Source organism: Nocardia sp. NPDC003183 (assembly GCF_053590715.1).
The window spans coordinates 1-57,671 of record NZ_JBSFTG010000011.1 but is presented as its reverse complement, the minus strand read 5'-3'; the positions used below and the strand labels follow the sequence as shown (position 1 = coordinate 57,671).

The window sequence follows — 57,671 nt, the reverse complement described above, 5'->3', positions numbered from 1 at the left end:
CGGGGATTCGGCGGAATCGACTCGTTGTCGTTGACCGGGGCACGGTCGGCGTTTACGCTCTCTGGCAATCACACATATGTTCGATAGTCCATATGTTCGAGTGGCGGAAGGCGCGACATGTCCGACGATCGGTTGAGCGAGAATGCCGCGATCGCGCCGAACACCGAGATCACGGCGCTCGCCCAGCAGGTCGCCACAGCCCGCGACAAGCTCCCCCTCCAACACGACACGGCCCTCTACGACGCGCTCTCCGACGACGAGATCCGCGCCGAACGGGAACTGGCCGAATGGATTCGCACGCAGCGGCGCACACAGCGTCGGCGCGCCGTGGGCGACGAGCTCGCCGCCGAACAACGCGACCGCCGCACCAGCGCCCTCATCCGCCGCACCGACGAAGCCGACGCGCGCTGGCATCGCAAGGCGCTGGCCGCACGACGACGGGTGTCGAGCGCCGACGCGCGCCTGGCCCAGCTGTACCGGCGGTCGGAATGGTCATCGCGCGCGCTGATCGGGGTCGTCGTTCTCGGCATGGTGTGGGCCGGGGTCAACGTGCAACGCAATCTCGTGCCGAGCGGCGACATGAGCGACCCGCTGTACTGGCTCAGCTACGGCATCGAGGCGATGATCTCGATCCCGATCATCGTCATCATGGTCACCGCGACCACCGCGGCCCGCTGGGGGCGTGAGTTGGAACGCGGCAAGGTAATCGTGTTCGAACTCGCCCTGCTCGGCACCACCATCGCCTTGAACGCGGGCCCCCACCTGGCCGCCGGATCCTTCGGTCGCGCAGCCGAATTCGCCATCGCCCCGGTGATGGTGGGTGTGGTGATCTGGTTGCACGCGTGGGTCTCGGCTCGGTACGCGATGTTGATCGAGAGCGCCTCCGTCGAATTGCCAGGGGACGCCGGGTATTCCGCATCCGAACGGATGGCTTCTCATGCGTTCCCGCAGCAGGCGGCCGACTCCCTCGCCGCCGACAGGCAGGCGCTCGGGCACACCCTGAGGATCGCAGTCGCGCCCGAACTCCGATCACCGCTGATCGACCCGGCTGTCGTCAGCTCGACCGCTCCGCATTCGGCGGCGAAACACGACCTCCGTGAAGCCGCGACCCCCACCGACGTCGCGACTGCCGCGACATTCGGCGGGCACGAGGCCGCGGACGTCGCGACCGAGGCGACCGAGGCGACCGAGGATCTCGAGTTCGCCGCCGCGAAAACAGCGTCCGCCGCAGGCACCGACGAATTGATCTCCACCACAACCGGAACGGCTTCCGAGACCGCCGCGGCTTCCGAGCAGGCGAACCCCGCCGACAGCCTCGACCAGCCGATCGTCTCGGAGCCGGTGGTTCGCGATACCTCGGCGCCGAGCGCGGCGCCGCTGGTCGCAGCGGCCGAGGGCATCGCAGCGCCGTCGGCCGAACGCACCTACCCGCACGGCCTGCGCCGCCCGTCCTCCGACAAGCCGAGCGCCCCCGGCACCCTCGAACTCATCCACAAGGCGGCCGCCGACCATCGCCGCAACGGCACCGAGCACGTCGGCCGGACCACTGGGGTCGCCGCGACCTTGCGGCGAATACCGGTGACCGCCGCCGCGCACTCCCCTGCGGGCGAAGCAACCGGTACCGACCCGGTTCCCGAGGCGACGATGCACGCCGGCACCGTCGCCCGTGACCCTGATGGCGACACTCCACCGATCACCGATCCGGTAACGGTGCACAACGATCCCCAGCCCCCCGCCGCGGAGCCGGAGCAACTGACCCTCACCGCCGAACCCGGCGAGCAACTGGCCTTGCAGCCGGCGCCCGCACCACACACCGAGCCCACCCCAGAGCCGGCCGAATCCACCGCCCCAGTCCCCGAGCGGACAGACACCACCGCCTCGACCTCAGCGCCGACGGCAGCCGTCTCGCACCCGACAACAATCCCCGCTGCCGATCTCGACGAGCCCACGGTACCGGACCCGGTCGACCTGGACGTCCCCGACGAAGACGACGACGATCTCCCGGCCCCCGACGACTTCGACTTCGACGAAGACACCGAGGTCCGCGCCCTGGCCCGCCGCATCGCCCACCGCAGCCCCCTGCGCCTGACCCTCGACCAGATCGAAGAGATCCTCGAACTCACCGACCAGTCCTGGTCGGCCCGCAGCATCGGCAGCGAAGTCGGCGTCCCGAGCAGCACGGTCACCAACATCGTCGAATTCGCCCACAAGATCCGCCAGCCTTACGCCTTCACCGGCTGACCCGGCCCATACCGCAAAAGGCCCGCACCCTAACACCGGGTGCGGGCCTTTGTCATGTGACGGCATCGGGTCGTCGAACGACGATGGCCCGCTTCCCCAGAGGGAAACGGGCCATCGTACAAACGATCTCGATGGATCGAGGAGGGACCTTACTTGGCCTTCTCCAGGACCTCGACCAGACGCCAGCGCTTGGTGGCCGACAGCGGACGGGTCTCCATCAGCTGAACGTGGTCGCCGACGTGGGCGATCTCGTTCTCGTCATGCGCCTTCACCTTGGAGGTGGTGCGAATGATCTTGCCGTAGAGCTTGTGCCGGTGACGGTCTTCCAGCTCGACGACGATCGTCTTGTTCATCTTGTCGGAGACAACGTAGCCGCTGCGTACCTTGCGGCTGTTGCGCTCTTCGGTGTTCTCGCTCATGCCGCATCTCCCTTGCCAGCGGGCGCCGTGGCCAGGCCGAGCTCGCGCTCACGCATGACCGTGTAAATGCGCGCGATCTCGTGGCGGACGACGCGCAGTCGACGGTTGTTGTCGAGCTGACCCGTCGCCATCTGGAAGCGCAGGTTGAACAGCTCTTCCTTCGACTCGCGCAGGCGTGCCACGAGCTCTTCTTCGTTGAGCTCACGGAGCTCTGCGGCCGGTGTTTCGGTAGCCATCAGAACTGCTCCTCCCTGGTCACGATCCTGCATTTCATCGGGAGCTTGTGCATCGCGCGGCGCAGGGCCTCACGAGCGGTCTCCTCGTTGGGGTAAGACATCTCGAACATGACCCGACCGGGCTTCACGTTCGCGACCCACCACTCCGGCGAACCCTTACCGGAACCCATGCGGGTTTCGGCCGGCTTCTTCGTGAGCGGGCGGTCGGGGTAGATGTTGATCCAGATCTTGCCGCCACGCTTGATGTGGCGGGTCATTGCGATACGCGCCGACTCGATCTGACGGTTGGTGACGTAGGCGGGCTCGAGAGCCTGGATGCCGTACTCACCGAAGGCCACCGCGGTGCCGCCCTTGGACATGCCCGAGCGACCGGGGTGGTGCTGCTTGCGGTGCTTGACGCGACGGGGCATCAGCATGCGTCAGCCCTCCTTGTTCTCTGCCGGAGCCTCCGCCACTGCAGTGGCGGCGCGACCGACCTCGGTGCTGGTCGCGGTGGTGCCAGTGGCGCCGGACCGACGAGGGCGGCTCGGACGCTCGCGACGCGGGCGCTCCGGAGCAGCGGCGGCGGCGGTCAGTTCACGACGACCACCGACGATGTCACCCTTGTAGATCCAGACCTTCACACCGATGCGACCGAAGGTGGTCTTGGCCTCGTAGAGGCCGTAGTCGATGTCCGCACGCAGCGTGTGCAGCGGAACACGACCTTCACGGTAGAACTCCGAGCGCGACATTTCGGCGCCACCGAGGCGGCCCGAGCACTGCACACGGATGCCCTTGACGTTCGGCGAACGCATGGCCGACTGAATGGCCTTACGCATCGCACGACGGAACGCCACACGGTTGGACAGCTGCTCGGCCACACCCTGAGCAACCAGCTGCGCATCCGACTCGGGGTTCTTGACCTCGAGGATGTTCAGCTGAACCTGCTTCTTGGTGAGCTTCTCCAGCTCGGCGCGGATGCGGTCGGCTTCCGCGCCACGACGACCGATCACGATGCCGGGACGCGCGGTGTGGATATCCACACGGACGCGATCACGGGTGCGCTCGATCTCGACCTTCGAGATGCCTGCCCGCTCCATGCCAGTGGCGAGGAGCTTGCGGATCTGAACGTCTTCCTTCACGTATTCCGCGTACTGCTTGTCCGCGTACCAACGCGACTTCCAGTCGGTGGTGATACCGAGGCGGAAGCCATGGGGGTTAATTTTCTGTCCCATTTACTTTGCCCCTCCCTTCCGGCGGCTACGAGTGGCAGCGCCGGTGGTGGGCACGCTCTCGACCTCGATGGTGATGTGGCTGGTGCGCTTACGAATCCGGAACGCACGGCCCTGGGCCCGCGGCTGGAAACGCTTCATGGTGGCGCCCTCGTCGACAAAAGCAGTCGAGATGACCAGGGTGGCCGGGTTGAGGCCGAGGTTGTTCTCGGCGTTCGCCGCGGCCGAAGCCACGACCTTGGCCACGGGCTCGCTGGCAGCCTGCGGTGCGAACCGCAGGATCGCCAGCGCGTCCTCGACGCTCTTGCCGCGGACCAGGTCCACGACTCGACGGGCCTTCATCGGGGTGACCCGAACGTGCTTGGCGGTTGCGCGTGCAGTCGGGTTCTGAATGGTTTCAGTCATCGCCGCTTGCTCTTCCGGTCGTCCTTGACGTGGCTCTTGAACGTCCTGGTCGGCGCGAACTCACCGAGCTTGTGGCCGACCATGTTGTCCGAGATGAACACCGGCACGTGCTTGCGACCGTCGTGGACGGCGAAAGTGTGCCCGATGAAATCGGGGATGATGGTCGAGCGACGCGACCAGGTCTTGATGACCTGCTTCGTGCCCTTTTCGTTCTGCACGTCCACCTTCGCGAGGAGGTGGTCGTCGACGAACGGGCCCTTCTTGAGGCTGCGTGGCATTTCTTACCTCCTCCTTAGCGCTTCTTGCCGGTCTTACGACGGCGAACGATGAGCTTGTCGCTCGGGCGGTTGGGCTTGCGGGTGCGGCCCTCAGGCTGACCCCACGGGGAGACCGGGTGGCGACCACCGGAGGTCTTACCCTCACCACCACCGTGCGGGTGGTCGACCGGGTTCATCACGACACCACGGACGGTAGGACGACGGCCCTTCCAGCGCATACGGCCGGCCTTGCCCCAGTTGATGTTCGACTGCTCGGCGTTGCCGACCTCGCCGACGGTGGCGCGGCAGCGCACGTCGACACGGCGGATTTCACCCGAAGGCATACGGAGGGTCGCGTACGGCCCTTCCTTGCCCAGCAGCTGAATGCTCATTCCGGCGGAACGAGCCATCTTGGCGCCGCCGCCCGGACGCAGCTCCACGTTGTGAATCGTGGTACCGGTCGGGATGTTGCGCAGCGGCAGGTTGTTACCCGGCTTGATGTCGGCCGTGGGGCCGGACTCGATCGGGCTGCCCTGCTTGATGCCCTTCGGCGCGATGATGTAGCGCTTCTCGCCGTCGGCAAAGTGCAGCAGTGCGATGTTGGCGGTGCGGTTGGGGTCGTACTCGATGTGAGCGACCTTGGCCGGGATGCCGTCCTTGTCCAGCCGACGGAAGTCGATCAGACGGTAGGCACGCTTGTGACCGCCACCGCGGTGACGCGTGGTGATGCGACCGTGCGCGTTACGACCACCGGACTTGGTGAGCGGGCGCAGCAGCGACTTCTCCGGCGTCGACCGGGTGATCTCGGCGAAGTCCGAGACGCTGGAGCCACGACGGCCCGGCGTTGTCGGCTTGTATTTACGGATTGCCATGAGTTCTTCTCGCTTTCTGGAGTCCCAGGCGCTTACGCGACCGGTCCTCCGAAGATCTCGATGGGCTTGCTATCGGCCGAGAGGGTCACGAGTGCGCGCTTGGTGTCCTTGCGCTTTCCGTAACCGAATTTGGTCCGCTTGCGCTTGCCCTGACGGTTGGCGGTATTGACGCTGGTGACCTTGACGCCGAAAACCTTCTCAACGGCGATCTTGATCTGCGTCTTGTTCGAATCCGGGTGCACCAGGAAGGTGTAGGTGCCTTCCTCGATCAGCCCATAGGACTTCTCCGAGATGACCGGTGCGAGCAGGATGTCGCGGGGGTCGGCGATGGTGCTCACTTGCTCTCCTCCTGGGCCGCCTCGGCGGGACCGTGAACGAAAGCGTTCAGGGCCTCGACGCTGAACACCACGTCGTCGCTGTTGAGCACGTCGTAGGTGTTGAGCTGATCCGGGGCGATCGGCAGCACGTTCTGCAGGTTCGCCACGCTCTTCCACGCGGCGACGTCCTCGCGGCCGACGACGACCAGGAACTTCTTGCGGCCCGAGAGCTCGGCCAGGAAGTCCTTGGCGGTCTTGGTCGACGGGTTCTGACCCGCGACCAGTTCGGTGATCACGTGGATGCGCTCGTTGCGGGCCCGGTCGGAGAGGGCACCGCGCAGGGCGGCGGCCTTCATCTTCTTGGGGGTCCGCTGGCTGTAGTCACGCGGCTGCGGGCCGTGGACGGTGCCACCGCCGGCGAACTGCGGCGCACGGGTCGAGCCCTGACGGGCGCGGCCGGTGCCCTTCTGGCGGTACGGCTTCTTGCCACCACCGGAGACCTCGCCACGAGTCTTCGTGGAGTGGGTGCCCTGGCGAGCGGCGGCCAGCTGAGCGATGACGACCTGGTGCATCAGCGCGACGTTGGCGGTCACGTCGAAGATCTCCGAGGGGAGTTCGACGGTGCCTTCGGTCTTGCCGCCTGCGGCCTTAACGGTCAGCGTCAGGTTGGCCTTCTTGTCGAGGCTGGTCATGCGTGCGCACCACCCTTCACGGCGCTCTTGACGATCACGACGTTGCCCTTGCGGCCAGGGATAGCACCCTTGACCAGGAGCAGGCCGTTCTCGGCGTCGACCTTGTGAACCGAGAGGTTCTGCGTGGTGACGCGGTCGTTACCCATACGACCCGACATGCGCATGCCCTTGAACACGCGGCCGGGAGTGGCACAGCCACCGATGGAACCCGGGCGACGGTGCACAGCCTGCGCACCGTGCGAGGCGCCCTGGCCCTTGAAGCCGTGACGCTTCATGGTGCCGGCGAAGCCCTTGCCCTTGCTGATTCCGGTCACGTCGACGTAGGTGCCCTCTTCGAAGACATCAGCCGAGAGTTCCTGGCCGATCTCGAAGGTGGAGGCATCCGCGACGCGGATCTCGGTGACGTGGCGGCGCGGGGTGACACCGGCCTTGGCGAACTGGCCGGAAGTCGGCTTGTTCACCTTGCGCGGGTCGATGGCGCCGAAAGCGATCTGCACGGCCGAATAGCCGTCGCGCTCCACGGTACGAATCTGGGTGACCACGTTCGGGCCCGCCTTGATGACGGTGACCGGGACGACGCGGTTCTTCTCGTCGAAGACCTGGGTCATGCCGAGCTTGGTGCCCAGGATGCCGGCTGCGGGCCGGTTCTTGTTGTCAGTCATGTCTCGAGTCCCCGTCACTGAATGTTGACGTCGACGCTGGCCGGGAGGTCGATGCGCATGAGCGCGTCCACCGTCTTCGGCGTCGGGTCGAGGATGTCGATGAGGCGTTTGTGCGTGCGCATCTCGAAGTGTTCGCGCGAGTCCTTGTACTTGTGCGGCGAACGGATGACGCAGTAGATGTTCTTCTCGGTCGGCAACGGCACAGGCCCGACCACACGGGCGCCGGTGCGGGTCACCGTTTCCACGATCTTGCGCGCTGACGCGTCGATCGCCTCGTGGTCATAGGCCTTGAGCCTGATGCGGATCTTTTGTCCCGCCACGCTAAGTGTCCTTTTCTCCGCTTTCCTTCGTGGTCACAGGAGCTGAACTCCCGCACCACCCTCAATTTGCACAGCCCGAACACAAGAAAGACGCCTCAGCGTGGTTTCCCACTGAAAGACCCGCAACCAGGGCGCACCAAAAGGCACTACCTAGTCCTCGCCGCTGTTCATCTGTCATGGTTCTCCGGCCCACGCGGTCGGGCGTGTCGCCCTAACGCTTATTCTCCGACCCCGGTCATCTGCTCACCATCGGTCGGAAGTGCGTGGTACCGAACGTATCCACACCGGTGAACCGGCGAGATACAAACTACTGCTCCCCCTGCCCGGACCATCCGCTCCGAGGAGTCGGTCGATCCTGCGCAAGGCAACCCGAACAGTATGCACCATGCCGACGACGTCCTTCAAATCGGGGGTCATGAGGCATCGATCACGCCCACAGGGGGCTTCCACCTCGACCGCACCGCCGGCTGGGCTGTACCGATGAATGGTAGCTGGCTTGTCGCCCCGCCTGACCACCGGAGGGTTACCGCAGAACTTACTTTTGAGTAAGATAGTGCTCATGACACAGGAAACCGCGACCTACCGCGGCTGGAAGAAGCTGCCCGACAATCGCATCGGGCACGCGCTGTTCTCGCTCGGCATGGTCGCCCGGGTCCCCTACTTCGGCACCGTGCTCCCCCAGGTGATCCGCCTCGAGCCCGGCGTCTGCGAGGTGACCTCCCCGAAGTGGTTCGGCATCCACAACCACCTCGGCACCTTCCACGCGATCGCGGCCTGCAATCTCGCCGAGGTGGCGATGGGCATGCTCAGCGAGGCCACCGTCCCCACCACCCACCGCTGGATCCCCAAGTCGATGAACGTCCAGTACCTGGCCAAGGCGGAATCCGGGCTGCGTGCCGTGGCGAAGCTCGACGAGATCCCCGACTTCGCCGCGATCACCAAGGGCCAGGAACTGACGGTCCCCGTCTCGATCTACGACAAGGACGGCATCGAGGTCGTGCACGCCGACATCACCACCTGGGTGTCGCCACGCTGATCACGGCCACGTGAACCGCGGCACCGGTACGGTTGTGGGCCAGGCAACAAAGGACGGGGAGTTCGATGTTGGAAGTCGCCCATGTGACGCGGCGGTTCGGGGAGAACGTGGCGGTCGACGACGTGTCGTTCGCCGTCCTGCCCGGTGCGCTGACCGGGTTCGTCGGGGGTAACGGGGCGGGCAAGACCACCACCATGCGAATGATCATGGGCGTCTTGGCCGTTCAGTCCGGCGAGATGCGGTGGGACGGACGGCCGGTGACCGAGCTGGACCGGCGCTCGTTCGGCTATATGCCCGAGGAGCGGGGGCTCTATCCCAAGCAGCCGGTGCTCGACCAGCTCGTGTACCTGGCGCGCCTGCGTGGACTGCCCGCCGACAAGGCCAAGGCGCGTACCGAAAGCCTGCTGGAGCGGTTCGATCTAGGCACGCGCGGCAAGGACAAACTCGAATCGTTGTCGCTGGGCAATCAGCAGCGCGTCCAGATCGCGGCGGCGGTGATCGCGCAGCCGTCGGCGCTGATCCTGGACGAACCGTTCTCCGGGCTCGACCCCATGGCCGTGGATTCGATGGTGGAGTTGCTGCGCGAGTACGCCGATCAGGGCGTGCCGGTGCTGTTCTCCTCGCATCAGCTGGATCTGGTGGAGCGGCTGTGCGATCAGCTGGTCGTGCTCGCCGCGGGCCGGGTGGTCGGGCAGGGCTCGGTCGAGGAGCTGCGGTCCACCGGTGGCTCGCGGTATCGGCTGGTGCTCGAAGACGATGCGGGGTGGTTGCGGGGGTATCCGGGGGTTCGGGTGGTCGAGAGTACCGGGCGGGGCGTGTTGTTCGAGGTCGACGGCGGCGGCACCGACGGGGTGCTGAAGGAGGCGCTGTCGCGGGGTTCGGTGCGCGAGTTCGCCGAGGTGCGGCCGACGGTCGCCGAGATCTACCGGGAGGTGACGGCATGAGAGTTCAGCGCCTGGCGGCGGTAGCTCAGGTGACCACGGAGGGCGCCCGATCATGCCGAGCAGACGCGTGAACGGCGTGTGGCGGATCGTCGCCGCGCGGGAGATCGCGGTGAAACTGCGTGACCGCAACTTCGTCATCTCGACGGTGGTGACGCTCGTGGTGATCGTCGCGTCGCTGATTCTCACCGGGTTCCTCAGCAGCAGACCCGACAAGATCGATGTGGCGGTCGCCGGTTCGGACACCTCTGTCGTACTCGAAACGGCGAACACCCTGGCCGCCGGCGCGGGTACCGACACCAGCTTCACCGCGCGATCCGTCGCCGACCGGGCCGCGGTCGAGCAGCTGGTGCGCGAGGACGCGGTCGATGTGGGCCTGGTCCCCGCCGAACCCAGCGGGTGGCAGCTGATCGGCAAGACCGCCGAGGACGACGCCGCGACCACCTACATCACCGCCGCCGCCCAGCAGCTCGCGTTGCAGCGCAATGCCGCCGCCGCGGGCGTTTCGCTCGACGAATTGGGGCGCGGTGCCACCGTGACCTACGGCTTGCTCGAGCAGGGCGCGATCGATCCCGGGCTCGCCAAGAGCATCTCGTTCGTCTTCGCGTTCCTCTTCTACATGGCGTCGGTGTTGTTCGGCATGTCCATCGCGCAGAGCGTGGTCGAGGAGAAGCAGAACCGGATCGTGGAGATCCTGGCGAGTGCGATTCCGTTGCGGCAGTTGCTGATCGGCAAGGTCGTGGGCAACGCGGCGCTGGCCTTCGCGCAGTTGGCCGTGTTCGTCGGTGCCGGGCTGATCGGGTTGGCCGTCACCGGCAAGGGTGCTCAGCTGGGCCAGATCGCCGGGGCCGCGGGCTGGTTCATCGTCTTCTTCCTCGTCGGCTTCCTCGCCTTGGCGAGCCTGTGGGCTGTCGCGGGCGCGCTCGCCACTCGCAGCGAAGACCTCCAGTCCACCTCGACTCCGCTCGGGTTGCTCATCATGATCGTGCTGTTCGCGGGCATCTTCCTCACCGGCACCGCCCGTGTCATCGGCTCCTATGTCCCGATCATGTCCATCGTCGCCATGCCCGCCCGCCTGGCCGACGGCACCGCCGCCTGGTGGGAACCCTTCATCGCCCTCGCCCTGATGGCGATCGCCACCTACGGAATCGTCGTCATCGCCGAGAAGATCTACCGCCGCTCGCTGATGCAGACCCAAGCGCGCCTGACCATGCGCCAGGCCCTGGCCTTGGAGGACTAGTAATCGCGGCGTCGTGGCGGTGTGACGACCGGGTCACTGATGCTTGCGTGGCGATGGGTGGGGCCGATTGAATGCGGACGTGAGTGTTGTGCGGGAATTCGATATCTGTGTGGTCGGGCTGGGGCCGGCCGGGCGGGGGCTGGCGCATCGGGCCGCGGTGGCCGGGTTGCGGGTGGCCGCGGTGGATCCGCGGCCGGAGCGGCTGTTCCCGCCGACCTTCTCCTGCTGGATCGACGAACTGCCGCAGTGGCTGCCCGCGGGTGCGATCGCGCAGCGCATCGCGGCGCCGACAGTGTGGACCACAGGCAAGCATCGGATCGAGCGGCCGTATTGCGTGCTCTCCAAGGCTGGGCTGCACGCCGCGTTGGCCCTGGACGACGCGACCGTCTTCGCGGATCGGGCGCGGCGGGTGGACGCGCACGAGGTGGAACTCGCGGACGGCACGGTGATCTCGGCGGGGGCGGTGTTCGATACGCGGGGGCTGCCGACGTTGGGCCGGCGCAGGGCCGCCTCGGCGCACGGGATCTTCGTGGACGCGCAGACCGCGGCACCGATGGTCGCCGAAGGTGAAGGGCTGCTGCTGGACTGGCGGCCGGAGAACGGGGCAGGCCCGGACGAGCCGCCGTCGTTCCTCTACGCGGTACCGCTCGGGGACGGGACGGTGATCTTCGAGGAGACGAGCCTCGGGCTACGTGGCGGGATGCCGCAGCACGAGTTACGCAAGCGCACACTGAACAGACTCGCGGCACACGGTATCCAGCTCACCGGCGACGAACCGCACGAAGCCGCCCACTATCCCCTGGATCAGCGGCCCCCGAGGAAGGGCACGGCGATCGCGGTGCCGTTCGGCTCGCGCGGCGGGATGATGCACCCGTGCACCGGCTACAGCGTGGCCGACTCCCTCGCGCTGGCCGACACCGCTGTCGCCGCGGTGCAGCGAGGCGAGGACCCGATCGGAGCCCTCTGGCCGTGGCAGGCCAAGGCCGTCTACTGGATGCGCATGCGTGGTCTGTGGGGTCTCGGTCGGCTCACCACCGATCAGTCGATCGCCATGTTCGACGCCTTCTTCACCGAATCCGAACGAGGTCAGCGGGCCCTGCTCTCGGCCCACGACGACTACACCGCCCTCGGCGCCGTGCTGTTCAACACCGTCGCCCACACCTGGCCGTTCCGCTGGCGCTACGACCTCGTCGGCTGGACCAACCGCGACCGCTGGCTCGACTACCCCTTCGCTCCCGCCGGCGCGGACTACCCCAGCCGATAACGCACTGATCGCCGCCACGACGTTCGCGGCGGCGATCAGGAGCGAGGCGGTCCGGGCTCAGGACGACTCGGCGGCCTTCTTGTAGCCGACGATCGCCGGGTAGGCGAAGACCGCGACCATGCCGACCGTCCAGGCGACGGTCTTCAGCAGCGGTTCAGCGACCGGCCCACCGTAGGACAGGCCCTTCATCGCATCGATGGCACAGCTCATCGGTTGATTGGCGACCACATCCTGCAACCAGGTCGGGTAGGCGAAGACGGGAACGAAGCCGGTGTTGAAGAACATCAGCAGCGTGTTGAGGATGCCGATGAGGCTGATCAGCATCACGCCCTCGGTGATCGTGGCCAGCGCGGTCACCATCACCGCGAACCCGATGCCGAACAGCACCGGAACCAGGACCAGCGCGATATTGGCGAACGGGTCCTCCATGAACAGGAACCCGAGCGGCACCGCGACGAGCAGCACGATCAGCGTGGTGAGCAGGATGCGCAGCATCTCGGCCAGCAGTCGGCCGGTCAGCAGCGAGGCCTTGTTGAGCGGCATCGTGTAGAACCGGCTGAGCAGCCCCGAAGCCTTCTCGCGCTTGAACCCGAGGGCACTCACCACCGCGCCGGTCATGGCCGCGACCAGGGTGAGCAGCGCGGCTTGGCCGTAGATGCTGGGGGCACCGGTGGCCGCGGTGATCGAGTCGCCGAGCACGATCCGGAACATCAGCAGGGTCACCGCCGGGTAGGCGATGGTCTGGATGGTCGTCGACGGGTCGCGCAACCACACCATCAGCAGACGCTTGGTCTGGATCAGGCTGTGGGTGAACCACACCGACACCGAACCTTCCGGCTTGGTGTGCACCACCGGAAGGTCGGCCGCGGCCTCCTCGACCGAGGTCTTCTCGATTGTTGTCATGATCGCCTCACACTCGCCCACACAGCCAGTGGGAGGAAGAAAACTGCCAGTCCGCCGAGCCATACCAGCGACACCCACGTGCCCGCCCAGCTCAGATGACCCGCGGCCATGTCGCTGAGGGTCTGGGCGAACTGCGAGATCGGCTGGTTGCGCGCGAACGGCCGCACCCACGACGGGAAGCTGGCCTCGGGCACGAACCCGGTCGACATCATGCCGAAGATCAGAATCGGCAGCGTGAGGGCCTGACTGAGCGCCTCCGGGTTCTTGGTGAGGCTGCCGAGCGCGTCGGCGCCGAGCGTGAGCACCACGCCGACGGTCAGCGCGAATCCGCAGAACGCGAGCGCCTGCAACCAGCCGCCGGTGAACCGGAACCCGATCACATAGCCGTACCCGACCGTCGCGATCAGGGAGACGACCGACCGCACCAGACCCGCGCAGATGCGCGACATCAGCGGCACCAGCGAACCGATCGGCATGGTCTGCAGCCGAGTGCTCAACCCGGTGAGCGCTTCGAACGCCGCGAGCTGCGCGTTCGACATCATCGTCATGGCCATCGTCTGCAGCACGACGATCGGCATCACGTACTGCGCGTAGTCGATGCCCTGGACCTTCATCACGTACCGCAACGGCAGGTAGAAGGCCACGGTCACCACGAGCGGAGTGAGCACCGCGACGATCAGCTCGCCCTTGGTGGCCATGGTGTGCACGATGCGCCCGGTCAGCGCGCGCCACTGCGCGAAACTGCTCGGGCGCACAGCGGGAAGCTCGGCGAACAAGCTGTTCGCCGCGGGGGTGGACACGCTCACTAGTGGCCGCCCGAGTGGCCGGTGATCGACAGGAACACGTCGTCGAGCGAGGGCCTGCGCAGCGCGATGTCGGCCAGGTCGATGCCCGCGGCGTCGAGCCTGCGCAGTGCCTCGGCGAGGGTGGCGGCGCCGTCGGGGGCCGGGATGGACACCTTGTCGGCACCGTCGGTCTCGGCGGCGACGGCGGCCGGGACCAGGTCACCGAGGGCCTTGACGGTCTGCGGGACGCGGCTCGGGTCGAGCGGCACGATCTCGCAGAAGCTGCCGCCGGTCTTGGCTTTGAGCTCGTCGGCGGTGCCCTCGGCGATGACGGTGCCCTTGTCGATGACGATGATGTTGTCGCTGAGCACGTCGGCCTCTTCGAGGTACTGCGTGGTCAGCAGCACCGTGATGCCCTGGTTCTTGAGCGCGGTCACCAGATCCCACACGCCCTGACGGCTGCGCGGGTCGAGGCCGGTGGTCGGCTCGTCGAGGAACACCACCTCGGGCCGCACCACCAGCCCGCAGGCGATGTCGACGCGACGGCGCATGCCGCCGGAGTAGTTGCGCACGGCCCGCTTGCCCGCGCTCACCAAGTCGAATTCCTCGAGCAGCACTTCGGCGCGCTTGCGGGCGGCCGACTTGGTCAGGCCCATCAGGCGACCGAACAGCTCGAGGTTCTCCCGGCCGGTCAGATTCTCGTCGAGCGCGGCGTACTGGCCGGTCATCATGATCGAGCGGCGCACGCCCGCGGCATCGGTGAGCACGTCGTGCCCCGCGACGACGGCGGTGCCGGAGTCGGGACGGAGCAGGGTCGACAGCACCTTGACCATCGTGGTCTTGCCCGCGCCGTTGGGGCCGAGAATACCCAGCACACTGGCCTTGTCGGCCTGGAAACTGATGCCCTGCAAAGCGTGCACATCGCCGAACGACTTGCGCACGTCGGACACCAGCACCGCGGGTTCACTGTCGCTCGACGCGACGCCACCTGCGGGCGAATCCACTGAGATCGAACTCGGCATCAACTCTCCACCATCGGCCGGTGCGCACGGCCCTGGAAGAGACGAGCGCACGCGGAATAAATTCTTCCCGGTAAGTGATCCATACCGTTCGGCGCGATGTTACCGGTCCGGCGGTTTTCCCGGCCCGGTCTGCGTTGATGCGCCCGGTTTGCCGGGCGCTGCCTGCGACGCGCTGTGGTGTTGCTCACCTGGGCAGTGCAAGGGCAGTGCGCGAACCTTGTCGGCCGGGCCGCGCGCCCATACGCTGACAGCGGGGAAACACTCGTCTCACCGGCCCGCGCGCGGGCGTGTTCGATCTTGGGGAGGTGACCATGGTCGAGTCGGCTCCTACCGCCGCCGCGCCCGCCGGTCGATCCGATGTGCTCACGGCTTTCGATCCGCGCACCGGTGAACAGCTCGCGCAGTATCCCGTGCAGGGCACGGCCGAGGTCACCCGCGCTGTGCGCACCGCGCGCGCCACCCAGAACTGGTGGGGGGAACTCGCGTTCAGCGAGCGCAAGCACCTGCTCCTCGACTGGCGTCGCGAGATCGCCAGGAACGCAGGCGAGTTGGTGGAGCTGCTGCGCAGCGAGACCGGCAAGCCGGAGGCCGACGCCACTCTCGAAGTGATGCTGGCGGTGGAGAATCTGGACTGGGCCGCCCGCAACGCCGAGCGCACGCTGGGCCGAAAGCGCCTGTCCACCGGCTGGTTCACCCGCAATCAGCACGCCTCCGTCGGCTACCTCCCGCTGGGCGTGATCGGCGTACTCGGCGCGTGGAACAACCCGGTCTTCACGCCGATGGGTTCGATCGCCTATGCCATGGCCGCTGGCAACACGGTGGTGTTCAATCCGCACGAACTCAGTACCGGTGTCGGCACCTGGCTGGCCGACAGCTGGGCCGCGGTATCGCCCGAACAGCCCGTGCTGCAAGCGGTTACCGGAAATTCGCGGACCGCTACCGCCCTGTGCAAGGCCGAGGTGGACAAGATCGCCTACGCCGGGCCCGAAGCGCGCGGACGCGAGGTGATCGCGCTGTGCGCCCAGACGCTGACGCCGGTGGTGGTGGAGAACAGCGGCAAGGGCAGCATGATCGTGCACGTCGACGCGGTGCTCGACGCGGCCGCGGAGGCGGCGGTGTTCGGGGCGATGGCCAATGCCGGGCAGAACTCCTCGGGCATCCAGCGCTGTTATGTCGCCGATTCGGTGTTCGACGACTTCCTGGCCAGGGTGGCCGAGCGGGCGGCGAAACTGCGTCCCGGTGCCGACAACCGCGCCTCCTACGGGCCGATGATCAATGCCACCCAGGTCGACGTGGTGCGCAGACAGGTCCGTGACGCGCTCGCCCACGGCGGGCACGCGGTGCTCGGCGGGCTAGATTCGTTCCGCGACCCGTACGTGGAGCCGATCGTGCTGGCCGAGGTGCCGGAGGAGAGCATCGCGATCACCGGCGAAGGGCTCGGCCCGGTGCTCGTGGTGAACCGGGTCGCCGACCTGGCCGATGCGGTCACCCGGGTGAACGCGGCGGGCAACGGCATCGCCGTCACCATCTTCACCCTCGACATCCCCAGTGCGGAGCTCATCGCCGAACAGCTGAAAGTGGGTGTGGTGACGGTGAATTCGTCGACCGCGTTCACCGGCATCCCGGCCCTGCCGTTCGGCGGTGTCGGCGAATACGGCCAGGGACACAGCCACGGTCAGCACGGGCTGTACGAATACAGCCGCACGATGTCGATCGCGCGCAGGCGCTACCGGGCCCCGATTCGGCTGTCGACCTTCGACCGCCGACCAGGGCACTTGCAGACGGCGAAAGCCCTGTTCCGTTTACGCCACGGCCGCGGCTGAGCGGCTAGTTCCCGTCCGCCGAGCCGCTGCCGAGCAGCACCGCGCCGGTCAGCGCGGCGAGGCGGGCGAGCTGTTCGGGGCGCGAGTCGAAGCGCAACAGCCGGCCGACATCGATGATCTGGCCGACTGCGGCGTGCACCCGGAAGCGGGCTTCGATCGGGTCGCCGTCGAGCAGGTTGGCCCATTCCAGGATGTTCTGCCGCTGGATGGCGCGCAGGCGGTGCTGTTCGGCCTGCGGGAGGTTGCTGAACTCCGCGTAGTAGACGGGCGCGATCTCGGGCGTCGCGAAGGTGAGGCGCGCGTGCTGGTCGGCGATGCGGCGGGCGGCGTCGGCCCGGTTCTCGCTCTCGGCCAGCGCCTCGCCGATCGCGACCGCGAGCCGGTCGGCGGTGCGATGAAAGGCGGCCGCGAGCAGGTCGGCCTTGCTGTCGAAGTGGCGGTACACGCTGGAGGCGTTGATGCCGACGGCGGCGCCGATCTCCTCGATGCCGGATTCGTGATACCCGTTGCGGCCGAAGATCCGGATCGCCTCGGTGAGCAGCTGTTCACGTTTCGAGGTGACCGGCAGGCCACGGGGCTGCTTGTCGGGCTCGGCCGCGGCGGGGGTCGGCGGCAGCTCGGCGCGCACGATCGCCCAGGCCATCTCGCGCTGCACCGCGAGCATGCGGCCGTGCGAGAGGGTGGTGCGGTGTGCGGCGATGCTGGCCAGCGAACTCAGCGCGCCGACGGCGAGCAGGATGCGGTCGTCGGCGCTCGCCTCCGGCCGGACGTCGGCGATCCGCGCGGCGACGTTCGCCTCGAGTTCGCGATAGAACGCGCGAATGCGCACCCGGTCGTCGGGCTCGAGGTAGCGGCGTTCCCAGCGGTAGAGCCCGGCCTCGCGCCGGATGTCGATATTGCGTTCGGCGACGGCGGTGAGCACCGCGTCGAGCCTGGCTTCCGGGCTCAGCGACGGGTCGTCGGCCGCCGCGGCGACATCGCGCAAACCCCGAGCGCCCTCCTCGGCGGCGGCGACGAGCAGCGCGTACTTGTTGGCGAAGTGGCGGTACAGCGCGGGTCCGGAGATGCCGACCTCGGCGGCGATCTCGTCCACGCCGACCGGGTAGTAGCCGCGCGCGCTGAACGCACGGGCGGCGGCCCGCATGATCTGCATCTTGCGGTCCTTCGGCCTGCGGCGCACGACACGGGCAGGTGCGGCCGTCGGCTCGCGGGCCTGTTCGGCCTCACTGCGATCGGCGACCATGCACTCACTTTCCGTTGCGCGAACCGGGTTGGTCCAAGTCAACCTAAGTTAACCACAATTCGCAAACGTCGAGGGCAGGTCGAGGAAATGGGACCGCCCCGGCAGCGACGTGCTCGCTATCGGGGCGGTTCGGGATAAACCAGCGCTTACAGGCCGAGCCCGCGGGCCAGGGTCGGCCACGACAGCTTCAGCTCGTCCTTCCAGTAGCCCCACGAGTGGGTGCCGCTGGGGCGGAAGTTGAAGGTCGCCGGGATACCCAGCTCGTTGAGCCGGTTGGCCAGGTTGTGCGTGCAGTAGTTGGTGCCCGCCTCGATGACGCCACCGATGACGATCTGGTTGGCCAGGCCGTAGGCGCCGGGCAGCGCGTACGGACCGTCGAGGGTGTCGTACGGGCCGGGCAGGCCGTTGCCTGTGGAGATGTAGAGATCGAGGCCGCGCAAACCTTCGGCATTCACGTACGGGTCGTTCGCGACCCAGTCCTGCGAGCCCTGCGGACCCCACATGTTCATGGTGTCGCCGCCACCCCAGGTCTCGACCGTGACCTTCACGAACTCCGAACCGACCGGGTCGGAGGTCTGCGCGCAACCGCTGTACGCCGCGGCCGCCTTGTACAGGCCGGGCTTGGCGATCGGCAGCGCGAGCACGGTGGTGCCGGAGGTGGACAGACCCGCGATGGCGTTCACACCGTTGGTACCGAGCGCGCCGTCGACCAGCGGGGGCAGTTCCTCGGTGAAGAAGGTCTTCCACTTGTTGCGGCCGAGGACCGGGTCGTCGTGGATCCAGTCGGTGTAGTAGCTCCAGGCGCCACCGATCGGCTGGATGACGTTGACGTTCTTGTCGCCGAGGAATTCGAGCGCGTCGGTCTTGGCCACCCACGACGCCGAATCCTCGCCGCCGCCCGCACCGTTGAGCAGGTACAGGGTGGGGCGCGGGACCGAGGCGTCGGCGGGGCGCTGCACGTCGACGATGATGTTCTGGTCCATGGCCGAGGAGTACACGTGCAGTCGCAGACTGCGCGAGTCCTTCACTTCGGCCTTGACGATCTTGGAGCCGTCCTCGGAGACCGGGTTGGCGAGCAGGCTCTTGGAATCGATGATCGGGTCAGCTGATGCCGGGCTCGTACCGATGCCGGACATCAGTCCCGCCGCCACTGCCGTTGCCGCGATCATCGCCGCGGCCCGGGAGCCACGACGCCGGGTGTGCCGACGCATCAATTTCGCACCTTCGCTTCGTCTCGAATTCCGATTCGGTCCGTGCTCCGACAGGGCACGAAGTTGCAACCAGCCAGACCCTACGGGTTATCCGGTGGTTACAACAGGGGTAATCGTTACAACAGCGCGGTCACATCATGCCTCACCGGCACCGCTGATGTCATTGCGCCCCAGCGTTCATGTCGCCGCGCACCAGCGTTGGTGTCACCGTGCCCCGGCCGCGCGGTCACCGGCGTCGAGCAGCTCCGCCAATCGCGGACCGATCTCCGCCAGCGCCTGCGGCGAGGTCATCTGATCATGCACCACCGCGACCGGCCGATCACGCACCGCGCCGTCGACATACGGGGCCCAATTGGCCGCCGCCGCCTCATGTCCGAGCGCGCTGAAGTATTCCAGCCTGCCACGGAACACCGCGGGCCGGTGTTCGGCGATCAGCTCGGCCGAGCGCACCGCGCTGCGATAGATCCGGCGCACCCGTTCGGGGGTGAGTACGGCCATGTTGGCCGGGATGATCGCGTGCAGCGCGGCCAGTGCGTCCTCGCTGAGCTCGCGTACCCCCGCGGCGGGCAGCGCCGCGCTGATGTCGACGCCGAGTTCGGCGAGCGCGTCGCGGACCGCCGTGTGGAAATCGGGGACATCGATATCGGGATGCGAATCCAGCATCGCCAGCAACGACACCTGCTCCCCCGCCGCCTGGAGTTCGGTGGCGACGGCGTGGGCGAGCACACCGCCCAGCGACCAGCCCATCAGCCGGTACGGGCCGTGCGGCTGCTGGGTCCTGATCTCGGCGGCGTAGCGGCGCGCCATCTCGGCGAGCGTGCCCGGCAGGTAGCCCGCCTCGCTCAGCGCGGGCGACTGGAGCCCGAAGATCGGCCGCCGCGCCGGAATGTACTGTGCCAGCCCGGCGTAGCACCAGGACAGCCCGTACATCGGGTGGATGCAGAACAGCGCTCCGCCGGCTTCCGTGCCGTGCGGCACCCGGTTGCGGATGGCCAGCAGGACGCCGAGGGCGTCGTCGGATTCGAGGTCGGAGGTGAGGTCGCGATCGCCGCCGGCGGACTGGGTGGCGTCGATCCGCTCGGCCAGCGCGGCGACAGTGGCGTCGGTGAAGAACCATTGCACCCGCACCTCGGCGCCGACCCTGGTACGCAGGCGGCTGATCGCCTTGGTGGCGATCAGGGAGTTGCCGCCGAGTTCGAAGAAGTCGTCGTCGAGGCCGACCTTGCCCGCGCCGAGCACCTCCGCGTACACCTCGGCGACGGCACGCTGCAACGGCGTGGTCGGCGGCCGGTAGGCGCGGGTGGTGAAGGCGGGGACGGGCAGGGCCTTGCGGTCGAGCTTGCCGCTGGCGTTGAGCGGCAGCGAGCTCAGGATCACCACGGTCGCCGGAACCATGTACGACGGGAGCGCTGCCCTGGCATGGGTGAGCAACGCGACTTGATCGAAACCAGTGGTAGTGGTGCCGCTTTCGATCGAATAGCCCTCCGGTCGGGCCGACGCGGGGGCTTCCTCGACCGGCGGTTCGACCGGCACCACGTAGCCGACCAGCCGGTCTCCCGTCGGGCCGTGGACGAGCGCGACGGCAGCATGCCGGACACTGTGATGATCGCGCAGGACCGCCTCGACCTCACCGAGCTCGATGCGCTGACCGCGCAGCTTCACCTGGAAGTCACTGCGGCCCAGGTATTCCAGGCTCTCGTCGGTAGTCCAGCGCACGACGTCACCGGTGCGGTAGAGCCTGCCGCCGCCGGGATGGGCGACAAAGCGTTCGGCCGTGAGGGTGGGCGCGCCGAGGTAGCCGCGGGCCAGCTGCACCCCTTCCAGGTACAGCTCCCCCGCGGTACCGGGCGGGACGGGTCGCAGTTGCCGGTCGAGCACGTGGACGCGCGTGTTGGCGACCGGTATGCCGATCGAGATACCCACGGCGGGACCGGCTTCTACCTGCGCCGCGGTCACCACGGTGGCTTCGGCGGGGCCGTACCAGTTGACCAGCGCCGCCGCGGGCAGCACCTGGCCGAACCGGCGCGCGGTCGAGGACGTCAGCGCCTCGCCCGCCGCGAACACCCGCCGCAGCGAGGGGAATTCGCCCGTGTCACGGTCGGCGAGGAAGGCATCCAGCATCGACGGCACGAAATGCACGGTGGTGACGGCGCGTTCGGTGATCACCTCGGCCAGGTAGGCCGGGTCACGGTGACCGTCGGGGGCGGCGATCACCACCGTGGCGCCGGTCTGCAACGGCCACAGCAACTCCCAGGTGGAGATGTCGAAGGTGACCGGGGTCTTGTACAGAACCACGTCGCCGGGGCCGTGCGGGTAGGTGCGCTGCGCCCAGCGGAACTGGTTGACCAGCTGCCGGTGCGTCAGCATGACGCCCTTGGGCGTGCCGGTGGACCCGGAGGTGTGGATGACGTAGGCGAGATTGTCGGCCTTCGGCAGCTCCAGCTCCGCCGCTTCGCCACTGACGGCGGCTAGCTCGAGGACGGGAATGCCGGAGTCGGTGGTGAAACCGGCGGTGGCGAGCACGCAGATCGGCGCGGCCGAAGCCAGCACCCGGTCGGTCCGTTCGGCCGGGTGGTCCGGGTCGACCGGTACGTACGCCGCACCAGTCCGCAGCACCGCGTAGATCGCGGTCACCAGGTCGATGCCGCGCCGCATCGCGACCGCGACGAGCGTCTCCGGCCGGGCGCCCCGTGTACGGAGGGAACCGGCGAGCTCGCGCACGCGTTCGTCGAATTCCGCGTAGGTGTAGGTGGTTTCACCGTCGACCAGTGCGGTGGCCTGGGGAGTGCGCCGGACCTGCGCGTCGAACAGCGACAGCAGCGTCGCCTCGTCGAGCAGTTCGGGCGCGTCGGTGGCGTTGACCGCCGCCAGGGTCGCGCGTTCCTCCGCGAGCAGCACATCGATCTCGGCGATCCTGGCCTGCGGACTCGCGACGAACCTCGCCAGCAGCATCGAAAAGCGTTGCGCCAGCGCGTTGGCGGTGTCCTCGCCGAACACATCGCGCAGGTACTTCACCGAGACCCGGAGCTGCCCGTCGGCGACCACCTGCACGGTGAGCGGGTAGTGGGTGCCGTTGGCGGCGTCCATCCCGGTGACGGCGGCCGATCCGGACGCGGCCTGTGCCAGTCCTTCGCGGTCGACCGGGAACGACTCGAAGACGACGAGCGAGTCGAACAGCGCGTCGATGCCCGCGATCTCCTGGATCTCACCGAGCCCCAGATAGTGGTGATCGAGCAGCGCGGCTTGATCGTCCTGCAGTGTGCGCAGCAGCTCGGCGACGGTGTCGCCGGGACGCAACCGCACGCGAACGGGAATCGCGTTGAGGAACAGCCCGACCATTCGTTCCACGCCGTCGAGCTCGGCCGGCCTGCCCGAGACGGTGGCGCCGAACACCACGTCGTCGCGATCCACCAGCCGTGCGATGAGCAGGCCCCAGGCCGCCTGGACAACGGTGTTCACCGTGACGCCGAGGCTCGCGGCGAGCTCGCTCAGCGCGGCGGTGTCCGCCGGGGCGAGCACGAACCCGGTTTCGCCGGTGCCCGTGGCGATCTCGCGGCCCTGATCGACGGGCGCGAGCGGAGTGGGTTCGGCCAGGCCGGTGAGCGCGGTGCGCCATGCGGTCCTGGCGGCTTCGAGATCCTGGCCGACGAGCCAGGCCAGGTAATCGCGGTAGGGCGCGACCTTGGGCAGGCGCCTGCTCCGACCGCCGACCACGTACGCGGTGAGCAGTTCCTGTAGCAGCAGCGGGGTCGACCAGCCGTCGATCAGGATGTGGTGGCTGGTGACGAGCAGGTGCGCGGTCTCGGCGGTGCGCACCAGCGTGAACCGCAGCAGCGGCGCGGTGGCCATGTCGAAGTGCGCGGCCAGATCGGCGGCGCGAATGCGCTGGTAGGCGGCGTCGTCCGCGCCCCGACCGGCGGGCCCGGAGGCGGCAGCGGAGCGTGACCACGCAGGGCCCTCGGGAGGGGCGCCATCGAGCACTGTGTCGATGACCTGCCACGGCACGTCGATGTCGTCGAGCACCACTTGCAGGGGGGTGCCCGCGGCGTCGGTGGCGAACGCGACGCGCAGGTTGTCGTGCCGGTCGAGCACGGCCTGTGCCGCCTCGTGCAGTTTCTCGTCGTCCACGGACAGATCGAGGTCGAGCACGAACTGGGTGATGTAGGGGTCGACCGAGTTCTCCGCGAGCAGCGCGTGGAACAGCATGCCCGATTGCAGCGGCGTCACCGGCCACACGTCGCTGAGCAGTGGGTAGCGGCGGACCAGACGCGTCAGCTCGGTTTGGCCGAGTCGCACCAGCGGGAAGTCCGACGGTGTGAATCCGCCCGCGCCGGGCTGCAATCCGTGTTCGGCGAGTCCGCCGAGCGCGCGGATCCAGTGTTCGGCGAAGGTCTTGACCGCGTCCGCGGTGAGTACGGCGGTGGCGTAGTCGAATCGGGCGACCAAGCCGTCATCGGTCGCGTCGACCGTGAGCACCAGGGCGAGGTCGTCGGCGGCCACATCGGTGTGCACGCGCGCGGGGCGCAGGTCGCGCAGACGGACGGCGAATCGGCCGCGATCCAGCGTGCGGACACTGTCGGCGGTCTCGGTGTCGAGGTAGCGGAGCAGGCCGAAGCCGGCGCCGTGGGCGGGAACCGCGCGGCGCAGTTCCTTGATCTGGGCCAGGGCCGTTCCCGCGGCGGGACCGCCGACGAGCGCGTCGGCGACGTCGATGCCGTCCAGGCGCAGCGCGAGCGGGTAGTCGGTGGTGAACCCGCCGACGACGTTCTCCGCATCGGGTCGGCCGAGCAGGCGCTGGTCGGCGCGCAGCCGCACCACCGTGCCGATCGCCCGTGCCGCGGCGGTGTCGGCGGCCGTGTGCAGGGCCAGCGCGGCGGCGGTGAGCAGTACCTCGTCGACAGTGGCGCGGTAGGCATCGGCGACGGTGCGCACCGCGGTGGTGCCCTCGCCGGTGATGCTCAGCGAGACCCGGTTGCGCAGGTGCAGATCGGCGGATTCGCCTGCCCTGGATCGGATCGCGCGATGCCAGTAGGCGCGTTCGGCCCGTGCGGCGGCGGTGGACGGGTATGCGGCGAGGTGGCGTACCAGGTCGCCGAGTCCGGCATCGGGTGCGGCGGGTGCGGCGTGGCGGCCGCGGCTCCAGGCCGTGGTCAGCTGGTCGACCACCGCGCGCCACGAATTCTCGTCCAGGACGAGGGCATTGGCGACGACGACCAGGGTGGCCGAGCTACCGGCGTCGCCGGTGAGGACGAAGTGGATGTTGCGGCCCTCGTCCGGGTCTAGCGCTGCCGAGGCCGCGGCCACGATGTCGTCGACGGGTAGCGAGGACTCACCGTCTTCGTTGTCGAGCCTGCGGAAGGCGTCGCCGATGCGTTCGTCGGGCGGCGGGATGCGCAGCACCGGCGTGTCGCCGGTGCGGTCGAGCAGCGCCCACAGCATCGGATGCTGGTTCATCACCGCGGCTGCGGCGGCCGCGACGGCCTCGTCCGGGCAGTCTGCCGGTACTTCGAGCAGTACCGCGCGGGGTTCGACCGCGGCCTCGCCCGCTTCGGCGAGCTGGGCGGCGGTGGCGGTGAGCGGGAGCGTGGCCGACGGCGCACTCGGTGCGACGGCGACTTCGGCGCGTCCGGCGAGCGCGGCGACAGTGCGCGCGTCGAACAGGTCGCGCGGTCGCAGGACCACTCCGGCGGCCGAGGCCCGCGACACGACCTGGATGGCGGTGATGCTGTCGCCGCCGAGAGCGAAGAAGTCGTCGTCGAGACCGACCCGGTCGTGGCCGAGGACATCGGCGACGACCCGGGCGATGGTCTTCTCGGCGGCGGTACGGGGCGCACGGTATTCGCCGCGAGCGGCGAGCGGGTCCGGCAGCGCGCGCCGATCCAGCTTCCCCACGGGGGTCAGCGGAATCTCGTCGAGGACGATGATCGCGGCGGGCACCATGTAGTCGGGCAGCACCTGCGCGGCGAGCGCGGTGAGTTCGGCGGTATCGAGCGCTCGGCCCTCGTCGGCCAGGACGTAGGACACCAGCATCGTCGAGCCGGCGCCGTTGTCGCGGCCGAGCGTGGCGACCCAGGAGACTCCGGGTGCGGCGGCCAGCACGGCGTCGATCTCGCCGAGCTCGATGCGCAGCCCACGGATCTTGACCTGGAAGTCGTTGCGGCCCTGGAACTCCAGGACATCGCCACGTCGGCGAACGAGGTCGCCGGTGCGGTACAGGCGGGCGCCCTCGGGACCGAACGGGTCGGCGATGAAGCGCGCCGCGGTGAGAGCGGGGCGCTGGTGGTAGCCGCGGGCGAGTTGGAGGCCGCCGAGGTAGAGCTCGCCGGTGACACCGCCGGGGACCGGACGAAGGCGTTCGTCGAGGATCAGGGCGCGGATGCCGCGGATCGGGCCGCCCATGTGCACGGCATCGCCCGGCCGCAGCGGGTCGCTGATGGCGGTCATGACGGTGGTCTCGGTGGGACCGTACCCGTTGTGGAAGTGCCGCTGGGGCAGCGTGTTCCAGCGCGCGGCGAGGTCGGCGGGTACGTGCTCGCCACCGACGATCAGGACGCGCAGACCGGGAACGCCGTCGGGGTCGAGGGTGGCCAGCACCGAGGGGGTCAGGAAGGCGTGGGTGACGCCCTCCGTACGGATCAGCTCGGCGAGCTCGGTGCCGCCGACGGATCCGGCGGGAGCAACCACCAGGGTGCCCGCGCCGCCGATGGCGAGCAGCAGCTCCAGCACCGACGCGTCGAACGACGGGGAGGCGAAAGCCAGTGCACGCGTGGCGGAGTCGAGGCGGTAGCGCTGTTTCTGCTCGGCGCAGAAGTTGGCGAGCCCGGCATGGGTGACAACGACGCCCTTGGGCAGTCCGGTCGAACCGGAGGTGTAGATCATGTACGCGGCATTGGCGGTGCTCGGCGGGGTGAGCAGTTCGATCTCGCGCAGGCCCACGGTGGCACAGCCGGCGATCTCGGCGGTGAACGCGCGATCGTCGAGCGCTACCCAGCCGCCTGCGCCGGACAGCGTGGGCAATCCGGCGAGTTCGGCGGCGAGGGTGATACCGAAGACTGCGCCCGAGTCGGTGACCATGTGGCTGATCCGCTCGGCCGGATAGCCGGGGTCGATCGGCACGATCACCGCGCCGGTGCGCGCGATCGCCCAGACCGCGAGCACCGATTCGACCGAGCGCCGAATCGCCACGGCGACTGCGACTTCCGGGCCTGCACCACGGGCGATCAGGCCACGGGCCAGCTGGTTGGCGGCGGCATCGAGCTCGGTATAGGTGAATCCGCGCCCGTCACCGCGCAGGGCGATGCCGGTCGGATCGGCGCGCACCGCCTCGTCCATCAGCTGGGCGAGGGTGCGCTCCGGCTCGGCCGCCGGGCCCGCGAAGGTGATGTTCGCGAGGAATTCGGCGGGGTCGAGCAGGTCGATATCGCCCACGGCGAGATCGGGGTCGGCGGCTACGGCGGCGAGCAGCCGGACGAAGCGCGCACCGAAACTCCGCACCGTCTCGGCATCGAACAGGTCTGTCGCGTAGGCGAATTCGGCGTGCATGCCGCCGTTGTCCTGCTGCTCACGCATGGTGAGCAACAGGTCGAACTTGGCCTCGGCAGTGCGGGCGTCGAGCGCGCCCACCGTGATTCCCGGCAGTTCGAAGGCGACCGGGGCGAGGTTCTCGAACGACAGCGCCACCTGGAACAGCGGGTGTCGGCCCGCCGACCGCGCGGGTTGGAGCGCATCGACCACCCGCTCGAACGGGACGTCGGCGTGGGCGAAGGCGCGCAGATCGGTGTCGCGGGTCTGGGTGAGCAGCGCGGTGAACGGATCGCTCTCGGTGATCCGGCTGCGCAGCACAAGGGTGTTGACGAACATGCCGACCAGATCGTCGAGCTCACGGGCGCCACGGCCGGCGATCGGAGTCCCGATGGCGACGTCGTCGGTGCCGCTGAGCCGGGCGAGCAGCACCGCGAGCGCGGCCTGGACGACCATGAACACCGTGACGCCCTGCGCGCGGGCCAGGCCGGCGAGCTCGGCGTGCAGTGCGGCGTCGATCTCGAAGGTGCTGGTGGCGCCCGCGAAGGACTGCACCGCAGGGCGCGGACGGTCGGCAGGGAGGGCGATCTCCTCGGGCAGGCCGGCGAGCTCGTCGTGCCAGTAGGCCAGCTGGGCGGCGGCCGTGGAGGCGGGGTCGGCTTCGTCGCCGAGTGAGTCGCGTTGCCACACCGCGTAATCGGCGTATTGCAGCGGCAGCGGCGACCACGCGGGCGGCGAGCCTGCCGTGCGCGCGGTGTAGGCGAGGACGAGGTCGCGGGTGAGCGGCCCCATGGAGAATCCGTCGGCGCTGATGTGGTGGGCGACGAACACCAGGACGTGATCGTCGGCGCCCAGGCGCAGCAGCCGCACGCGGACCGGCGGCTCGACGGTGACGTCGAACCCGGTGGCGACGATCCGGCGCACCTCGTCGGCGAGCTGGTCGGGGGCGACCTCGACCGGGGTCAGGTCGACGCGCACCGCGTCGGGCGCGAGCACATCCTGGATCGCCGCGTCCCCGCGCGCCGGGTAGCGGGTGCGCAGCACCTCGTGCCGGGCGAACAGGTCGGCGACACCGAGCCCGAGGGCTGTCAGGTCGAGGGCGCCGGTGAGGCGGATCGCGGCCGGGATGTTGTAGACGGTCGCGTCGGGGTCGAGCCGGTTGAGCAGCCACATCCGCTGCTGTGCCAGTGACAACGGCACCCGCTGCGGGCGCGGTCCGGCGAGCAGCCGTGGTGCGGTGGCCTCGTCCGATCGGTGCACGCGCAGGGCGAGATCGGCCACCGTCGGCGCTTCGAACAGCAATCGGACGCCGACCGCGCGATCGAGCGCCGTCCCGATCCTGGCCGCCGCCCTGGTGGCGAGCAGCGAGTTGCCGCCGAGGGCGAAGAAGTCGTCGTCGGCGCCGACGGAGGCGACTCCGAGGATCTCGCCGTAGACCTCCGCGACCACCTGTTCGGTAGGGGTCGCCGGGGCGCGGAAGGTGGCGGCCTCGAAGACCGGCGCGGGCAACGCCTTTCGATCCAGCTTGCCGTTGACGGTGTAGGGCAGTTCCCCGAGGACAACGAACGCGTCGGGCACCAGATAGGTCGGCAGCTTGTCCCCCAGCGCGGACTTCAACTGTGCGACATCGAGATCCGCGCCGACCACATAGGCGACCAGTCGATCACCGAAATGGGCGTCGGTGCGGGCGAGCACCGCGGCCTGGGTCACCGCGGGCAGCCCGGCCAGCACGGCTTCCACCTCACCGGGCTCCACCCGGAACCCGCGGATCTTCACCTGGAAGTCGCTGCGGCCCAGGTAGATCAGCTCGCCGCCCGCTGTGGCGCGACCGGCTGGGAGCAGGCTGTCCGGTACCTCGGTCAGCGGTGTGCGCGCGACCAGGTCACCGGTGCGGTACATGCGAGCGCCGGGCTCGAAGGGATCGGCGACGAAACGATCAGCGGTCTGGGCCGCTTTGCGCAGGTAACCGCGAGCCAGCTGGACGCCACCGAGATACAGCTCGCCTCTGATGCCGGGGGCCACGGGCCGCAACCGCTCGTCGAGAACGTAGACGCGGCTGTTCCATGCGGGCGCGCCGATCGGCACGGTCAGCACGTCGGCGGTGCCGACACGGTGATCGGTGATCGACACAGCGGCCTCGGTTGGTCCGTACAGGTTGTCGATCCTGGTGCCGGGCAACGTCTTCAGCAGGCGCTGGGCCAGCGCGGCGGGCAGGGATTCGCCGATCGCGAGGATGCGGGTCAACGGCACGACCCGGCTCGGTTCGCCGTTCTCGTCGTGCGCGGACGACTCCCAGTACCCGGACAGCGCGTCGAGCAGCGACGGCACCGCTGTCAGGGTGGTGACGCCCGCGTCGGTGATCAGGGCGTCCAGGTAGGCGGGGTCGCGGTGCCCGTCGGGGGCGGCGATCACCAGGCGGCCACCGCAGATGGCGGCGGACCAGAATTCCCAGACGGACAGGTCGAACGTGGCGGGGGTTTTCAGCAGGAACACATCGGCGGCGTCCGTGCCGAATTCACCGCGTAGCCACTGCAACTGGTTGATCACCGCAGCGTGCGGCACCGCCACGCCCTTGGGGCGACCGGTGGAGCCGGAGGTGAAGATGACGTAGGCGGTGTTGTCGGGGCGCAGCGGCGCGCGGCGGTCGGCGTCGGTGATCGGGCTGGGATCAGCGGAGGCGATCACCGGGTGGTCGACGCGCACCACCGGCGCGGCGTCGGTACGGAAACCGTTGGTGAGCACGCAGATCGGGGCGGCGGTGTGCAGGATGTAGTCGGTGCGATCGGCGGGCTGATCGGGGTCGATCGGCACGTAGGCGCCGCCCGACCTGGTCACCGCGTACATGGCGACGACGAGATCGATCGACCGTGGCAGGGCGAGCGCGACCAGCGACTCGGGACCGACGCCGATCGAGATCAGATGCCGCGCGAGCCTGTTGACCCGTGATTCGAACTCGGCGTAGGTGAGCTCGAGGCGACCCTCGGGCAGGTCGGCTACGAGTGCGACAGCTTCGGGCCTGGCGACCGACGGCAGGTCGGCGAGCGTGCCACCGGGCACAGCGAGATCAGCGGCACCACTGACGATTTCGGTCGCGCGCTCCTCGGCGGACCGCAGGTCGACATCACCGACCACCACGGCGGGCTCGCGAATCACCGCGTCGAGCAGCAACGTCAGCCGGTCGGCGAAGGCCGCCACCGTCGCGGCGTCGAAGAGATCGGTGGCATAGGTGAAGAAGCCCTCGATGCCGGTGGGCGCCCCGTCGGCGTCGTAACCGTCGCCGACGATCAGATGCAGATCGAATTGCGACACAGCGAGTTCCGCCGATACCGGCGCGATCCGCAGGCCGGGCAGTTCCAGTGCGGCACGGTCGATGTTCTGGAAGGACAGACCGACCTGGAACAGCGGGTGACGTGCCGTGGAGCGCGGCGGATCGAGCACCTCGACCAGTCGCTCGAACGGAACATCGGCCGCGGCGAAGGCGGCCAGGTCGCTCGTGCGCTGGGCGGCGAGCAGCTCGGCGAACGTGGCGCCACCGTCGTAGCGGGTGCGCAGAACGACCGTGTTGACGAACATGCCGATCAGATCGTCGAGTTCGCGCTCTCCGCGTCCGGCGACGGGAGTGCCCACCGCCACGTCCGCGGCACCGGACAGCCGGGCCAGCAGGACGGCGAAAGCGGTGTGCAACACCATGAACACCGTGGCGCCGCGGTCGCGCGCGAGCGCCGCGAGCGCGGCGTGCGTCTCGGCGTCGATGCGCACCGGCACCCGTCCACCCGCGAGGGAGGCGACGGCGGGCCGCGGGTAGTCGGCGGGCAGTTCGAGCAGATCCGGCAGGCCGGCGAGTTCGGAGCGCCAGAACGAGAGCTGTCGGGCAGCCGCCGAATCCGTCTCGTCCTCGGCACCGAGCCGATCCAGCTGCCACAGCGCGTAGTCGGCGTACTGCACCGGCAGCGCGGCCCACTCCGGGGCATGTCCGGCGGTCCGTGCGAGGTAGGCGGTGGTCACATCGCGCACCAGCGGCGCCATCGAGGAGGCGTCGGCGGCGATGTGGTGCACCACCACGGCGAGCACGTACTCCGTGGGCGCGTCGGGTCCGCTGTCCGTGACATCGAACAGCCGGACCCGCAACGGAACCTCGACGGTCACGTCGAACGCGGTAGACGCGAGCGCGGTCACTGCGGCGATCAGCGAGGTCGCGGCATCCCGGGATCCGGCCTCGCCGGCCGTCGGCTGCCCGGCACTGATCCGGTGCACAGTGAAGTCGAGGTGGACCTGGTCGGCGGGGAGAACCTGCTGAATCGGGCCGTCGGCGGTGTCGGGGTAGACCGTGCGCAGGACCTCGTGGCGGGCCAGTACGTCGCGCAGCGCGGTGGTGAGCGCCGCGACGTCGAGGGCGCCGGTCAGCCGTAGTGCGAAGGGCAGGTTGTAGGCGGCGGCTCCGTCGTCGGCGCCCTGGTCGAAGCGGTTGAGGAACCACATCCGGCGCTGGGCGGGCGACAGCGGCAGCTCGTCGGGGCGGGGCAGGGTGCCGAGGCCACTGGTCGGCTGCGCCACCGCGCCGGGGTCGAGCACCGCCGCGAGCCCGGCGACGGTCGGGGTTTCGAAGAGGGTGCGCACGGCGATGCGGCCACCGGTGGCGGCGCCGAGGCGGGCGACCAGGCGGGTGGCGATCAGCGAGTTGCCACCGAGTGCGAAGAAGTCGTCGTCGGCGCCGATGTCGGTGCGGCCGAGCACTTCCCCGAACAGATCGGCGACGAGCCGCTCCTGGGTGGTGCTCGGCGCGCGGAACGCCCGGGCGGTGAAGCTCGGCGCGGGCAGCGCCTTGCGGTCGAGCTTGCCGCTGGGATTGAGCGGCAGTTCGCCGAGCACGGTGATCGACGCCGGAACCATGTAGACCGGCAAGGTCTTCGAAACAGCGGCTTGGAGCCGGTCGGGCTCGGCGGCGTGGCCGGGCGCGGGCACCACGTAGGCGACCAACTGGTCACCGAGCTCGGTCGCCGCGACCAATGCCACTGCCTGGCTGACGGATTCGTGCGCCAGCAGCGCGGTCTCGATCTCGCCGAGCTCGATCCGCTGTCCACGGAACTTCACCTGGAAGTCGATGCGCCCCAGGTAGTCCAGCCGGTGCGGGGCATTCGCGGTGGGCCGACGCCACACCACCAGGTCACCGGTGCGGTACATCCGAGCGCCCGCCGCGGCGAGGCCGGAGGCCGGGGCGAAGGGGTCGGCGACGAATCGATCGGCGGTGAGACCGGGTCGCGCGACATAACCGCGCGCGAGCTGATCGCCCGCGAGATAGAGCTCGCCCGCGATACCGGGTGGCACCGGTCGCAGCCGATCGTCGAGGACGTACACGCGGGAGTTCCACTGCGGCAAACCGATCGGCACCGAGCGCTCACCAGGGCGGGCCGGCCAGTACGTCACCGAAACAGCGGCTTCGGTCGGCCCGTACAGATTGTGCAACCTGGCCGAACTGACCGCGGCCATGGCGTCGACGGTCTCGGCGGGCAGCGCCTCACCGATGACGAAGATCTCGCGCAGCGACTCCAGGTCGGCATCGCCCTCGGACGCGGAGTTCGTATCGACAGCAGCCTGGGTGGCGAACATCGTGAGCATCGACGGCACGAAGTCGGTGACGGTGACCTTGTGCTTACCGATCAGGTCGATCAGATAAGCAGGGTCGCGGTGGCCGTCCGGGGTGGCCAGCACCAGTTTCGCGCCGACCCGCAGCGGCATGAAGTAGCCCCACAGCGACACGTCGAAGGTGGTCGCGGTTTTCTGCAGGTACACATCGCCCAGCGCGAGTGGGTATTTCGCCAGCATCCAGACGAGCTGGTTGTGGATGGCGGCGTGCGAGATCGCGACACCCTTGGGCTTGCCCGTGGACCCCGAGGTGAAGATGACGTAGGCCGGGTGGTCGGGGTGCAGCGGTGCGCGCAACTCCGGTGCGAGGACGGGATCACCCGGTACGCCGGCGACATCGAGCTCGTCGAGCAACAGCAGCGAGGTCCCGGGCGGAACTTCGATGGCGTCGGCACGGGTGCTCAGCACGCAGGCCGGGCGGGCGGTGTCGAGGATGTAGGCGATGCGATCGGCCGGATGGTCGGGATCCAGCGGCACGTAGGCGCCACCTGCGGTGAGCACCGCGTACATCCCGATCACCAGGTCGGGCGATCGCCGGACAGCAAGGCCGACAAGGCTTTCGGGACCGACGCCCTGGCCGATCAGCAGCCGGGCGAGGGCATTCACGCGCTCGTCGAACTGCCGGTAGGTCAGCTCGGTGTCCTCGTAGACCAGCGCGGTGGCATCCGGATGCGTCTGCACCGCACGGCGATACGCGTCGAGCATCGGCTCCGGCGGCACGGGGTGGCGGGTTTCGTTCCAGCTCACCAGGCTCTGCTCCCGCTCGACCTCGGTGAGCAGGTCGATGTCGGCGATCGCGAGACCGGCGTCGGTGGCGACCGCGTCGAGCAGGCGGGTGAACCGGGCCGCCAGGATCTCGATGGTGGCCGCATCGAACAGATCGGTGGCGTAGTGCAACGACGCGGCCATCGGCTCGGCCGGGTCCGCACCCGGCACGATCGTGAGCTGTAGGTCGAAACGCGCTACCGCACCGCCGAATTCGACAGGAGTGGCGTCGAGACCGGGCAGGCGCAGGTTCGGCAGGTCCAGATTCTGGAAGAACAGGGCAACCTGGAACAGCGGGTGATGGGCCTGCGAGCGAACCGGATCGAGCAGTTCTACCAGGCGCTCGAACGGCAGGTCGGCATGGGCGAAAGCGGCGAGGTCGGCCCGCTTGGTCGCGCGCAGCAGCTCGGCGAAGCTGGCGCGCGGGTCGAGATGCGTGCGCAGGACGAGCGTGTTGACGAACATGCCGATCAGGTCGTCGAGTTCCCTGGCACCGCGACCGGCCACCGGGGTGCCGATGGCGATGTCGTCGGTGTGCGCGACCCGGCCCAGCAGCACCGCGAAAGCCGCGTGGACAACCATGAATTCGGAGGTACCGCTGCGCTGGGCGAGCGCGGCGAGTGCCGTGTGCACCGCCGCCGGAATCTGGAACCCGAATTCGGCGCCGCGACCGGTGAAGACGGGCGGGCGTGGGCGATCGGTCGGCAGGTCGAGTCGGTCGGGCAGTCCCGCGAGCGCCGTGCGCCAGTGCGCGATCTGGGCGGCGGCCACCGAATCTGGGTCGTCTTCGGCGCCGAGGAGCTCGCGATGCCACAGCGTGTAGTCGACGTACTGCACCGGCAGCGGCTGCCATCGGGGTCGCGATCGGTTGCGGCGGGCGAGGTAGGCGCCGAGCAGGTCACGCAGCAGCGGTGCGACCGAGGCGCCGTCGGCGGTGATGTGGTGCAAGGCCACGGCGAGCACGTGATCGTGCGGCCCGAGCTCGGCCAGCGCCACCCGGAACGGCACACCGGCGGCGACATCGAACCCGGTGGCGGCGAATTCGCCCAGCCACAGCGGCAATTCGTCCTCGGTGAGCGAGTCGACCAGCACATCGGGGACGGCTTGCGCCATCGGCAACACCACCTGGTGGCCGACGCCGTCCACCACCGCACCGTCGGCACCTCGCTCGTACCCCTCGGCGGTGTGGACCGGGTACAGAGTGCGCAGGGATTCGTGCCGGGCGACCAGGTCCGACAGCGCCGCGTGCAGGGCGCGCGCGTCGAACGGTCCGGACAGGCGCAGCGCGAACGGGATCGTCTCCGCGGTCGAACCCGGATCGAACTGGTTGAGGAACCACATCCGCTGTTGGGCGGGCGAGAGCGGAATCAGCTCGGGGCGTTCGCGAGGTGCCAGCGGCGCGTGACCGCCCGCACCCTTCAGCGGTTCGAGCAGGGCGGCAAGACCGGCGACAGTGGGACTTTCGAAGACGTGACCGGCGGGCACCCGAGCCGACAGCTCCGCTCCGAGGCGCGCGGCTGCCCGCGTGGCGAGCAGCGAATTGCCGCCGAGGGCGAAGAAGTCGTCATCGGCGCCCACCGGGTTCTCCGGTGCCAGCAACTCGGTGAAGACATGCGCCACCAGCTCTTCCATCGCACCCGAGGGCGCCCGGAACTCCTCGGCACGCAGGGTGGGCGCGGGCAGGGCGGCCCGATCGAGCTTGCCGACCGGCGTCAGGGGAATGGCGTCGAGCACGGTCAGCGCGGTCGGCACCATGTGCGCGGGCAGCCCGGCCTTGGCGTGCTCGAACAGCTGGTCGGTCTCGATGCGCGCGCCGGGCGCGGCGTGGACGTACGCGGCAAGAATCGTTGTGCCGTTGTCGAGTTCATGACCCACGGTCACCGCGAAGTCGACGGTGTCGTGCCCGGTGAGCACGGTGTCGATCTCACCCAGTTCGATCCGGAACCCACGCACCTTCACCTGGAAGTCGTTGCGTCCCACGAACTCGATCGCACCGTCCACCCGGCGGCGCACCAGGTCGCCGGTACGGTACATCCGCCCCTCGGCCCCGGCGAAGGGATCGGCGACGAAGCGCGACGCCGTGAGACCCGGCTGACGGTGATAGCCACGCGCCAGCCCATGACCGGCGATGTACAGCTCGCCGATCATCCCGTCGGGCACCCGGACCAGGCGCTCGTCGAGCACGTACTCGGTCACCCCACGCAGCGGCGCCCCGATGTTCATCGTGTCGCCGACCACCAGCGGCGCGCTGATATTGGTCACGATGGTGGTCTCGGTCGGCCCGTAACAGTCGTGGAACCGGCGGGTATCCGTGGCCCAGCGCCGGATCAGGTCCGGCGGGCACGCCTCGCCACCGGTGGTGACCACGGCCAGCGCGTCGAGCCCGGCCGGATCCAGCGATGCCAGCGCGGCGGTGGTGATGAACATGTGCGTGACGGCTTCGCGACGCAGCACGTCGGCCAGCTCGGCGCCGCCGAGAATGCCCGCGGGCACGAGCACCATGGCGGCTCCGGCGCCCACCGCCATCAACAGTTCGAGCACGGCCGCGTCGAACGAGGGCGAGGCGAAGTGCAGCGTGCGCGAGGTCGGCTCGATCGCGTAGTGCGCGCGCTGTTCGGCGCAGTACCCGGCCAGCCCGGCGTGCGTCACCACCACGCCCTTGGGCAGCCCCGTGGAACCGGAGGTGTACACGATGTAGGCGGGGTGCTGTAGCCGCAGCGGACGGACCCGGTCGGCGAAGGTCACCGGATCACCGGGCTGGTCGTCGGTCGCGCGCCGGACGGCCTCGTCATCGAGGCACAACCACCTCAGCGCACCGGGCAGACGGTCCATCGCCGTGCCGACCGCGACCCCGAGCACCGCACCGGAATCGCCCAGCATGTGACTCACCCGAGCAGGTGGATAGTTCGGGTCGACGGGCAGGAACGCCGCGCCCGTCTTGGTCACCGCCCACATCGCCAGCACCGATTCCGGCGAACGCGGAATGCCGACGGCCACCACGTCCTCGGGGCCGACGCCGTAGGCGATCAGCAGCCGGGCCAGCCGGTTGGACCGTTCGTCGAGCTCGGCGTAGGTCCAGCGCACCGGCGCGGACACGCCGTCGTCCCACGACAGCGCGAGCCCACCGGGGTTGGATTCCACCGCCACGGACAGCAGTTGCGGCAGCGACTTCCCGCGCTGCCGGGCGCGGGCGCCGGACGCCCGGTTCGCCCGGGTCACGACAGTTCCGTCCGATCGACGGAGTCGACTAGCCGTTGCCCGGTCATGCACACCTCGTACCGATACAGACGCGCACTGCCACTCATCCGCACCGCGTGCGGACCAGCCAGTGTTCGTTCCACCTATCCATCCATCCCGACCACCGCGCGCCGCTCGTGCGGCTGCCCGGTGTTGCCGATCATCTCACTGAGCGCGACAATCCTCGCACCTGTCCCGTCGCCGGGTTCGGCAACGGCCACCGCGGCCTCGGTGAACACATGGCTCACCTCGTCCGCACCCCCCTGGTCTGCCCCCATCACCAGCGTCGCGCCCGCGATCGCGGCCGCGACGATCTCGAGCACGCCCGCCACCGAATCAGGTCGGCCCGCCGCTCGCGTGCGTGATTCGAAGTTGAGCCCGGCGCGCTCGGCCACCTGCTCGGCCGCGGTCGCCAGCTCGTCGTAGCTCAGCGTGCGACCGCCGCCGGCGAAGGCCACGTCGTCGCCGCGCAGGGCACGGGTGCGGTGCGCGTAGCCGATCGGACGAGGTGATTCCGCGGCCAGTTCGGCCCGCAGCGCGGGGTCGGCCAGGTCGTACCAGTCCAGCCCGTCGGGGGCGTCGAGGATGTCGATGGTCAGGCCGAGTTTCACCTCGAGGTTGCTGCCCGGCGGGCGGGCGTCCATCGTCATCAGCGGCACCACCGCCGCGCCCGCCTTGAGCACCGCCCAGGTCGCGATCGCCGCGTCCACCCCTCGGTCGAGCCGCACCGCGACTCCCGTACCCGGACCGGCGCCGCGGGCGATCAGCGAACGCGCCAATTGTGATGAGCGGGCATCGAACTCGGCGTAGGCGATCGCCGTTTCACCCAGCTCGAGCGCAGGTGCGTCCGGGTCTTCCTCCACGGCCGAGGCCAGTTCCTGCGCCAGCGCGGCACCGTTGGCCGACGGCACGGGGGCATAGGCCGCGGCCGTCAGCTCACGTTCGCGCTCGCTGGCGTCACGCAGGTCGATGTCGCCGACACGCACTGCGGGATCGGCGGCGACCGCGGTGACGATCTCGGTGAGCCCGCGTGCGAAGGCGGCGACGGTGTGTTCGTCGAAAAGGTCGGTGGCGTAGGTGAAGACGATGCCGATCTCATCGGGTTCGCCGGTCGCCGACAGGCGCGGTTCGATGTTGACCTGCAGGTCGAACTTGGCGGGCCGGGCCGCGAGGTCCATCGCCTCGATGGTGAGGCCCGGCAGGCGGAGCACGGGGGTCTCGTTGTTGTGGAAGGAGAGCACCACCTGGAACAGCGGGTTGTGCGACACGGTGCCGGTCGGGGCCACCTCCTCGACCACGCGCTCGAACGGCAGGTCGGCGTTGGCGAAGGCGGCCAAGCCGACTTCGCGTGCGGTGCTGACCAATTCGTCGAAACCGCGGCTGGGGTCGACCTCGGTGCGCAGGGTGAGGGTGTTGACGAACATGCCGACCAGGTCGTCGAGCTCGGGTTCACCCCGGCCGGCGATCGGGGTGCCGATCGCGATATCGGTGCTGCCGGAGATCCTGGCGAGCAGCACGGCCAGTGCCGCGTGCACGACCATGAACAGCGACGCGTTGTGCCTGCGGGCGATCTCGGCGAGGCGGACATGAACGTCGGCGGTCAGGGTGGTGCTCACATCGGCGCCGCGCAGCGAGGCGTGCGAGGGGCGCGGATGGTCGTGCGGCAGCTCGACCGTGCCCGCCTGCCCCGACAGGGTGTGCCGCCAGAACTCCAACTGCCTCGCGGCGGTGGAATTCTCGTCGGATTCCGAGCCGAGCACCTCGCGCTGCCACAGCGCGTAGTCGGCGTACTGCACGGGCAGTGGCGACCAGGCGGGTGAGCGTCCTTCGACGCGGGCCCGATAGGCGATCACGAGGTCACGGGCCAGCGGCGCGAGCGAAGCACCGTCGGCGATGATGTGCTGCACCACTACGGCGAGCACGTACTCTTCCTCCGCGAGCGGGTCGTCGGCTGGCGAGGTGAACAGCCCGGCGCGCAGGGGAACTCGCTCGGCGACATCGAAACCGCCCGCGAGCAAACGCATCACCCGGTCACGTGGATCGTCGCATTCCTCCAGCGCGAGGCCGGTCGGCAGCACCGCACTGACGGGCAGGATCTCCTGATACGGAACAGCGTCGGCGTCATCGGCCGGGAAACGGGTGCGCAGCGCCTCGTGCCGTTCGAGCACATCGGCGACGGCGTAGCGCAGCGCAGAGGTGTCGAGCGCGCCGCGCAACCGCAGGACCAGCGGGATGTTGTACGCCGGTGAGTCGGGGTCGATGCGGTTGAGCAACCACATCCGCTGTTGCGCGGGCGAGAGCGGAACGACGCCACGGTCCTGCGCCGGAATCAGCGGTGGTCGTGGCGCGGCCACCGAACCTGGGCGCACGCGGGCCGCGAGCGAGCCGACGGTGGGCGCCTCGAACAGGTCACGTACCACCAGGTCGGTACTCAGTGCCTGGTCGATGCGGGCGATGGCCCTGGTGGCCAGCAGCGAGTTGCCGCCGCGGTCGAAGAAGTTGTCGTCCAGACCGATCTCGGGCACGCCGAGCAGGGTCGCGAATACCTCGGCGACGCTGAGTTCGATGGGAGTGGTCGGCGCGCGGAAGGTGGTGGCGGCGGTGAACTCCGGTGCGGGCAGTGCCGCCCGGTCGAGTTTGCCGTTGGTGGTCATCGGTAGTTCCGCGACCACCACGACAGCGTCGGGAACCATGTATCCGGTGAGGAATTCGGCTACGGCCGCCCGCACTTCCACCGGGTCCAGACCCGCGACCACGCGAAGATCGGCGGGCGTGGAGTCGTCGTCGGACCCCGCGCCGCTGTCGCCACGTCCGAAGCGCGCGCCTACCGGCGGCTTCGGAAGTACGGTCGTGGGCGCGTCGTTCGGATCGACTACATCTGTCGCCGGGACGACGTAGGCGATCAGCCGGTCTCCGGCGTGCTCGTCGGCGCGCACGATGACCGCGGACTGCCCGACGCCGGGCACCCGCAGCAGGGCTGCCTCGATCTCGCCCGGTTCGATCCGGAAACCACGCAGCTGCACCTGCTGGTCGCCGCGGCCGCCGTATTCGAGGGTGGGGGTGCCACGGAACCCGATCCAGCGACCGAGGTCGCCGGAGCGGTAGCGCCGGGCGCCCGGTTCACCGAACGGGTCGGCGACGAAGCGGGTGGCGGTGAGACCCGGCTTGCCGAGGTAGCCGCGCGAGAGCTGGTTGCCCGCGATGTAGAGCTCACCCGCCACACCGAACGGCACCGGACGCAGACGGTCGTCGAGGACGACCACCGACAGTCCGGGCAGCGCACGGCCGATGAGGCTGCCGGGCAGGTCGACGGCAGATCCGCCGATGTGGTCGGCGTCCACCGGCGCCCGGTCGGCGACGATGTCCGCCGTCCGCGCGGTCAGGACCTGGTGCGAGACATGGACGGTGGTCTCGGTGATGCCGTACATGTTGACGAGTTCCGGTGCGCCCGGCCCGTTTCCGTAGCGGTCGTACCAGCGGCTGAGCTTGCGGGGGTCGAGAGCCTCACCACCGAAGACCACGTACCGCACCGGCAGCGCGATGGCGCCCGCGGCCTGCGCGGCCCGGTCGGCTTCGTCGAGCTGGGCGAAGGCGGTGGGCGTCTGGCTCAGCACCGTCACGTGTTCACGGGCCAGCAGTTCGCGGAATTCGATCGGCGACCGGGAGGTCAGGTGGTCGACGACGACCACCGACGAACCGCCTGCCAGCGCGCACCACAGTTCCCAGACGGAGAAGTCGAAGGCGAAGGAGTGGAACACCGTCCACACGTCGTCCTCGTCGAAGGCGAACAGCAGCTGGGTGTTGGCGAACAGCTCGAGCACATTGCGGTGGGTGACGCCGACGCCCTTGGGCAGGCCGGTGGAACCCGAGGTGTAGATGACGTACGCGAGATGATCCGGGCGCAGCGGGGCACGGCGTTCATCGGGATGCAGCGGAGCGTCGCTGTAGACGGGCGGCTCGTCGAGCAACACCACGGGCAGATCCGCGAGCGGCGTCAGCAGTCCGCGCTCGGCTGAGGTGGTCAGCACAACAGCGGGTTTCGCGTCGTCGACGATGTAGGCCAGCCGCTGCGCCGGGTATCCGGAGTCGATCGGCAGGTAGCCCGCACCCGACAGCAGCACCGCGAGCAGCGCGACCGGCAGCTCCTCGGTGCGCGCAACGGCCACAGCCACCAGGGTTTCCGGGCCCGCGCCCTGCACGACGAGCGCGCGGGCCAGCGCCGATGCCCGACCGAGGAGGCCGGCGAAGGTGAGGGACCGCTCCCCCGCCCTGATCGCGATCGCCTCGGGACGCTGTTGCGCCTGGGCGGTGATCAGGTCGGTGAGCGTGACCTCGGGAACCGCGATGCCGGGCGAATAGCCCTCGCGCAGGACGAGTTCACGCTCGCCGGGGGCGAGCACGTCGATATCGCCGACCGGCTTGGCCGGGTCGGCCACCACCGCGGCGAGCACCCGCGTCCAGCGGTCGGCGAAGTCGGCGACCGTGGCGCGGTCGAAGAGGTCGGTGGCATAGACGAAGGTGGCCGCCAGGCCCTGCGGCGCGCCGTCGACGCCGATGTGTTCGGCGAGCTCCACCTGCAGATCGAACTTCGCCAGTGGCACCGTGAAGTCGGCGGCGGAGACGGCGAGGCCGGGCAACGCCAGGTCGGTGCGGGCCAGGTTCTGGAAGGTCAGCATCACCTGGAACAGCGGGTGCCGCGCGGTCGAACGCACCGGCTCCAGCAGGTCGACGAGCCGCTCGAACGGCACGTCGGCATGCCCGAAGGCGGCCAGATCGCGTGCTCTGACCTCGGCGAGTAGCCCGCCGAAGTTCGTCGCCGGATTCACCTCGGTGCGCAGGACCAGGGTGTTGACGAACATGCCGATCAGCTCGTCGAGCGCCTGCTCGCCACGGCCGGCCACCGGGGTGCCGATCGCGATGTCGCGGGTGCCGGAGAGCCGGGCCAGCAGCATGGCCAGCGCGGTGTGCACCACCATGAACAGCGTGGCGTTGTGCTCGCGGGCCAGCGCGGACAGACCGGCGTGCACCGAGGCGGGGACCTGGACGCTCAGCGACCCGCCCGCCCGGCTCGACACGGCGGGACGCGGCCGGTCGGTGGGCAGTTCGAGCTGTTCGGGCAAGCCGGACAGCGTCTTTCGCCAGAAGGCCACTTGCGCGGCGAGCAGCGAATCCGGGTCGTGCTCGGCGCCGAGCAGTTCACGCTGCCACAGCGTGTAGTCGACGTACTGCACCGGCAGCGGCGGCCATTGCGGCGCGCCGCCACCGCGCCGTTCGGCGTAGGCGGTGAGCAGATCCCTGGTCAGCGGCGCGAACGAGAAGCCGTCGGCGGCGATGTGGTGCACCACGCAGACGACGACGTGCTCGTTGTCCGAGATCGCGAGCACCCGCACCCGCACCGGCGGCCCGGCGGTGACGTCGAAGCCGGTCAGCGCGGCAGCGCCGATCGCCTCGGTCAGGTCTTCCTCCGCCACCTCGACGATCTCGAACTCGGGCACCGCGGCAGGGTCGCCCGCCGCCAGCACCAGCTGGTGACCTTCGCCGTCGAGGACCGCGCCGTGGCCCTCGGCGCCGATACCGTCGGACACCGGGTAGACCGTGCGCAGAACTTCGTGGCGCGCGATCAGGTCGGCGATCGCGGCGCGCAGGGCGGGCAGGTCGAGGCGGCCGGAAAGGCGGACCGCGACCGGGATGTTGTCCACGGCCGACGTGGGGTCGAAGCGGTTGAGGAACCACATCCGCTGCTGGGCGTAGGACAGCGGGACCAGCTCGGGGCGCGGACGCGGCGTCAGCGGGAGCGCGTGTGCCGAAACACGGTGCTGCTCGGCTCGATTGGCGAGGGCGGCGACGGTCGGCGCCTCGAACACCGCCTGCACCGGCACCCGCACGTCCAGCGCGGCGCCGATGCGGGCCACCGCCTGCGCGGCGAGCAGCGAGTCGCCGCCCAGTTCGAAGAAGTCGTCGTCGGCGCCGACCCGGCCCGCGCCGTCACGCAGCAACAGGGCGGCGAACACGTCGGCCACCACCTGTTCGGCCGGGGTGGCGGGCGCGCGGAAACCGCGGGCGGAGAACACCGGCGTCGGCAGCGCGGCGCGGTCGAGCTTGCCGACCGAGGTCAGCGGCAGCTCTTCGAGGACCATGATGACCGACGGGATCATGTACGCGGGCAACGATTCCGCGAGGAATTCCGCCAGCGCGCCGGTGTCGATCGTGCGGCCGGCGCGCGGCAGCACGTAGGCGACCAGCGCGGTCGCGCCCGAGGGCATCGTCTTACCCAGCGTCACGGCGTAGTCGAGGTCGGGGTGCGCGGTGAGCGCGTTGTCGATCTCGCCGAGCTCGATCCGGAAGCCGCGCACCTTCACCTGGAAGTCGGTGCGGCCCAGGTATTCCAGCGTGCCGTCGTGTTCGAACCGGCGCACCAGATCACCGGTGCGGTACAGCCTGCCCGGCCCGAACGGCGAGGCGACGAAACGTTGCGCGGTGAGCCCCGGCCTGCCCAGATACCCCTGCGCGAGCGCGGGGCCGGAGAGATACAGCTCGCCGACCACTCCGGCGGGCACCGGCCGCAGGCGCGCGTCGAGCACGTACAAGCCCATGCCGGGCACCGCGTGGCCGATGGTGATCGGCGCGTGGGCCCGCAGCGCCGAGGTGCTGGTGGCGAGGATGGTCGCCTCGGTGGGGCCGTACCCGTTGTAGAACGCGCGCTCACCGGTTGCCCAGCGACCGACCAGTTCCGGGCCGAACCGGTCGCCCGCGACGATCACGGTCGACAGGTCCGGCAGCCCGGCCGGGTCGACGGACTCGAGCGCGCCAGGGGTGATCAGCAGGTGGGTGATGCGTTCGCGGCGCAGCAGGTCCGACAGTTCGAAACCGCCGAACACGCGCGGCGGCGAAACCACCAGGGTCGCACCGGTAGCGAAGGCGAGCAGCAACTCGAGCACCGACACGTCGAAGTTCGGCGAGCAAACATGCAGCACCCGCGAATCGGGTTGCACGTCATAGTGTTCGCGCTCGGCGGCGACCAATGTGGCAAGCCCGGTGTGCGTCACCACGACGCCCTTCGGCTTACCGGTGGAGCCGGAGGTGTAGATGACGTAGGCCGGGTGCGCTTCGTCGATCGGGCGGACCCGATCGGCGTAGCTCACCGCGTGCCCCGGCCGCACGGCGATGCGCTCGGCGACCACCGGGTCATCGAGTTCGATCCAGTACGCGGTGGTACCGAGGCAGGCGCGATGGGCCGCGGTGGTCAGGCCGATGGTCGCGCCGGAGTCGGCGACGATATGGGCGATCCGGTCGGCCGGGTAGGCCGGGTCGACCGGCACGTACGCGGCACCGGTCTTGGCGATGGCCCACACCGCGAGCACGGATTCGATCGAGCGGGCGATGGCGATCGCGACGACATCGCCCGCGCCCATCCCCCGGTCGATGAGTTCACGTGCCAGGCGCGAGGATCGCTCGTCGAGCTCCCGATATGTGAGGTGTTGTTCCGCGCCGGGCATCCCGGTGGGGTTGTAGCGCAGCGCGATCGAATCGGCCGCGGATTCGACGGCGGCCGTGAGCAGCTGACCGAACAACGGTGCGCCGGTAGTACGTCGGCGACCGGCACGGCCCGTGCGGCGGGGGGTTTCCACAGACCTATACACCTCTCGCGTCCGGCGGCCGAGTCGGACACAGCATAGCCACACCTACATAGCCGCTGCCGACCGTCGCCGAGGTGTGCGCCACGACACACCAACTCTATCGCAACAGAATCGTAATGCCCATGTAGTCCGTTACGGACGTGTATCGCCGGATCCGTCCGCACCCGCGACGACCTGCGCAATTGCCGGTCCGGACGTGGCTACCGCCACAGCGGAGAGCATCTCCTGGTGGGTGGCCTCGACCGGGTGGTCAGCAATGATCCCGCTGACGAACGGGCGCCATCGCGAGGCCCCGTCCCCCAGCTTTTGGGGGGTCCGCAGGGCGGTGAAATAGGTCAGATCACCGTCGAATCGTGCGGGTTCGAGCTCGGTGAGAAGCGCCACCGAGCGCAGTGCGCCGCGGTACATGCCCACGAACTGCGCGCGCGAGATCGGCGTGTCCGCAGCGAGTGTTGTGTGCAGTGATTCCAGTGCCTCGTCGCCGAGTTCGGTGAGTTGGCTGGGCAGTTGCCGCTCGGGTATGCCGAGTTCGGTGAGCACGTGCCGCAATTCGGTGGCGAAATCGGCGAGTGCGGCGCCGGGGAGGCTGTCGAGCATCGTCAACGACGCCACCGTCTCGCCCTCGGCTTGCAGGCGGGTCGCCACGGCCTGCGCCAGCACGCCGCCGAGGGACCAGCCGAGCAGCTGATAGGGGCCATGGGGCTGAACGCCGCGGATTTCGGCCAGGTAGCGGTCGACCAGCTCCTCGGCCGAGGCGGGCCGGAATTCCGGATCGCTCAGCGCCGGCGACTGGATGCCGACCACGGGCTGGTCCTCGGGCAGGTGCGGCACCAGGCTCGCGTAGGCCCACGCCAGACCCGAGACCGGGTGCACACAGATCAGCGGCGGGCGGGTGCCGCGGCGGGCGATCGGCAGCACGACCGCGAGTGCGGCTTCGAGGTCGGCCGCGCCTGCGGGGCCGTCGCTGATTCTGGTAGCGAGACCGGCGACGGTCGGGTCGGCGAAGAACGCGGCGACGGTGAGCTCCACGCCGGTGTGTTCGCGCAGGTGGTGCACGACGCGGGTGGCCAGCAGCGAGTTGCCGCCGAGCGCGAAGAAGTCGTCGTCGAGGCCGGGGTTGCGCGCGCCGAGGACCTCGGTGAAGACGGCGGCTACGGCGATCTCGTGCTCGGTCCCGGGTGCGCGGTAGCGGCGGGGTTCGAGCACCGGCGCCGGAAGGGCGGCCCGGTCGAGCTTGCCGTTCGCGTTCAGCGGGAGGCGGTCGAGCACGACGAAGGCCGAGGGGACCATGTAGGACGGGAGCACCTGCGCCACCGCGGCTTTGGCCTGCGCGGTGGTGAGCGCCCCGCCGGGTGCGGGGACGACATAGGCAACCAGCCGGTCACCGAGTTGCGGGTCGGTCGTGGCGACGACCGCCGCCTGGGCGATCTGCGGTGCGGCGAGCAGGGCCGCTTCGATCTCGCCGAGTTCGATGCGGAATCCGCGGATCTTGACCTGGAAGTCGGTGCGACCGCGATAGTCGAGTTCGCCGTCAGCGGTCCAGGCGACGAGATCACCGGTGCGGTACATGCGGGCACCGAGCTCGGAGAACGGGTCGGCGACGAAGCGGTCCGCGGTGAGGTCGGGTCGGCCGAAATACCCGCGGGCGAGCTGCGCGCCCGCCAGATACAACTCTCCCGCGACACCTACCGGGACCGGACGCAGACGGGCGTCGAGGACGTAGACCCGGCTGTTCCATTCGGGCCGGCCGATCGGGACCGTGGTGCGATCGGCGGTGGTGACGCGGTGGTCGGTGATGGAGACCGCGGCCTCGGTCGGGCCGTACAGGTTGTGTAGCGCCGCTGGGTTCGTCGCCAGGAAACGCTGGGCGGTGGCGGCGGGGAGCGCCTCGCCGATGGCGAGGACGCGCCGCAGCGAGTTCGGCAGGACACCGGCGGATTCGGTGAGCAGCGCATCGAGCATCGACGGCACCACGTGCAGGGTGGTCACCGAGTGCGCGGCGAGCACGCGGAGCAGGTAGGCGGGGTCGCGATGGCCTTCTGGAGCGGTGATCACCAGGCGGCCACCGCAGATCGCGGCCGACCAGAATTCCCAGACCGACAGGTCGAAGGTGGCGGCGGTCTTCAACAGGACCGAGTCATCGGGGCCCAGGCCGAATGCTGCTGTCTTCCACCGCAACTGGTTGACGATGGCGGCGTGCGAGACGGCGACGCCCTTCGGCTTGCCGGTCGAGCCGGAGGTGAAGATGACGTAGGCGGTGTTCCCTGAGCGCAACACACCGATGCGCTCGCTCGCCGCGATCGGGGCGGCTGACACCGCCGACAGCTCCAGGGTGTCGACGGCGATCACCGGTGCGCTCCGTGTCGCGTCGACGCCGGCGGTGAAACCGTCACGCGTGGTGGTCAATACGCAGGTCGGGGCAGCGGTCGCGAGCACATGCGATACCCGATCGGCGGGCTGGCCGGGATCGACGGGAACGTAGGCGGCGCCCGCCTGCGTCACCGCGTACATGGCGACGACCAGCTCGGTCGAGCGTCGCATCGCCAAGGCGACCCGGTCCTCGACACCGACGCCCTGCGCGATGAGGTGTCGCGCCAGCTGATTCACGCGGGCCGCGAAGTCGCGATAGGTGAGCGCGGCGCCGTCGGCGTCGACGAGCGCCACACCGTCCGGGTTCGCGGCGGCGGTATCGGCGAACAGGGCAGGCAGCGTCGTGGCCGGGGTGGCATGGCCGGTCGCGTTCCAGTCGTGCAGGATTCGCGCGCGCTCGGCATCGGAGAGCAGATCGATCTCGTCGGCGGGACGACCCGGCGATGCGGCGATCGCGGTGAGTACTCGCGCGAAGCGCTCCGCGTAGGACTGTGCGGTCGACTCGTCGAAAAGGTCCGTGGCATAGGTGAACACGCCGCTGATCCCCTGCGCCACGCCGTCACTGTCGTAGCCGTCGGCGACGATGGCGTGCAGATCGAACTGGGACACCGCGAGATCCACGTCGACGCCCTCGACCGCGGTCTCGCCGAGTTCGAGGCCGGAGCGGCTGAGGTTCTGGAAGGACAGGCCGACCTGGAACAGCGGGTGGCGGGCAGTGGAGCGGGCGGGGTTGATCGCCTCGACCAGTCGCTCGAACGGCAGGTCCGCGTTCGCGAAGACCTGGAGGTCGGTATCGCGCTGGCGGGCGAGCAGTTCGGTGAACGACTCACCGGTTCGCAGCGTGGTGCGAAAGACCAAGGTGTTGACGAACATGCCGATCAGGTCGTCGAGCGCGGCCTCGCCACGACCCGCGACGGGCGTACCGACCGCCAGATCGTCGGTGCCCGCGAGCCTGGCCAGCGTCACCGCGAGGGCAGTGTGCACGACCATGAACAGCGTCGCGCCCTGATTGCGCGCCACCGCCAGGAGGGCGCGGTGGGTGTCGGCGTCGACCTCGATCGGGACGCGACCGCCGGCGAAGGACTGCACGGCGGGACGCGGCCGGTCGGCGGGCAGGTCGAGCTGGTCGGGCAGCCCGGCCAGCGCGCCACGCCAGTAGGCGAGCTGGGCCGAGGCCAGCGATCGCGGGTCGTCCTCGCTGCCGAGCAAGGCCCGCTGCCACAGCGCGTAGTCGGCGTACTGCACGGCCAACGGCGCCCACTCCGGCGCGTCACCCGCCGAGCGGGCCGCGTAGGCGAGCATGAGATCCCTGGTGAGCGGGGCGAGTGAGGACCCGTCACCGGCGATGTGGTGCACGACCACCGCGAGCACCGCTTCGTCGCCACCGAGCTCGAACAACGCGACCCGCAACGGCACCTGGCCGCGCACGTCGAACCCCGACGAACCGAACTCGCGCATGGCGGCGGCGAGCTGCTCGGGCGCGATCGAGCACACCTCGAGCCGCGGCGTCGCCTCGGTGCCGGCCAGAATCTGCTGGATCGGCCCGTCGTCGGTCTCGGGGTAGATCGTGCGCAGGGTTTCGTGCCGGGCGACGAGGTCGGCCACGGCGGCGCGCAGGGCTTCGACCTCGATGGCACCGTGCAGCCGCACCGCCATCGGGATGTTGTAGGCGACCGATCCCGGGTCGAACTGATTGAGGAACCACATCCGCTGCTGGGCCAGCGACAGCGGAATCCGTGCGGGCCGCTCCCGGGCGGTCAGCGCGGGACGTGCACCCGCACCGGCGGATTCGGCGAGTCGCCGGGCCAGCGTTTCCACCGTCGACGCCTCGAACAGCAGCCGGACCGGAAACTCGGTGTCCAGCGCGGCGCCGAGGCGGGCGGCGACCTGGGTGGCCATCAGCGAGTTGCCGCCGAGGGCGAAGAAGTCGTCGTCGAGGCCGAGCTGTGTGTCGCCGAGGTCGAGCACCTGAACGAAGGTGCCTGCCACGATCTCCTCGACTGCCGTTGTGGGGGCCCGGAATTCGGCGTGTTCGAGGATCGGTGCGGGCAGCGCCCTTCGGTCGAGCTTGCCGACCGGGGTGAGCGGAATGGTGTCGAGTGCCATCAGCACGGTCGGCACCATGTGCGCGGGCAGGCTGCGCTCGGCGAAGGCGGTGAGCGCGGCGTGGTCGACGGTCGCGCCCGGGGCCGCGTGCACGTAGGACACCAGAATGGTGGCGCCGCTGTCGAGTTCGTGGCCGATGGTGGCGGCGAAGTCGAGGCTCTCGTGGGCCGAGAGCACCGCGTCTATCTCGCCGAGTTCGATGCGGAAACCACGGATCTTGACCTGGAAGTCGTTGCGGCCCACATAATCCAACGCGCCATCGGCGGTCCAGCGGACCAGATCACCGGTGCGGTAGAGGCGAGAACCGGCCGGGTCGAACGGATTCGCGACATAGCGAGAGGCGGTGAGGACGGGGCGGGCGTGGTAGCCGCGGGTCAGCTGGGCGCCGGTGATGTAGAGCTCGCCGGTGACGCCGGGCGGGACGGGGCCGAGCCGGTCGTCGAGGACGTATTCGGCGACCCCGTTGATCGGGCCGCCGATGGTCATCGGGTCGCCCGGTTTCAGCGGCACACTGATGTTGGTGACAATGGTCGTCTCGGTGGGCCCGTACACGTTGTGGAATTCGCGCAGGGTGCCATCGGCGAGGGGAATCGCCCAGCGCCGCGGCAGATCCGGCGCAACCGCCTCGCCGCCGACCGCCACCACCCGGAAGTCGTCGAGCCCGTCCGGGTCGATCGAGGCCAGCGCGGCCGGCGTGATGAACGCGTGGCTCACCCGTTCCCGCCGCAGCAGCGCGGCCAGATCGTCGCCGCCGTACACACTCGGGTCCACGATCACCATCGTGGCGCCCGCGCCGATCGCCAGCAGCAGCTCCAGCAGCGACGCGTCGAAGGACGGCGACGCGAAATGCAGCGTGCGCGAAGTGGATTCGACACCGTAATGCCGACGCTGCTCCTCGCTGAACCCCGCGAGCCCGGCCTGCGTCACCGCGACGCCCTTGGGCAGGCCGGTGGAGCCGGAGGTGTAGATGAGGTAGGCGAGATCCTCGGCCCGCACCGGACGAAGCCGGTCGGCGGAGGTGATCGCCTCGCCGGAGAGGCTGTCGAAAGGGTCCGCCTGGTCGGTGCCGTAGAGCCGGGCACCCGCAGGCCGAGCGCCGTTGTCGCGCGTGCCGCCGGTCGGCTCGGCGTCGAGTCGGAGCCATTGCACCTGGGCCGGAAGTCCGTCGGCGACGGCCGCGACGGTCAGTCCGAAGACCGCGCCGGAGTCGGTGACCATGTGCGCCACCCGATCCGGGGGGTAGTTCGGGTCGACGGGGACGAAGCCCGCACCGGTCTTGGTGACGGCCCAGACGGCGAGGACCGATTCGATGGAGCGCGGGATTCCGATGGCTACCAGGTCGCCCGCGCCGATGCCACGACCGATCAGGAAGCGGGCGATGCGGTTCGACCGCTCGTCGAGTTCGGCGTAGGTGAGGCTGCCGAGGGTGCGGGCGGCGTCGGCGAGGACGACCGCGAGACCGTCGGGGTTGGTCTCGACCGCGGTGGCCAGCAGCTGTGCCAACGCGGTGACGCGCGGGCGACGCGTACGAACCGGTCGGGTTCTTGCCGGTCGTGTCATAGCTGTTCCACCTCACCCATCACCGAAACTTTTTGTCCCGCAGCGGGGCCCCCGCACTGCGGGCGCCGCTCACGCCACCGGGGCGCGCAGATCTCCGAGTACCAGCACTGCCTCGGCCGCTCCCGGATTGCCCGGTGCGGCATCATCGGCGATCAGCGCCTGCAGATCACCGAGCTCGGCGGTATCGAGCGCCTCGATCCCCACCCGGTCACCGAACAAATGGGTTACCCACTCCTCGGCCAGTGACGCCGACAATCCGTTGGCTACCCCGATGTCCGCGACACCGGGCACCAGCACCATCGACGCGCCCGCGACGCCCGCGGCCACCGGCTCGACCAGCGCCGTGAAGCTGTCGACGGAGCCGTGGCCGAAGGTGCGGGCTTCGAAGGTCAGGTCGGTGTCGGCGCGCACCTGCGCACCCGCCGTGGCGAGTTCGTCGTAACTGCGGGTGCCGTCGGCGCCGACGAAGGCCGGGTCACCGCCGCGCAGAGCTCGGGTCCGGTCGGCGTAGGTGACCGGGCGAGCGGACTGTGTGGACAGTTCGGTCTTGATCGCCGGGTCGTCGAGCGAGATCCAGTCGACGCCGCGAGGTTCGCCGACGGTGATACTCAGTTTCGCGGCGGGTTCGGCGGGCGACTCGGTGCCGGTCACCGGGACCACGGCCGCGCCTGCCTTGAGGATCGCCCAGACCGCGACGGCCCAGTCGACGCCACGCGGAAGATCGACGGCCACACCGTCTCCCGGCCCGAAGCCGCGCCCGATCAGCAGCCGGGCCAGGCGGGCGGAGCGGGCGTCGAGCTGCTCGTAGGTCAGCGCGTCGTCGCCCCAGACGAGCGCGGGGCCCTCGGGGTCGTCCTCGGCGGCGGCGGTGAAAGCCTGCGCCAGAGTGGTGCCGCCCGACGGAGTGCTCGGCGCGGGCGCCTTGGCCGCGCCGGCGAGCAGCCGGGTGCGTTCGGACTCGTCGAGGATGTCGATGTCGCCGATCCGGATCTGCGGATCGGCGGCGACGGCGGTCAGGATGCGGGCGAAGCGGGCGCCGATGCTGCGCACGGTGGCCTCGTCGAACAGGTCGGTGGCGTAGTTGAACAGCGTCACCAGCTCGTCGGGATCACCGGCGGCGGTGAAGCGTGGTTCGACGTCCACCTGCAGGTCGAACTTGGCAGCGATCGCGGTGTCCAGCGCGTTCACGGTGAGGCCGGGCAGTTCGAGCGCGGCCGCCTCGTTGTTGCTGAAGGTGAGCGCCACCTGGAACAGCGGGCTCTGCGCACTGCCCCGTCCGGGCGCGACGACCTCGGCGACCCGCTCGAACGGCAGGTCGGCATTGGCGAACGCGCCGAGGTCGGTCTCCCGCGCCACGTCCACGGCCTCGTCGAAGGAACCGGCCGGATCGAGGGTGGTGCGCAGGGTCAGGGTGTTGACGAACATGCCGACCAGCTCGTCGAGCGCCCGCTCACCGCGCCCGGCGACGGCGGTGCCGATGGCGATGTCGGATGTGCCCGACAAGCGGCCGAGCAGCACGGCCAGCGCCGCGTGCACGACCATGAACAGCGACGACTTGTGCTCGCGTGCCAAGTGATTGAGGGCGGCGTGCACCTCGGCAGGCAACCGCAGCTCGGACGTGGCGCCGCGCAGGGTCGGTACCGAGGGCCGCGGGCGGTCCTGCGGCAGTTCCAGCAGCGGTGGCACGTCGGCCAGCTGGTTGCGCCAGTAGTCGAGCTGGGCGGCGGCCAGGGATTCGGGCTGCTCGTCGTCGCCGACGACCGCCCGCTGCCACAGCGCGAAGTCCGCGTACTGCACTTCCAGCGGCGTCCACGCCGGGCTCTGGTGCGCGGCACGAGCCACGTAAGCGGTCATCAGATCGCGGGCGAGCGGGGCCAAGGACGCGCCGTCGGCCGAAATATGGTGCACCACCACAACGAGCAGCCACTCGGCCGAAGTCCCGTCGGTGAGCAATCGCGCACGCAGCGCAACCTCACGCGTCACATCGAAACCGGCACCGGCCAATTCGCCCGCACGAGTGAGGACATCGGTGGTCGTCTCGACCTGGAGCCCCTCGGGCAGCACATCGGCCACGGAGAGAATCTCCTGGAAAGCCCTGCCGTCGGACACCGGGAAGAAGGTGCGCAGCGACTCGTGTCTGCCGAGCACGTCGGTGACCGCGGCGCCGAGGGCGGCGATGTCGAGCTCACCGGTGAGGCGGATCGCGAAGGGGATGTTGTAGGAGCCCGAGGCGGGGTCGACCTGGTTGACCACCCACATGCGCTGCTGAGCCAGCGACAGCGGAATGCGCTGTGGCCGTTCGGCGGCGACCAGCGGCGGTCGGGCAGCGGCACCGCTCGCCGCACCGACGCGCGCGGCCAGGGCCGACACGGTGGGCGTCTCGAACAGGTCGCGGATGGCGAGGTGGGCGTCGAGCGCCTCGTTGATGCGGGCGATCGCCCGGGTGGCGAGCAGCGAGTTGCCGCCGAGCGCGAAGTAGTCGTCGTCGGCGCCGACGCGGGCCATGCCGAGCAGTTCCGCGAAGACCCCGGCGACGATCTCCTCGGCGGGGCTGACAGGAGCGCGGAATTCGCCCGCGGTGAACGCGGGGGCGGGCAGCGCCTTGCGGTCGAGCTTGCCGCTCGGATTCAGCGGGAAGCCGTCCAGCACCGTGACGACGGTCGGAACCATGTAGGTGGGCAGCGAGTCCGCCACGGCCGTACGCAGCGCCGCGGGGTCGGGCTCCTCGCCGGGCCGCGCCACCACATACGCCACCAGGTGCTGGCCGGACGCGGTGTCGAGTACCAGGGCCACAGCCTGGCTGATCGCCTCCTGGGCGAGCAGGGCGGTCTCGATCTCACCGAGCTCGATGCGCTGACCGCGGAACTTCACCTGGAAGTCGGTGCGGCCCAGGTATTCCAGCGCGGGCTCGGCCGAGGATCCACCCCAGCGGACGAGGTCGCCGGAGCGGTACATCCGCGCGCCGGGCTCGAAGGGGTTGGCCACGAACCGATCCGCGGTCAGACCGGGACGGGCGACATAGCCGCGCGCGAGCTGGTCACCGGCGAGGTACAGCTCGCCGACCACTCCGGCAGGCACCGCGCGCAGGCGTGAATCCAGCACGTAGACACGGGTATTCCACTCCGGCACGCCCATCGGCACCGATCCGCGATCGGAATCGCTTGCGGGCCATCGCGTCACGGTGACAGCAGCCTCGGTGGGCCCGTACAGATTGTGCACCCCGGCCGTGGACACGCGGGCCACGTCGGCCACGGTCTCGGTGGGCAGCGCCTCACCGGCGGCGAACACCGCCCGCAGGCTCGGAATCGAACCGGCGGTGGTGTGCGCGGCGAAGACCGACAGCATCGACGGCACGAAGTCGGTGAGCGTCACGCCCTGTGCCGCGATCGTTTCGGCGAGGTACAGCGGGTCGCGATGTCCGTCGTGGGTCGACACGACCAGCTTCGCGCCGGTCCGCAGCGGCAGGAAGTAACCCCACAGCGACACGTCGAACGTGGCGGGCGTCTTCTGCAGATACACATCCGACGGGCCGATCCCGTACTCGGCGCCCATGTAGACCATCTGGTTGACGATCGCCGCGTGCGACACCGCCACACCCTTGGGACGCCCGGTGGAACCGGAGGTGAAGATGACATAGGCCGGGTTCTCGGGCCGGACCGGCCGAGCCGGCTCGACAGGCGCGCCCGAGAACTCTTCGAGCGCAACGGAATCCACCAGGATCACCGGCACACCCGCGGGCACCTCGATCGCGTCCGCGGTGGTGCTCAGCACAGCGGCGGGCGCGGCGGTCTCGAGAATGTGGGCGATGCGATCGGCCGGATGGTCCGGGTCGATCGGCACATACGCACCGCCTGCGGTCACGATCGCGTACATCCCGACCACCAGATCGAGCGAGCGCCGAACCGCGAGGCCGACCAGGGATTCGGGACCGACGCCGTGGGTCACCAGCAGCCGGGCGAGCCGGTTGACCCGCTCGTCGAACTCCCGATAGGTCAGCTCGGCGCCCTCGTACGCGACAGCGACAGCATCGGGGTGCTCGGCCACCGCACGTCGATAGCCGTCGAGCAACAGTTCCGGCGCGAGGTCGCGGCGAGTGTCGTTCCACTGCACCAGGATCCGGTCCAGCTCGGCGGGCTCCAGAAGCTCGATCGCACCGAGCGGCGCGGCGGGCGCGGCGACGATCGCGGCCAGCAACCGCTGGAATCGATCGGCGAACCCGGCGACGGTCTCGGCGTCGAACAGATCGGTGGCGTAGGTGAGCCCGACCGCGATGCCGTGCGGCGCACCGTGGCGATCGGTGTCCTCCACCATCTCGAACTGCAGGTCGAACTTGGCGAACGGAATGGTCATCTCGACGCCCGCGACGGTCAGACCGGGCAGTTCCAGTGCCGTGCGCGCCATGTTCTGGAAGGCGAGCATCACCTGGAACAGCGGGTGCCGCGCGGTCGAACGGGCCGGGTCGAGCAGCTCGACCAATCGCTCGAACGGCACATCGGCGTGACCGAAGGCCGCGACGTCGACCGCGCGGGTCGAGGCGAGCAGCTCTTCGAAGCTGCCCGCCGGGTCGACCTCGGTGCGCAGCACCAGGGTGTTGACGAACATGCCGATCAGGTCGTCGAGGGCGGCGTCACCACGACCCGCGACGGGGGTGCCGATGGCGATGTCGGTGCTGCCCGACAGCCGGGCCAGCAGCGCCGACAGCGCGGCGTGCACCACCATGAACAACGTCGAATTATGGGCGCGCGCGATCTGATCCAACCCGGCGTGCACCTCGGCCGGGATGCGGAAGTCCAGGCTCGCACCACGGTAGGAGGCGGTGGCGGGCCGCGGCCGGTCGGTGGGCAGCTCGAGCTGGTCGGGCACACCGGCGAGCTGGGTGCGCCAGAAGTCGATCTGCTGGGTCAGGATCGACTCCGGGTCGTCCTCGGTCCCGAGCACGGCCCGCTGCCAGAGCGTGAAATCGGCGTACTGGACGGCCAATTCGGGCCAGCCCGGCGCGTTACCCGCGCGGCGCTGAACGTAGGCGGTCATCAGGTCGCGGGTGAGCGGGCCCATCGACACACCGTCACCGGCGATGTGGTGCATCACGCAGACCAGCACGTGCTCGGTCGCGCTCAGTCGCAGCAGCCGCAGGCGCAGCGGCGGAGCGACGGTGACATCGAAGCCCGCGCTGACGGTCTCGGTGACCAGGGCGGCGATCGCGTCCTCGTCTGCCTCGTCGGCCGCCAGAGCGGGCACGGCGCGCGGGTCCGACAGCGGCAGCACCAGCTGTGTGCCGACCCCGTCGACCGGCGGATACATCGTGCGCAGCACCTCGTGGCGGGCCACCAGGTCGGTAACCGCGACACGCAATGCGTCGACATCGAGCGCGCCCGACAGGCGCACCGCGATCGGCATGTTGTTCACCGCGCTGGCCGGATCGAACTGGTTGAGGAACCACATCCGCTGCTGGGCGAACGACAGCGGAATCGAGTCGGGGCGCTGCTGCGCGACCAGCTCGTGGCCGGAACCGGTGCCGATATGACGTTCGACGCGTTCGGCCAGCCCCGAGACCGTGCTGACCTCGAACAGCACCTGCACCGGAATCCGGGTGTCGAGCGCGGCGCCGAGGCGCGTGGCGGCCTGCGCGGCCAGCAGCGAGTTGCCGCCGAGCTCGAAGAAGTCGTCGTCGGCACCGACCCGGATCTCGTCCGGCGCACCGGCGGTCAGCAGATCGGCGAAGATGTCGGCCACCACCTGCTGCACCGGAGTCACCGGCGCGCGGAACTCGCGCACCGCGAAAACAGGCTCGGGCAACGCTTTTCGGTCCAGCTTGCCCACCGGCGTCAGCGGGATCCGGTCCAGCACCATGATCGCGGCCGGAATCATGTAGCCGGGCAACGATTCCGCGAGGAACGCGTCGAGCGTGGTCACCTCGAGCGTCGCGCCGGAGCGGGGCATCACATACGACACCAGCGCTGTCACACCGGAAGGCAGAGTCTTGCCGAGAGTCGCCGCGAAGTCGATGTCGGGATGCGCGGTGAGCGCGTTGTCGATCTCACCGAGCTCGATCCGGAAACCGCGGATCTTCACCTGGAAGTCCGAGCGCCCCATGTACTCGATAACGCCGTCGCCGGATTCGCTGCGCCGCACCAGGTCTCCGGTGCGGTACAGGCGCGCGTTCGCGTCACCGGACTCGGCGCCGAACGGGCTGGCGACGAAACGTTCCGCGGTCAGCGCGGGGCGGTTCAGGTAACCCTGTGCCAGCGCGGGACCCGACAGATACAGCTCGCCGATCACACCCGCGGGCACCGGCCGCAGCCGCGAATCCAGCACGAACGCACCGACACCGGCGATCGCGGCACCGATCGTCACCGGCGCGGCCGGATCCATCGGCGCGGTGCTGGTGGCCAGGATGGTGGCCTCGGTGGGGCCGTAGCCGTTGTAGAACTCACGCTCGCCCACGGCCCAGCGACCGACCAGTTCCGGACCGAACTTGTCACCGGCGACGACCACCACGCGCAGGTCGTCCAGGTCCGCCGGATCCACCGATTCCAGCGCGCCCGGGGTGATGAGCATGTGCGAAACCTGTTCGCGGCGCAGCAGATCCGCGAGCTCGAAACCACCGAACACACCGGGCGGCGCGATCACCAGGGTGGCGCCCGCGGAGAAGGTGAGCAGCAGTTCGAGCACCGACACGTCGAAGTTCGGCGAACATACGTGCAGCACGCGCGAGTCGGCGGCGACGCGGTAGTGCGCGCGCTCGGCGGCGACCAGACCGGCCAGACCGGTGTGGGTCACCACGACGCCCTTGGGCTTGCCGGTGGAACCCGAGGTGTAGATCACGTAGGCCGGGTGCCGCTCGTCGAGGGTGCGGATCCGGTCGGTGTAGGAGATCGGGTGCGCGGGCTGGGCCGCGATCGTGGTGGCCGTCTCGGCGTCGTCGAGCTCGAGCCAGGTCAGCGCCGTACCGAGCACGTCGCGATGCGCGGCGGTGGTGAGCCCGAGCACCGCGCCGGAGTCGGACACGATGTGCGCGATGCGGTCGGCCGGGTAGTTCGGGTCCACCGGAACGTAGGCGGCGCCGGTCTTGGCGATGGCCCACACCGCGAGCACGGAGTCGATCGACCGGGCGATGCCGATGGCGACGACGTCGCCGGGGCCGATCCCGCGAGCGATGAGCGCGCGGGCCAGCTGCGAGGACTGCTGATCGAACTCGGAATAGCTGAGCTGACGCTGGTCGGCCGGGTCACCGGACGGGTTGAACCGGACCGCGACCCGATCGGCGGCCGATTCGACCGCTCCCGTCAGCAACTGCCCGAATGTCGGACTGCTCGACCGGCGACGGCGATTACCGCGGGCAGAACGACGGGCAGTTTCCATTCGAGTTCATTCACCTCTCATCGCGTCTGCACGTGCGGCTGCCCCGCATCGCGCAGATCGAGTCATCATATAGACCGGTCGCATAATGTCCGAGTCAGCGTGCCCCCGGTGCTCGGGGCCCAGAGGACTATCGGCACGGCCCCGGAACGTGTTGCCCCCACCAACGGCAAAGTGACGGGGTTCATAAGAACCACCGTCACTCGCTAACGCTGTCAAGCACACCGCGTACCCCGACCCTTAGGGAGGGGCGCCGCGTAGCGGCGGTTCGCGGCCGTCCCGTCGATCAGGTGCCGTTGCGTAGGCGACGAAGGAGCAAGCAACGGTGCCTGATCGTGCAATTGGTCATAGGCGCCCGCCACCACCGCCCGGC

26 protein-coding genes are annotated in these 57,671 nt (G+C 69.5%); 6 read left to right on the top strand and 20 right to left on the bottom strand.

The genetic code is table 11. The annotated features are described in order from the left end of the window. The first annotated feature begins 117 nt into the window (after window positions 1–117). A complete protein-coding gene (locus tag ACWDXS_RS25835) occupies window positions 118–2,241 on the top strand; it encodes a hypothetical protein (protein ID WP_449969429.1) in 2,124 nt (707 codons plus the stop codon). A 149-nt stretch (window positions 2,242–2,390) separates the two neighbouring features. On the opposite strand, the gene rpsQ is transcribed toward ACWDXS_RS25835, so the two are convergent. The 11 genes from rpsQ to rpsJ are packed head-to-tail and all read right to left on the bottom strand — an operon-like array spanning window position 2,391 to window position 7,632. Further along, window positions 2,391–2,660 carry a 30S ribosomal protein S17 gene (gene rpsQ, locus ACWDXS_RS25830; RefSeq protein WP_056818470.1) on the bottom strand — a complete coding sequence of 90 codons (270 nt, stop codon included), beginning with the start codon at window positions 2,658–2,660 and terminating at the stop codon, window positions 2,391–2,393. Continuing rightward, window positions 2,657–2,896, bottom strand: a complete 240-nt coding sequence (rpmC, locus tag ACWDXS_RS25825) for a 50S ribosomal protein L29 (RefSeq protein ID WP_056818473.1) — start codon at window positions 2,894–2,896, stop codon at window positions 2,657–2,659. Before rpmC ends, rpsQ begins: the two co-directional genes overlap by 4 nt. Next, the gene (rplP, locus tag ACWDXS_RS25820) at window positions 2,896–3,312 is read right to left on the bottom strand and encodes a 50S ribosomal protein L16 (RefSeq protein ID WP_266296839.1); all 417 of its coding nucleotides are present in this window, start codon (window positions 3,310–3,312) and stop codon (window positions 2,896–2,898) included. Before rplP ends, rpmC begins: the two co-directional genes overlap by 1 nt. Before the next feature lie 3 nt (window positions 3,313–3,315). Continuing rightward, window positions 3,316–4,110, bottom strand: coding sequence for a 30S ribosomal protein S3 (rpsC, locus tag ACWDXS_RS25815; RefSeq protein ID WP_266296840.1), 795 nt, complete (start codon window positions 4,108–4,110; stop codon window positions 3,316–3,318). Then, entirely contained in the window at window positions 4,111–4,512 is a 402-nt protein-coding gene (gene rplV / locus ACWDXS_RS25810; protein ID WP_067448312.1) for a 50S ribosomal protein L22, read from the bottom strand. Further along, entirely contained in the window at window positions 4,509–4,790 is a 282-nt protein-coding gene (gene rpsS / locus ACWDXS_RS25805; RefSeq protein ID WP_056818481.1) for a 30S ribosomal protein S19, read from the bottom strand. Before rpsS ends, rplV begins: the two co-directional genes overlap by 4 nt. A gap of 14 nt (window positions 4,791–4,804) precedes the next feature. Continuing rightward, entirely contained in the window at window positions 4,805–5,641 is an 837-nt protein-coding gene (rplB, locus tag ACWDXS_RS25800; RefSeq protein ID WP_056818484.1) for a 50S ribosomal protein L2, read from the bottom strand. A gap of 32 nt (window positions 5,642–5,673) precedes the next feature. Continuing rightward, window positions 5,674–5,979, bottom strand: coding sequence for a 50S ribosomal protein L23 (gene rplW, locus ACWDXS_RS25795; RefSeq protein ID WP_067448314.1), 306 nt, complete (start codon window positions 5,977–5,979; stop codon window positions 5,674–5,676). Further along, complete coding sequence (gene rplD / locus ACWDXS_RS25790; protein ID WP_378993692.1) at window positions 5,976–6,650, bottom strand: 50S ribosomal protein L4; 675 nt, start codon at window positions 6,648–6,650, stop codon at window positions 5,976–5,978. The genes rplW and rplD overlap by 4 nt, the downstream gene beginning before the upstream one ends. After that, window positions 6,647–7,312 carry a 50S ribosomal protein L3 gene (gene rplC, locus ACWDXS_RS25785; protein ID WP_071926407.1) on the bottom strand — a complete coding sequence of 222 codons (666 nt, stop codon included), beginning with the start codon at window positions 7,310–7,312 and terminating at the stop codon, window positions 6,647–6,649. The genes rplD and rplC overlap by 4 nt, the downstream gene beginning before the upstream one ends. A gap of 14 nt (window positions 7,313–7,326) precedes the next feature. Beyond that, window positions 7,327–7,632, bottom strand: a complete 306-nt coding sequence (gene rpsJ, locus ACWDXS_RS25780) for a 30S ribosomal protein S10 (protein WP_040804197.1) — start codon at window positions 7,630–7,632, stop codon at window positions 7,327–7,329. A 559-nt stretch (window positions 7,633–8,191) separates the two neighbouring features. Here rpsJ and ACWDXS_RS25775 point away from each other — a divergent pair. The 4 genes from ACWDXS_RS25775 (at window position 8,192) to ACWDXS_RS25760 (ending at window position 12,113) form a co-directional block, all read left to right on the top strand. Then, on the top strand, window positions 8,192–8,668 hold the full coding sequence (locus ACWDXS_RS25775) for a hotdog fold domain-containing protein (RefSeq protein WP_378993695.1): 477 nt from the start codon (window positions 8,192–8,194) through the stop codon (window positions 8,666–8,668). 65 nt (window positions 8,669–8,733) lie between these two features. Beyond that, complete coding sequence (locus ACWDXS_RS25770; protein WP_378993697.1) at window positions 8,734–9,612, top strand: ABC transporter ATP-binding protein; 879 nt, start codon at window positions 8,734–8,736, stop codon at window positions 9,610–9,612. 52 nt (window positions 9,613–9,664) lie between these two features. Next, window positions 9,665–10,849, top strand: coding sequence for an ABC transporter permease (locus tag ACWDXS_RS25765; RefSeq protein ID WP_449969415.1), 1,185 nt, complete (start codon window positions 9,665–9,667; stop codon window positions 10,847–10,849). 79 nt (window positions 10,850–10,928) lie between these two features. Next, entirely contained in the window at window positions 10,929–12,113 is a 1,185-nt protein-coding gene (locus ACWDXS_RS25760; RefSeq protein ID WP_449969412.1) for a lycopene cyclase family protein, read from the top strand. Between the two features lie 57 nt (window positions 12,114–12,170). Here the strand turns inward: ACWDXS_RS25760 and ACWDXS_RS25755 are convergent, their stop codons facing one another. The 3 genes from ACWDXS_RS25755 to ACWDXS_RS25745 are packed head-to-tail and all read right to left on the bottom strand — an operon-like array spanning window position 12,171 to window position 14,823. Then, a complete protein-coding gene (locus ACWDXS_RS25755; protein WP_378993703.1) occupies window positions 12,171–13,016 on the bottom strand; it encodes an ABC transporter permease in 846 nt (281 codons plus the stop codon). Continuing rightward, window positions 13,013–13,822, bottom strand: a complete 810-nt coding sequence (locus tag ACWDXS_RS25750; RefSeq protein ID WP_449969409.1) for an ABC transporter permease — start codon at window positions 13,820–13,822, stop codon at window positions 13,013–13,015. The genes ACWDXS_RS25755 and ACWDXS_RS25750 overlap by 4 nt, the downstream gene beginning before the upstream one ends. Further along, the gene (locus ACWDXS_RS25745) at window positions 13,822–14,823 is read right to left on the bottom strand and encodes an ATP-binding cassette domain-containing protein (protein ID WP_378993707.1); all 1,002 of its coding nucleotides are present in this window, start codon (window positions 14,821–14,823) and stop codon (window positions 13,822–13,824) included. Before ACWDXS_RS25745 ends, ACWDXS_RS25750 begins: the two co-directional genes overlap by 1 nt. A 311-nt stretch (window positions 14,824–15,134) precedes the next feature. Here ACWDXS_RS25745 and ACWDXS_RS25740 point away from each other — a divergent pair, with 311 nt between their 5' ends. Beyond that, complete coding sequence (locus ACWDXS_RS25740) at window positions 15,135–16,646, top strand: aldehyde dehydrogenase family protein (protein WP_378993723.1); 1,512 nt, start codon at window positions 15,135–15,137, stop codon at window positions 16,644–16,646. A 4-nt stretch (window positions 16,647–16,650) separates the two neighbouring features. On the opposite strand, the gene ACWDXS_RS25735 is transcribed toward ACWDXS_RS25740, so the two are convergent. From ACWDXS_RS25735 to ACWDXS_RS25710, 6 genes are all read right to left on the bottom strand, one after another. After that, the gene (locus ACWDXS_RS25735; RefSeq protein WP_378993709.1) at window positions 16,651–17,889 is read right to left on the bottom strand and encodes a TetR/AcrR family transcriptional regulator; all 1,239 of its coding nucleotides are present in this window, start codon (window positions 17,887–17,889) and stop codon (window positions 16,651–16,653) included. 146 nt (window positions 17,890–18,035) lie between these two features. Continuing rightward, the gene (locus ACWDXS_RS25730; RefSeq protein ID WP_449969619.1) at window positions 18,036–19,058 is read right to left on the bottom strand and encodes an alpha/beta hydrolase; all 1,023 of its coding nucleotides are present in this window, start codon (window positions 19,056–19,058) and stop codon (window positions 18,036–18,038) included. Between the two features lie 246 nt (window positions 19,059–19,304). Beyond that, window positions 19,305–36,248, bottom strand: a complete 16,944-nt coding sequence (locus ACWDXS_RS25725) for an amino acid adenylation domain-containing protein (RefSeq protein ID WP_449969404.1) — start codon at window positions 36,246–36,248, stop codon at window positions 19,305–19,307. Between the two features lie 122 nt (window positions 36,249–36,370). Then, on the bottom strand, window positions 36,371–43,894 hold the full coding sequence (locus ACWDXS_RS25720; protein WP_449969401.1) for an amino acid adenylation domain-containing protein: 7,524 nt from the start codon (window positions 43,892–43,894) through the stop codon (window positions 36,371–36,373). 141 nt (window positions 43,895–44,035) lie between these two features. Continuing rightward, window positions 44,036–49,939 (bottom strand): amino acid adenylation domain-containing protein, encoded by a 5,904-nt coding sequence (locus tag ACWDXS_RS25715; RefSeq protein WP_449969398.1) that lies wholly within the window; start codon window positions 49,937–49,939, stop codon window positions 44,036–44,038. 69 nt (window positions 49,940–50,008) lie between these two features. After that, window positions 50,009–57,301, bottom strand: a complete 7,293-nt coding sequence (locus ACWDXS_RS25710; RefSeq protein WP_449969395.1) for an amino acid adenylation domain-containing protein — start codon at window positions 57,299–57,301, stop codon at window positions 50,009–50,011. Between the last annotated feature and the right edge of the window lie 370 nt (window positions 57,302–57,671).

Bases quoted from the DNA above. Each gene is read 5' to 3' on its own strand.
- ACWDXS_RS25740 (WP_378993723.1), top strand. From the start codon at position 15,135: ATGGTCGAGTCGGCTCCTACCGCCGCCGCGCCCGCCGGTCGATCCGAT.
- rpsC (WP_266296840.1), bottom strand. From the start codon at position 4,110: ATGGGACAGAAAATTAACCCCCATGGCTTCCGCCTCGGTATCACCACC.
- ACWDXS_RS25765 (WP_449969415.1), top strand. From the start codon at position 9,665: ATGCCGAGCAGACGCGTGAACGGCGTGTGGCGGATCGTCGCCGCGCGG.
- rplD (WP_378993692.1), bottom strand. From the start codon at position 6,650: ATGACCAGCCTCGACAAGAAGGCCAACCTGACGCTGACCGTTAAGGCC.
- ACWDXS_RS25755 (WP_378993703.1), bottom strand. From the start codon at position 13,016: ATGACAACAATCGAGAAGACCTCGGTCGAGGAGGCCGCGGCCGACCTT.
- ACWDXS_RS25835 (WP_449969429.1), top strand. From the start codon at position 118: ATGTCCGACGATCGGTTGAGCGAGAATGCCGCGATCGCGCCGAACACC.
- rplV (WP_067448312.1), bottom strand. From the start codon at position 4,512: ATGACTGAAACCATTCAGAACCCGACTGCACGCGCAACCGCCAAGCAC.
- rplB (WP_056818484.1), bottom strand. From the start codon at position 5,641: ATGGCAATCCGTAAATACAAGCCGACAACGCCGGGCCGTCGTGGCTCC.
- rpsS (WP_056818481.1), bottom strand. From the start codon at position 4,790: ATGCCACGCAGCCTCAAGAAGGGCCCGTTCGTCGACGACCACCTCCTC.
- ACWDXS_RS25730 (WP_449969619.1), bottom strand. From the start codon at position 19,058: ATGATCGCGGCAACGGCAGTGGCGGCGGGACTGATGTCCGGCATCGGT.
- rplC (WP_071926407.1), bottom strand. From the start codon at position 7,312: ATGACTGACAACAAGAACCGGCCCGCAGCCGGCATCCTGGGCACCAAG.
- rplP (WP_266296839.1), bottom strand. From the start codon at position 3,312: ATGCTGATGCCCCGTCGCGTCAAGCACCGCAAGCAGCACCACCCCGGT.
- ACWDXS_RS25715 (WP_449969398.1), bottom strand. From the start codon at position 49,939: ATGACACGACCGGCAAGAACCCGACCGGTTCGTACGCGTCGCCCGCGC.
- rpsQ (WP_056818470.1), bottom strand. From the start codon at position 2,660: ATGAGCGAGAACACCGAAGAGCGCAACAGCCGCAAGGTACGCAGCGGC.
- ACWDXS_RS25745 (WP_378993707.1), bottom strand. From the start codon at position 14,823: ATGCCGAGTTCGATCTCAGTGGATTCGCCCGCAGGTGGCGTCGCGTCG.
- ACWDXS_RS25770 (WP_378993697.1), top strand. From the start codon at position 8,734: ATGTTGGAAGTCGCCCATGTGACGCGGCGGTTCGGGGAGAACGTGGCG.
- ACWDXS_RS25735 (WP_378993709.1), bottom strand. From the start codon at position 17,889: ATGGTCGCCGATCGCAGTGAGGCCGAACAGGCCCGCGAGCCGACGGCC.
- rpmC (WP_056818473.1), bottom strand. From the start codon at position 2,896: ATGGCTACCGAAACACCGGCCGCAGAGCTCCGTGAGCTCAACGAAGAA.
- ACWDXS_RS25710 (WP_449969395.1), bottom strand. From the start codon at position 57,301: ATGGAAACTGCCCGTCGTTCTGCCCGCGGTAATCGCCGTCGCCGGTCG.
- ACWDXS_RS25775 (WP_378993695.1), top strand. From the start codon at position 8,192: ATGACACAGGAAACCGCGACCTACCGCGGCTGGAAGAAGCTGCCCGAC.